Annotated in this window: 52 protein-coding genes and 2 tRNA genes (1 of these 54 cut by a window edge); 23 read left to right on the top strand and 31 right to left on the bottom strand. The window is 62.9% G+C overall.

Annotated features, from left to right (window positions below):
- The 4 genes from gcvPA to uvrA all read right to left on the bottom strand — a co-directional run.
- Window positions 1-911, bottom strand: partial view of an aminomethyl-transferring glycine dehydrogenase subunit GcvPA gene (gene gcvPA / locus VNH11_15580; protein ID HVA47789.1) — the 5' portion only. Its footprint begins 427 nt before the window's first position; 911 of the gene's 1,338 nt are visible here — the first part of the coding sequence; its start codon is at window positions 909-911; its stop codon lies off the left edge, out of view.
- Between the two features lie 201 nt (window positions 912-1,112).
- Window positions 1,113-1,388 (bottom strand): type II toxin-antitoxin system RelE/ParE family toxin, encoded by a 276-nt coding sequence (locus VNH11_15575; GenBank protein HVA47788.1) that lies wholly within the window; start codon window positions 1,386-1,388, stop codon window positions 1,113-1,115.
- An 11-nt stretch (window positions 1,389-1,399) separates the two neighbouring features.
- Window positions 1,400-1,795, bottom strand: a complete 396-nt coding sequence (locus tag VNH11_15570) for a hypothetical protein (protein ID HVA47787.1) — start codon at window positions 1,793-1,795, stop codon at window positions 1,400-1,402.
- A gap of 45 nt (window positions 1,796-1,840) precedes the next feature.
- Entirely contained in the window at window positions 1,841-4,438 is a 2,598-nt protein-coding gene (uvrA, locus tag VNH11_15565; protein HVA47786.1) for an excinuclease ABC subunit UvrA, read from the bottom strand.
- 247 nt (window positions 4,439-4,685) lie between these two features.
- On the opposite strand from uvrA, the gene VNH11_15560 reads away from it, so the two are divergent.
- The 5 genes from VNH11_15560 (at window position 4,686) to VNH11_15540 (ending at window position 10,082) form a co-directional block, all read left to right on the top strand.
- A complete protein-coding gene (locus tag VNH11_15560; GenBank protein HVA47785.1) occupies window positions 4,686-5,942 on the top strand; it encodes a PQQ-binding-like beta-propeller repeat protein in 1,257 nt (418 codons plus the stop codon).
- Between the two features lie 20 nt (window positions 5,943-5,962).
- A complete protein-coding gene (locus VNH11_15555; protein ID HVA47784.1) occupies window positions 5,963-7,180 on the top strand; it encodes a VCBS repeat-containing protein in 1,218 nt (405 codons plus the stop codon).
- Window positions 7,170-7,631 carry a chorismate mutase gene (aroH, locus tag VNH11_15550; GenBank protein HVA47783.1) on the top strand — a complete coding sequence of 154 codons (462 nt, stop codon included), beginning with the start codon at window positions 7,170-7,172 and terminating at the stop codon, window positions 7,629-7,631. The genes VNH11_15555 and aroH overlap by 11 nt, the downstream gene beginning before the upstream one ends.
- A gap of 126 nt (window positions 7,632-7,757) precedes the next feature.
- Window positions 7,758-8,579, top strand: a complete 822-nt coding sequence (locus tag VNH11_15545) for a sugar phosphate isomerase/epimerase (protein HVA47782.1) — start codon at window positions 7,758-7,760, stop codon at window positions 8,577-8,579.
- A gap of 567 nt (window positions 8,580-9,146) precedes the next feature.
- Complete coding sequence (locus VNH11_15540; protein HVA47781.1) at window positions 9,147-10,082, top strand: diacylglycerol kinase family protein; 936 nt, start codon at window positions 9,147-9,149, stop codon at window positions 10,080-10,082.
- A 134-nt stretch (window positions 10,083-10,216) separates the two neighbouring features.
- Here the strand turns inward: VNH11_15540 and VNH11_15535 are convergent, their stop codons facing one another.
- The 4 genes from VNH11_15535 to VNH11_15520 form a co-directional block, all read right to left on the bottom strand.
- Window positions 10,217-11,068: an amidohydrolase family protein gene (locus tag VNH11_15535; GenBank protein HVA47780.1), complete on the bottom strand. Its 852-nt coding sequence runs from the start codon at window positions 11,066-11,068 to the stop codon at window positions 10,217-10,219.
- 9 nt (window positions 11,069-11,077) lie between these two features.
- On the bottom strand, window positions 11,078-11,524 hold the full coding sequence (locus VNH11_15530; GenBank protein HVA47779.1) for an RbsD/FucU family protein: 447 nt from the start codon (window positions 11,522-11,524) through the stop codon (window positions 11,078-11,080).
- Between the two features lie 46 nt (window positions 11,525-11,570).
- A complete protein-coding gene (locus VNH11_15525) occupies window positions 11,571-12,302 on the bottom strand; it encodes a hypothetical protein (GenBank protein HVA47778.1) in 732 nt (243 codons plus the stop codon).
- Between the two features lie 156 nt (window positions 12,303-12,458).
- Window positions 12,459-12,956 carry a hypothetical protein gene (locus VNH11_15520; GenBank protein ID HVA47777.1) on the bottom strand — a complete coding sequence of 166 codons (498 nt, stop codon included), beginning with the start codon at window positions 12,954-12,956 and terminating at the stop codon, window positions 12,459-12,461.
- A 64-nt stretch (window positions 12,957-13,020) separates the two neighbouring features.
- Between VNH11_15520 and VNH11_15515 the strand changes: the two genes are divergently transcribed.
- Window positions 13,021-13,149 (top strand): hypothetical protein, encoded by a 129-nt coding sequence (locus tag VNH11_15515; GenBank protein ID HVA47776.1) that lies wholly within the window; start codon window positions 13,021-13,023, stop codon window positions 13,147-13,149.
- Window positions 13,150-13,226: 77 nt separating this feature from the next.
- Here the strand turns inward: VNH11_15515 and VNH11_15510 are convergent, their stop codons facing one another.
- The 11 genes from VNH11_15510 to VNH11_15460 all read right to left on the bottom strand — a co-directional run bounded on the left by VNH11_15510 (window position 13,227) and on the right by VNH11_15460 (window position 26,552).
- Window positions 13,227-13,469 (bottom strand): hypothetical protein, encoded by a 243-nt coding sequence (locus VNH11_15510; GenBank protein ID HVA47775.1) that lies wholly within the window; start codon window positions 13,467-13,469, stop codon window positions 13,227-13,229.
- Window positions 13,462-14,043, bottom strand: coding sequence for a hypothetical protein (locus VNH11_15505; GenBank protein ID HVA47774.1), 582 nt, complete (start codon window positions 14,041-14,043; stop codon window positions 13,462-13,464). The genes VNH11_15510 and VNH11_15505 overlap by 8 nt, the downstream gene beginning before the upstream one ends.
- Window positions 14,044-14,055: 12 nt before the next feature.
- The gene (locus VNH11_15500) at window positions 14,056-18,216 is read right to left on the bottom strand and encodes an FtsK/SpoIIIE domain-containing protein (GenBank protein HVA47773.1); all 4,161 of its coding nucleotides are present in this window, start codon (window positions 18,214-18,216) and stop codon (window positions 14,056-14,058) included.
- A complete protein-coding gene (locus VNH11_15495; protein HVA47772.1) occupies window positions 18,217-18,438 on the bottom strand; it encodes a hypothetical protein in 222 nt (73 codons plus the stop codon). It lies immediately after the preceding gene.
- Between the two features lie 266 nt (window positions 18,439-18,704).
- Complete coding sequence (locus VNH11_15490; protein HVA47771.1) at window positions 18,705-19,253, bottom strand: hypothetical protein; 549 nt, start codon at window positions 19,251-19,253, stop codon at window positions 18,705-18,707.
- Between the two features lie 195 nt (window positions 19,254-19,448).
- Complete coding sequence (locus VNH11_15485; GenBank protein ID HVA47770.1) at window positions 19,449-19,721, bottom strand: WXG100 family type VII secretion target; 273 nt, start codon at window positions 19,719-19,721, stop codon at window positions 19,449-19,451.
- Between the two features lie 170 nt (window positions 19,722-19,891).
- A complete protein-coding gene (brxL, locus tag VNH11_15480; GenBank protein ID HVA47769.1) occupies window positions 19,892-21,937 on the bottom strand; it encodes a BREX system Lon protease-like protein BrxL in 2,046 nt (681 codons plus the stop codon).
- A 317-nt stretch (window positions 21,938-22,254) separates the two neighbouring features.
- Window positions 22,255-24,489, bottom strand: coding sequence for a BREX-1 system phosphatase PglZ type B (gene pglZ / locus VNH11_15475; GenBank protein ID HVA47768.1), 2,235 nt, complete (start codon window positions 24,487-24,489; stop codon window positions 22,255-22,257).
- A complete protein-coding gene (locus tag VNH11_15470; GenBank protein ID HVA47767.1) occupies window positions 24,486-24,941 on the bottom strand; it encodes a hypothetical protein in 456 nt (151 codons plus the stop codon). The genes pglZ and VNH11_15470 overlap by 4 nt, the downstream gene beginning before the upstream one ends.
- Window positions 24,938-25,099: a hypothetical protein gene (locus tag VNH11_15465; GenBank protein ID HVA47766.1), complete on the bottom strand. Its 162-nt coding sequence runs from the start codon at window positions 25,097-25,099 to the stop codon at window positions 24,938-24,940. Before VNH11_15465 ends, VNH11_15470 begins: the two co-directional genes overlap by 4 nt.
- 301 nt (window positions 25,100-25,400) lie before the next feature.
- Window positions 25,401-26,552: a hypothetical protein gene (locus tag VNH11_15460; GenBank protein ID HVA47765.1), complete on the bottom strand. Its 1,152-nt coding sequence runs from the start codon at window positions 26,550-26,552 to the stop codon at window positions 25,401-25,403.
- Between the two features lie 15 nt (window positions 26,553-26,567).
- Here VNH11_15460 and VNH11_15455 point away from each other — a divergent pair, with 15 nt between their 5' ends.
- On the top strand, window positions 26,568-26,921 hold the full coding sequence (locus VNH11_15455; GenBank protein HVA47764.1) for a hypothetical protein: 354 nt from the start codon (window positions 26,568-26,570) through the stop codon (window positions 26,919-26,921).
- A gap of 13 nt (window positions 26,922-26,934) precedes the next feature.
- Here the strand turns inward: VNH11_15455 and VNH11_15450 are convergent, their stop codons facing one another.
- On the bottom strand, window positions 26,935-28,023 hold the full coding sequence (locus VNH11_15450) for a DUF1574 family protein (protein ID HVA47763.1): 1,089 nt from the start codon (window positions 28,021-28,023) through the stop codon (window positions 26,935-26,937).
- A gap of 125 nt (window positions 28,024-28,148) precedes the next feature.
- Here VNH11_15450 and VNH11_15445 point away from each other — a divergent pair, with 125 nt between their 5' ends.
- From VNH11_15445 to VNH11_15435, 3 genes are all read left to right on the top strand, one after another.
- On the top strand, window positions 28,149-29,909 hold the full coding sequence (locus VNH11_15445; protein HVA47762.1) for a DUF1598 domain-containing protein: 1,761 nt from the start codon (window positions 28,149-28,151) through the stop codon (window positions 29,907-29,909).
- A 309-nt stretch (window positions 29,910-30,218) separates the two neighbouring features.
- Complete coding sequence (locus VNH11_15440; GenBank protein ID HVA47761.1) at window positions 30,219-31,688, top strand: MFS transporter; 1,470 nt, start codon at window positions 30,219-30,221, stop codon at window positions 31,686-31,688.
- Window positions 31,689-31,851: 163 nt separating this feature from the next.
- On the top strand, window positions 31,852-32,940 hold the full coding sequence (locus tag VNH11_15435; protein HVA47760.1) for a sugar kinase: 1,089 nt from the start codon (window positions 31,852-31,854) through the stop codon (window positions 32,938-32,940).
- Window positions 32,941-33,037: 97 nt separating this feature from the next.
- Here VNH11_15435 and VNH11_15430 read toward each other — a convergent pair.
- Window positions 33,038-33,126 (bottom strand) — tRNA-Ile (locus VNH11_15430).
- Window positions 33,127-33,474: 348 nt separating this feature from the next.
- Between VNH11_15430 and VNH11_15425 the strand changes: the two genes are divergently transcribed.
- Window positions 33,475-34,458 (top strand): ImmA/IrrE family metallo-endopeptidase, encoded by a 984-nt coding sequence (locus tag VNH11_15425; protein ID HVA47759.1) that lies wholly within the window; start codon window positions 33,475-33,477, stop codon window positions 34,456-34,458.
- On the top strand, window positions 34,455-34,934 hold the full coding sequence (locus VNH11_15420; GenBank protein ID HVA47758.1) for a DUF4411 family protein: 480 nt from the start codon (window positions 34,455-34,457) through the stop codon (window positions 34,932-34,934). The genes VNH11_15425 and VNH11_15420 overlap by 4 nt, the downstream gene beginning before the upstream one ends.
- 1 nt (window position 34,935) lies before the next feature.
- Here the strand turns inward: VNH11_15420 and VNH11_15415 are convergent.
- Window positions 34,936-35,046 (bottom strand) — tRNA-OTHER (locus VNH11_15415).
- Window positions 35,047-35,442: 396 nt separating this feature from the next.
- Between VNH11_15415 and VNH11_15410 the strand changes: the two genes are divergently transcribed.
- The 4 genes from VNH11_15410 to VNH11_15395 all read left to right on the top strand — a co-directional run bounded on the left by VNH11_15410 (window position 35,443) and on the right by VNH11_15395 (window position 38,644).
- Entirely contained in the window at window positions 35,443-36,885 is a 1,443-nt protein-coding gene (locus tag VNH11_15410; GenBank protein HVA47757.1) for a sulfatase, read from the top strand.
- A 98-nt stretch (window positions 36,886-36,983) separates the two neighbouring features.
- On the top strand, window positions 36,984-37,304 hold the full coding sequence (locus tag VNH11_15405) for a type II toxin-antitoxin system RelE/ParE family toxin (GenBank protein ID HVA47756.1): 321 nt from the start codon (window positions 36,984-36,986) through the stop codon (window positions 37,302-37,304).
- Window positions 37,301-37,624, top strand: a complete 324-nt coding sequence (locus tag VNH11_15400; GenBank protein HVA47755.1) for a type II toxin-antitoxin system Phd/YefM family antitoxin — start codon at window positions 37,301-37,303, stop codon at window positions 37,622-37,624. Before VNH11_15405 ends, VNH11_15400 begins: the two co-directional genes overlap by 4 nt.
- A 363-nt stretch (window positions 37,625-37,987) precedes the next feature.
- Window positions 37,988-38,644, top strand: coding sequence for a hypothetical protein (locus tag VNH11_15395; protein ID HVA47754.1), 657 nt, complete (start codon window positions 37,988-37,990; stop codon window positions 38,642-38,644).
- Window positions 38,645-38,668: 24 nt separating this feature from the next.
- On the opposite strand, the gene VNH11_15390 is transcribed toward VNH11_15395, so the two are convergent.
- Entirely contained in the window at window positions 38,669-39,085 is a 417-nt protein-coding gene (locus tag VNH11_15390) for a hypothetical protein (protein HVA47753.1), read from the bottom strand.
- Window positions 39,086-39,846: 761 nt separating this feature from the next.
- Here VNH11_15390 and VNH11_15385 point away from each other — a divergent pair.
- Complete coding sequence (locus tag VNH11_15385) at window positions 39,847-40,650, top strand: hypothetical protein (GenBank protein HVA47752.1); 804 nt, start codon at window positions 39,847-39,849, stop codon at window positions 40,648-40,650.
- Complete coding sequence (locus VNH11_15380) at window positions 40,640-41,488, top strand: GIY-YIG nuclease family protein (protein ID HVA47751.1); 849 nt, start codon at window positions 40,640-40,642, stop codon at window positions 41,486-41,488. The genes VNH11_15385 and VNH11_15380 overlap by 11 nt, the downstream gene beginning before the upstream one ends.
- Before the next feature lie 5 nt (window positions 41,489-41,493).
- Here VNH11_15380 and VNH11_15375 read toward each other — a convergent pair whose 3' ends face one another.
- Window positions 41,494-41,838, bottom strand: a complete 345-nt coding sequence (locus VNH11_15375) for a histidine triad nucleotide-binding protein (protein ID HVA47750.1) — start codon at window positions 41,836-41,838, stop codon at window positions 41,494-41,496.
- Window positions 41,835-42,101: a Trm112 family protein gene (locus VNH11_15370; GenBank protein HVA47749.1), complete on the bottom strand. Its 267-nt coding sequence runs from the start codon at window positions 42,099-42,101 to the stop codon at window positions 41,835-41,837. The genes VNH11_15375 and VNH11_15370 overlap by 4 nt, the downstream gene beginning before the upstream one ends.
- 132 nt (window positions 42,102-42,233) lie before the next feature.
- Between VNH11_15370 and VNH11_15365 the strand changes: the two genes are divergently transcribed.
- The gene (locus VNH11_15365) at window positions 42,234-42,884 is read left to right on the top strand and encodes a hypothetical protein (protein HVA47748.1); all 651 of its coding nucleotides are present in this window, start codon (window positions 42,234-42,236) and stop codon (window positions 42,882-42,884) included.
- 208 nt (window positions 42,885-43,092) lie between these two features.
- Here the strand turns inward: VNH11_15365 and VNH11_15360 are convergent, their stop codons facing one another.
- On the bottom strand, window positions 43,093-44,844 hold the full coding sequence (locus tag VNH11_15360) for a hypothetical protein (protein HVA47747.1): 1,752 nt from the start codon (window positions 44,842-44,844) through the stop codon (window positions 43,093-43,095).
- A gap of 198 nt (window positions 44,845-45,042) precedes the next feature.
- On the opposite strand from VNH11_15360, the gene VNH11_15355 reads away from it, so the two are divergent.
- Window positions 45,043-45,477, top strand: a complete 435-nt coding sequence (locus VNH11_15355) for a retroviral-like aspartic protease family protein (GenBank protein HVA47746.1) — start codon at window positions 45,043-45,045, stop codon at window positions 45,475-45,477.
- A 4-nt stretch (window positions 45,478-45,481) separates the two neighbouring features.
- Here VNH11_15355 and VNH11_15350 read toward each other — a convergent pair whose 3' ends face one another.
- Together VNH11_15350 and VNH11_15345 are read right to left on the bottom strand one after the other, a co-directional pair.
- Window positions 45,482-46,264, bottom strand: a complete 783-nt coding sequence (locus tag VNH11_15350; protein ID HVA47745.1) for an SAM-dependent chlorinase/fluorinase — start codon at window positions 46,262-46,264, stop codon at window positions 45,482-45,484.
- A gap of 532 nt (window positions 46,265-46,796) precedes the next feature.
- Window positions 46,797-47,978 carry a DUF4214 domain-containing protein gene (locus VNH11_15345; GenBank protein HVA47744.1) on the bottom strand — a complete coding sequence of 394 codons (1,182 nt, stop codon included), beginning with the start codon at window positions 47,976-47,978 and terminating at the stop codon, window positions 46,797-46,799.
- A 307-nt stretch (window positions 47,979-48,285) separates the two neighbouring features.
- On the opposite strand from VNH11_15345, the gene VNH11_15340 reads away from it, so the two are divergent.
- The gene (locus VNH11_15340; GenBank protein HVA47743.1) at window positions 48,286-50,949 is read left to right on the top strand and encodes a c-type cytochrome; all 2,664 of its coding nucleotides are present in this window, start codon (window positions 48,286-48,288) and stop codon (window positions 50,947-50,949) included.
- A gap of 409 nt (window positions 50,950-51,358) precedes the next feature.
- Here VNH11_15340 and VNH11_15335 read toward each other — a convergent pair whose 3' ends face one another.
- Both VNH11_15335 and VNH11_15330 read right to left on the bottom strand, forming a co-directional pair.
- Window positions 51,359-51,613: a hypothetical protein gene (locus tag VNH11_15335; GenBank protein HVA47742.1), complete on the bottom strand. Its 255-nt coding sequence runs from the start codon at window positions 51,611-51,613 to the stop codon at window positions 51,359-51,361.
- Complete coding sequence (locus tag VNH11_15330; GenBank protein HVA47741.1) at window positions 51,610-51,894, bottom strand: type II toxin-antitoxin system RelE/ParE family toxin; 285 nt, start codon at window positions 51,892-51,894, stop codon at window positions 51,610-51,612. Before VNH11_15330 ends, VNH11_15335 begins: the two co-directional genes overlap by 4 nt.
- A gap of 257 nt (window positions 51,895-52,151) precedes the next feature.
- Here VNH11_15330 and VNH11_15325 point away from each other — a divergent pair, with 257 nt between their 5' ends.
- Both VNH11_15325 and VNH11_15320 read left to right on the top strand, forming a co-directional pair.
- Window positions 52,152-52,583: a BlaI/MecI/CopY family transcriptional regulator gene (locus VNH11_15325; protein ID HVA47740.1), complete on the top strand. Its 432-nt coding sequence runs from the start codon at window positions 52,152-52,154 to the stop codon at window positions 52,581-52,583.
- 13 nt (window positions 52,584-52,596) lie between these two features.
- The gene (locus VNH11_15320) at window positions 52,597-54,462 is read left to right on the top strand and encodes a M56 family metallopeptidase (protein ID HVA47739.1); all 1,866 of its coding nucleotides are present in this window, start codon (window positions 52,597-52,599) and stop codon (window positions 54,460-54,462) included.
- A 9-nt stretch (window positions 54,463-54,471) separates the two neighbouring features.
- On the opposite strand, the gene VNH11_15315 is transcribed toward VNH11_15320, so the two are convergent.
- A complete protein-coding gene (locus tag VNH11_15315) occupies window positions 54,472-56,592 on the bottom strand; it encodes a hypothetical protein (protein HVA47738.1) in 2,121 nt (706 codons plus the stop codon).
- Window positions 56,593-56,851 lie beyond the last annotated feature (259 nt).

Here is a 56,851-nt window from a genome sequence, read left to right as displayed (position 1 = left end):
CGGCCGTTGCGGTCGGTCGTTTGCCCGGTGATGCGTCCCGGCATCCGCCGCACCAGGTCTTCGCGGCAGGCCATGATGCCCAGATACGGCCCTCCAAAAGCCATCGGATTGCCCAGCGACTGCCCTTCGGCCACCACGATGTCGGCCCCGTAGTCGCCCGGCCGTTTCAAAATGCCCAGGCTGATCGGGTCGGCCGAAACCACAAACCTGGCCCCCGCCTGGTGCGCGATCTTGCCCAGCGACTCGGCTTCTTCCAGACAGCCAAAGAAATTCGGTTGCTGCGCCAGCACGCAGGCCGTCTCGTCGTTGACGGCCGACAGCAGGTCGTCGGCTGCGAGCGTTCCGTGCGGAGTCGCGACGGTCACCAGCTCGACGCCGAGGTTGTCGAGATAAGTGTGAAGAATCTGCCGGTATTCCGGGTGGACGCTGGCGGCGGTGACAACGCGTCCGCGGCGGCCGGTGGCGGCCAGGCACATCAACACCGCTTCGGCCGCGGCGCTGCCGCCGTCGTAGAGGCTGGCGTTCGAGACGTCCATGCCGGTCAGTCGCGTGATCAGCGTCTGGTATTCGAAAAACGCCTGCAGATTGCCTTGGCTCGCCTCGGCCTGGTAAGGCGTGTACGAAGTGTAGTATTCACCGCGCGAGGCCAGCGCGTCGACCGCCGCCGGTATGAAATGGTCGTAGCTCCCGCCGCCGAGAAAGCAGACCCGCTGGCCGGCGGCGACGTTTTTGCCCGCCAGCCGGCCGACGTGCTGCGTCAACTCGATTTCCGAGAGGGCCGGAGGAAGGTCCAACGGGCGGTCCAGCCGCAGCTCGGCCGGCACCATTTCGAACAGTTCGTCGATCGTTTTCAGGCCGATCGCTTCGAGCATCAGCCGCTGATCGTCGGCGGTGTTGGGTAAATAAGGCATGGAAGTCGGCTGCTGTAGGGAACGCCCTCTGTGGTGTTCCGCGAATCAGGGTTGACGTCGCTTGCTCAAAGAGGGCACGCCACGGAGGGCGTTCCCACAAACCTCCGTGTCGCGCCGCGTATTTCCAGACAGTTATCCTAAGCGGCTGCCATTTGCACAAGCCGAGTTGTCTCAATCGCCGCGGTCGACGATGCCGCGGGGCTAACTGCGCCGGCCGTGAGCCACTCTCACGACTCGGATGCCTGCCGTAATCGGCTCAAAAAAGATGACGTAGCTTCCAGCGGCGTGGCTGCGTAATCCTGTTTGGATTTGATCGCAAGATGCGCCAAGCTCCGGAAACGTCGCGAGCGTTTGAAACTTACGTTGAAGCTGCTTGATGAGCTTCTTCGCCGCGAGTGGCTTGTCACGAGCGATGTAGTCGTGGATTTCCTCCAAGTCGCGCAGCGCTTGCTCGGTAACAACAACGGTTTTCGCCATTGCTCGCCGGTTCAGGGCTCGTCGGTGCGCGCTTCCAGTCGCTTGAAGACTTCATCGGCCGAGTATTCTCTTCCCCGTGCGGCGTCATCCAGTCCGGCGCCAATTTCCCGCCGTAGCGCTTCCAACCGCTGAGCGCGGTGTTGTTGCTTGCGCGACTGCCATTCGGCGTCGCTCATTTCGCCACGATCACTCGGATCGAGGCCATCCAGCAGCAGGGCTTCGACTGCTTGCTCGGACTTGCGGTGTTCCGCCTCGCAAATCAAAGCACGAATGTAATCGCTCGCCGTGGCGTATCCACTTTCCTCGGCCTCGATTTCGACAAACACTTTCAGCGGTTCGGGTAAGTCGACGTTGAGCGAAGCCATCTCCATGTAAATCAGCGTAGGCGTCGAGTCTGCGGATGTCAAATGCCGATCAGGGCAAGCGGCTGACTTCATACACGCCGACTTCGCTCACCCGTTGTCCTCCAAGACGCCACGCAGATACCGCCCCGTCACGTTCCCCTCCACCGCCGCCACTTGCTCCGGTGTTCCGGCCGCCACAATCTGCCCGCCGGCCTCGCCTCCCTCCGGGCCAAGGTCGATGATCCAGTCGGCCGACTTCATCACGTCGAGATGGTGCTCGATCACGATCACCGTGTTGCCCAGGTCAACAAGCCGGCCGAGCACGGCCAGCAGGCGGCGAACATCGTCGAAGTGCAGCCCGGTGGTCGGCTCGTCGAGAATATAGAGCGTCTTGCCGGTGTCGACGCGGCTGAGCTGCGCGGCCAGCTTGATCCGCTGCGCCTCGCCGCCCGACAACGTGGTCGACGATTGGCCCAGCGTCAGGTAGCCCAGGCCGACCTCGGCCAGCCCGGCCAGCGAGCGGCGGAGGCCCGGAAAGTTCTGGAAGAAGTCGAGGGCCTCGTCGATCCGCAGCCGCAGCACGTCGGCGATCGACAGGCCGCGATACCGCACCTCCAGCGTGGCCGGGTTGAATTGCCGGCCGTCGCATTCGGAACACGCCACGTACAAGTCGGGCAAGAAGTTCATCTCGATCTTCCGCAGGCCCTGGCCCTGGCACGTTTCGCAACGGCCGCCCTTGACGTTGAAGCTGAACCGGCTGGCCTTGTAGCCGCGCAGCCGGGCTTCGCGTGTGGTGGCAAACACGCGGCGGATTTCGTCGAACGCCCCGACATAGGTCGCCGGGTTGCTCCGCGGCGTGCGGCCGATCGGCGACTGATCGACCTCGACCAGTTTGTCGATCTGCTTCAGGCCGCGCAGGGCCGTGTGCGGCGCCGGCTGCGGCCCTTCGCCGCTCAATCGCCGCGTCACGGCGCGGGCCAGCGTGTCGAGCACGAGCGTACTCTTGCCCGAACCGCTCACGCCGGTCACACACACCAACGCCGAGAGCGGAAACGCCGCCGTGACGCTCTTCAGGTTATTGCCGGTCGCGCCCTCGACGACGAGCGCCTTGCGCACGTTGACGGCGCGCCGCTCGGTGGGAACCGCGATCCTTTCGTCGCCTGAAAGATACTTGCCCGTAAGCGACTGCGGGTGGCGGCAGATTTCGTCGGGCGGGCCTTGGGCCACGATGCGGCCGCCGTGCCGCCCGGCGCCCGGCCCCAGATCGACGATCTGGTCGGCCTGGCGCATGATCGCCTCGTCGTGCTCGACCACCAGCACGCTGTTGCCTTGCTGCTGCAAATTACGCAAGGCGTCGATCAGCCGCTGATTGTCGCGCGGGTGCAGACCGATCGACGGCTCGTCGAGAATGTAGCAGACGCCCACCAGGCCGGAGCCGATGCCCGTGGCGAGCCGGATCCGCTGCGATTCGCCGCCGCTGAGCGTGTCGGCCGCTCGTGCCAGCGTGAGATAGCCGAGGCCGACCTGGTCGATGAACGCCAGCCGAGAGTTGATCTCTCGCAACAGCGGCCGGCCGATCGCTTCCTGGGCCCGCCCCAAGGCGATGCCGGCGAAAAACTCTCTGGCGGCTGCGACCGGCAGCGCGGTGATCTCCTGGATGGCGCGGCCTGCCAGCTTCACGCTGCGTGCCTCGGGCCGCAAGCGAGCGCCCTGGCATTCAGCACAAACCTGCTGCCCGTCGGCAAGCGGCTCGCCGCTTTCATCGAGTCCCACCACGCCCAGTCCCTGGCACGCCGGGCAAGCGCCGTAGGGACTATTGAAGCTGAACGTTCGCGGTTCGATCTCGTCGTAGTTCAGCCGGCAATTCGGGCAAGAATACTCGGTGCTGTAACGCCGCTCTTCCCAACCCTCGTTCGCATCGCCGCCCGGCGGCAGAATGGCGGCGGCCACCAGCCCTTCAGCATGTTTGAGCGCCAGGGCCAGCGACTCGGCCAGCCGTGGCCGCACGCCGGGGCGGACGACGATCCGGTCGACCACGGCTTCGATGGTGTGATTGCGCCGCGGGGCAAGCTCGCCGATCGCGTCCAGATCGTAAACGGTGCCATCCACGCGCACGCGGACCAGGCCCGCCTTGCGTACCGCCTCGAACACTTCCTGATGTTTGCCTTTGCGGCCGCGCACGAGCGGCGCCAACAAGATCAACTTCGTTCCCTCGGCGAGACCGGCGAGATCGTCGGCAATCTGCTCCGGCGTCTGCTGACGGATGGGCGCGCCGCACCGGTAGCACAACACTTCGCCTAGCCGGGCCATCAGCAGCCGCAGATAATCATAAATCTCCGTGACGGTGGCTACGGTGCTGCGTGGGTTCCCGCTGCCGCCACGCTGGTCAATGGAAATGGTCGGTTGCAGGCCCTCAATCAGATCGACGTCGGGCCGCTCGAGTTGATGCAAGAACTGCCGGGCGTAGGTTGAAAGCGTCTCGATATATTGCCGCTGGCCCTCGGCGAACAACGTATCGAAGGCCAGCGAGCTTTTACCCGATCCGCTGGGCCCGGTGATGACCACGAGCTGTCCGCGCGGCAGATCGAGGTCGACGTTTTGCAGGTTATGGACCCGCACACCTCGCAGCCGGATGAACTCATCGGCATCCGCCAGCGATTGGTCATCACCGGGACGAACGTTCGAGGCAGTTTCAATAACGGACATCAAGCGGAATCCAAAGTTAGCGCGGGTGTTTCGCGTGCGGCGCAAGGTGGCGATGATTCACCTGCTGCTTGATTATAGGCGGCTTGACGGTCTCCGCGCAGCGCGCTGCGCGTTCTGAAAGACCGATCCGTGGCCTGGGTGTATTGCACCTGCCCTTCTTGACCTCCCTAGTCCGTTCCGCCACATTAAACCATGATTCGGACCCGGATATTGGCAGGCGAAAACCTCGATGCGGAGAACCATCACCGTGAAGAAGTTGCTACTGGCACTGACGTGCGTGCTGACGGCCACGGCCGCCTCGGCCGAAAACTGGCCGCAGTGGCGCGGCCCGAAGAACGACGGCATCAGCCATGAAAGCGATTTGCCCGTCAACTGGAGCAAGACCGAAAACATCGCCTGGCGGTTGCCCTTGCCGGGCCCGGCGGGCGCTACGCCGATCGTCTGGGACGACTCGATCTTCGTCACCAGTGCCACGCCCAACGGCGATTTGCTGCTGTTGTGTGTCGGCACCGATGGCACCGAACGCTGGCGGCAAACGGTCACCAGTGGCGACCGCACCGTCCGCGGCGACGAAGGGAACTCGGCCTCGCCCTCGCCCGTCACCGACGGTGAGCACGTATGGGTGTTTTTCGCCAACGGCGTGCTTGGCTGCTATGATTTTTCCGGCAAGGAAGTCTGGAAGGAAGACCTGCAGCAGGTTTTTGGCAAGTTCGACATCGCCTTTGGCCTGACCAGCACGCCCGTGCTCGACGGCGACCGGCTCTACCTGCAATTGCTGCACAGCAAGGCGGCGCTGGTCGTGGCCCTCGATAAATCAACGGGCAAAGAAATCTGGAGGCACGAACGCCGGAGCGATGCCCACTCCGAGTGCGAACACTCGTATGCCTCGCCCGTGCTTTACCGCGACGAGCAACGGGCATTTTTGCTCTCGCACGGCTGCGACTACATCGTGGCACATAGCCTGGACGACGGCCGCGAATTGTGGCGCTGTGGCGGACTGAACCCGAAGGGCACGTACAACCCCACGTTGCGTTTCGTGGCCTCGCCGGTGGCGGTGCCGGGCCTGATTGTGGTGCCCTCCGCCAAGAACGGCCCCGTGCTCGGACTGCGGCCCGACGCTCAGGGCGACATTTCCGATTCGTCCAAGGGCCATCGTTGGGTGCGGGCGCAGAACACGCCCGACGTACCCTCGCCGCTGGTCGTGGATGGCCTGGTCTATCTCTGCCGCGAGAACGGCGTGCTGATCTGCATGGACGCCAAAAGCGGCAAGGAGATTTACCAGGAACGGGCGCATTCCGACCGTTATCGGGCATCGCCGCTCTACGCCGACGGTAATATCTACTTGACTGCCCGCGGCGGCGTAATCACCGTGGTGAAGGCCGGCCCCAAGTTCGAGATTCTGGCGTCGAACGACATGCAGGAGCCGATTTCGTCGTCGCTGGCGGTCTCGGGAGGGCGTATTTATATCCGCACGTTCGAAGCACTGTATGTGGTCGAGAAATGATGAGAGATGAGGGATGAGAGATGAGGGATGAGAAATGGCGGACGGCGTGCTCCGCGGTTGCGCTGATCGGCGGCGTTTTTCTAACCGCAGTCAGCGCAGCCGCTGAAATACGCTTGCGGGCCGAGCAGCTTCCGGAACGGCTGGAGGTCGGCTATGCGGTGACGGTGGTCGATATGAACGCCGACGGCCGCACCGACATCGTCGTGGTCGATACCAACCGCGTCCTATGGCTGGAAAACCCGTCGTGGAAAGTCCACACGCTCATTCAAGATCAGACCAAGCGCGACAACGTCTGCATCGCACCCTACGACATCGACGGCGACGGCCAAATCGACTTCGCTCTGGGCGCCGACTGGCGGCCGATCGACACGCGCACGGGCGGCACCATCCAGTGGATTTCGCGCGGCACTTCCGCCGACGGCCGCTGGCAAGTACACCCCATCGGCGAACAACCGACCACGCACCGCATGCGCTGGGCCGATCTCGACGGCGACGGCCGCAAAGAGTTGCTCGTCGCGCCGATGATGGGCCGCAACTCCACCAAGCCGCTGTGGATGGAGACGCCTTTGCGACTCTTGGCGTATAAGATTCCGGCCGATCCGGTCCACGATGCCTGGCAGCCGCAGGTGATCAATGAGGAGCTGCACGTGGCGCACAATCTCTGGCCCACCGATCTCGACCGCGACGGGCAGACCGATATTCTCATGGCCAGTTTCGAGGGCGTCACGCTCTTGAAGCGCAAGGCTGATGGCACGTGGAAGAGCCGGCCGATTGGAGCGGGGAACCAAGACAACCCCGAAGCCCGCGGCGCCAGCGAGATCAAACATGGCCGCATCGCCGGCGGCAGCGACTACATCGCCACCATCGAGCCTTGGCACGGCTTCCAGGTCGTTGTCTATACCCGGCCGAAGGACGCCGCCCAGCCGCTCTGGGACCGCAACGTGCTCGATTCCGATTTGAAGTGGGGCCACGCGGTCTGGTGCGCCAACCTGGACGACGACGTTGACGACGAGCTGATCGTCGGCGTGCGCGACGACAAGAGCGATTCGGTGCGTTGCGGCTTGCGGATTTACGATCCGCAGGAGCGGGGCCAGCGTTGGCAGCGGCAGCTTGTCGACCAGGGCGGTGTCAATATCGAAGACCTGACCGTGGCCGATTTCAACGGCGACGGCCGCAACGACATCGTGGCGGTCGGGCGGCAGTCGCACAACATCAAGATCTACTGGAATGAGCGATGACCGACGTATCCGCTGTCGTGGGGTGCGCGGCGCGACGACCGTCGAGCACAATACGCGCGAAGAGCTGCTGAAGGCCACGCAGCAGCTTTGGACGTTGATGGTCCGCTTGAACGGGATCGAGCATGAAGACGTGGCCAGCGCCATCTTCACGACCACGACGGACCTGGACGCCGAGTTTCCGGCCCTGGCCGCGCGGCAGCTTGGCTGGCTCGATGTGCCCCTGTTGTGTACGCACGAGATCAGCGTGCCCGGCTCGCTGCCGCGGTGCGTGCGGATTTTGATTCACTGGAACACATCGAAGTCACTGGCCGAAATCCAGCACGTCTACATTCGCGGCGCGGCCAAATTGCGGCCCGACCTCTGCCGTCTGCCGCCCGTCGATTGGGACGAGCTGGAAGCCTGGATCGAGGCCGAGCTGGCGGCCCAGGAGAAACTGAGGGCCAAAACGTAGGGTGGGGCCAGCGAGCTTGCGAGCGCCGGCCCACCATTCCGGCAATTTTGGATTTTGGATTTTGGATTGAGGCGGAAGCATTACTCGTGAAATCTCAAATCCAAAATCCAAAATCCAAAATTCCCCATGAAGCCCGCCATCAGCCAGGTCTGTTCGCTCAACTCGCCCTTCGACAAGGACATCGAAGACTACGCGGCCGGCGCCTGCCGGGCGGTGGAAATCTGGCTGGGAAAGCTGGAAACCTACCTGGAAACGCACTCGCTCGATGACGTGCGACGCTTGCTCGACGAGCAGCAGATGGCCGCGCCGGTGGCCAGCTTTCAAGGCGGGCTGCTCGTCAGTCAGGGTGATGCCCGTCGCGAGCATTGGGAGCATTTTTCCAGGCGATTGACGCTCTTGCGAAAGCTCGAAATCGGCACGCTGGTGGTGGCCTGCGATGTGATGGGGCCGCTCGCCCAGCAAGACCTCGAGCGCGTGCAGGCATCGCTCACTCAGGCTGCCGTCCGGGCAGGCGAGCAAGGCGTCCGGCTGGCGCTGGAATTCCAAGCGTCGGCCACTTTCGGCAACAACCTGCAGACGGCGGCGGCACTGGTCAACGAAACCGGTTCGCCGCATCTCGGTCTCTGCTTCGACGTGTTTCATTACTATGCCGGCCCCAGCAAGGCGGAAGACCTCGCTTATCTGACGCGCGAAAACCTGTTCCACGTGCAGCTTTGCGACATCGCCGGCACGCCGCGCGAGTTCGCCGGCGACGCCGACCGCATTTTGCCCGGCGACGGCGACTATCAGTTGCAGCCGGTCCTCGACGCGCTGCGGACGATCGGCTACGACGGCTACGTCTCGTTGGAGCTGATGAACCCGCAGATTTGGCAAGTGCCGGCCCGGCAATTCGGCGAGATCGGCATGACTTGCTTACGCAAAATCCTGGGCCAGGCGAGCATGGGTTAGATTGCACGCGCTCGGCAATGAGACATTTTCGGTGGCCCGGGCAGAAGCTGGCCGAGAACGACCCGGCAATCATCAAAAACGCTACGTCGGCCAGCGATGCCCCGGTGGTGGCGCTACCGGGGCATCGCCGCGGCAGAGCGCTAACAGGGGAACTGGTCCATCGCGCGGCTCTGCCCCAGCCACCGCTATTTGTTTCAACGACCACCGCGTGCAGTATGTATGAATGCCGGGGCCGGGGTCGCCCACGGTTGGAGGACGTGGGCGTCGATTGGACTCGACCCCCGACCACTAGGCTGCGAGATTCCCAAAGCCGTCGGACCCATTGTGCGGCTCCGGTCCTCGCCCACCTCCGGCTCGGCTGGTCGCGTTCGACCAGCGTCTTCGCCACACCCAATTGGATTGTAGAGCCACGGGCAAACGACTCTGGCACGCCGCGCACCGTGGCACGGCTGCCAGGCCCGCCTGACGCTCGGTAAACTTGGATGATTGGCGGCGGGCCGGGTTGTTCTCGATCGCCGCGGACCGAATTTTAAGTTTCACTCGACACTCGTTCCGTCGCGACTTTGCATGAGTGACGCTCCCCACGACCAAGGCCCATTGCCTCCCGGCGTCATCATCGTGGCCAATCCCTATAGCGGTGCGAAGGAAAACCGCACTTGCGTTGCCGCATTGTCGGCCGCGCTGATCGAGCGGCAGCTCGAACCGCGCATCGTTTGGGAGCTTGGCGAACTGGCCGAGGTGGGCACCGACCCCTTGGCTGCCGAGCGATACCGGGCAGTCGTGGCCGCCGGCGGCGACGGCACGCTGAACCGCGTGATCAACCTGCAAAACCGGCTGCCGGTGTTCCACTTTCCTTTGGGCAACGAGAACCTGTTTTCACGGCAATTCGGCTGCTGTTCTGAGCCGGCGCACGCCGCGGCGGTGCTGGCCGCGGGCCGCACGCGGACGATGGACCTGGGCCGGGCGGGAGACCGGCTGTTTGCCATCGTGGCCAGCGCCGGCTTCGACGGCGACGCCGCCCACCGGCTGGCCCACTGGCGGCAGCACGAGGCGGGCCTGCGCCGCGTGCGCAGCGTGAGCTATGCGGCCCCCATGTTGGCCTCCGCCTGGCGTTATCGCTATCCCTTGTTCGATGTGGACGCCGATGGCCAGAGCATGCGCGGTGCTTTGTGCATGGTGTTCAACATGCCGCAGTATGCCAACCGCTTGCCGCTGGCCTACGACGCCAACCCGCACGACGGCGTGCTCGACTGGATCGTCTTCGAGAAGCCCGGCAACCTGCCGCTGATGAAATACGCCCTGAGCGTATGGCTGAAACGGCACCGCCAGCGCGGCGACGTGCGTTATGGCCGCGCTCGGCGGATCGCGCTCACCTCGACCGGTCCGGTGCCGATGGAAATCGACGGCGAAGCGGCCGACTTTGCCCCGGTCGTGATTGAGGTCGCGCCAAGTGCCCTGCGCGTGGTCGTGCCGCAAATGTCGTGCGGCTGCCCTCCGTCGTAGGGTGGGACCAGCGAGCTTGCGAGCGCCGGCCCACCGTAAACGACGTCGCTATCGGTGGGCCGGCGCTCGCAAGCTCGCTGGTCCCACCTTACGTTCGTTGCAGCGGTCAAGCGCCGGCCCAGGATGTCCAGGTGTCAACGCGGCAATTGATAAAAGCAACCCGCGGTGCCGCCGAAGATGGCCTGTCGCTCGTGCGCGCTCAACGGCCCCAGCGCTTCGTTGAGGGCCTCGAATACTTGCTGATACGTGCCGGCCAGCTCGCAGACCGGCCAATCGGATCCGAACATCAGCCGCTCCGGGCCGAACAGCTCCAACGCGGCCTGGACGTAGGGCTTCAGATCATCGGCCGTCCAACGCCGCCAATCGGCCTCCGTAATCATGCCGGAGAGCTTGCAGTAAACGTTGGGAAACTTCGCGGCCGCCTTGAAACTCGGCAGCCAATCGTCGGTGCGGCGGTCTTTGATGTGCGGCTTCGAGAGATGGTCGATCGCCATCGCCAGCTCCGGCGCGTGCGTGGCCAGCGCCGGCACATGCCGCAGGTGCTTGACGTAAAACAGCAAATCGAACGGCACTGCGCGCTGCTCCAGCACTTTCAGTCCGCGCAGCACGTCTTCGCGAACGATGAAATCGTCGTCGGGTTCGTCCTGCGTGACATGGCGGACGCCGACGAACTTGGGGTGGTCTTCGAATTCGCGCAACTGCCGTTCGCAGTCGTCGCTGGCCAAGTCGATCCAGCCGACGACGCCCGCGATAAACTCGTGCCGTTCGGCCAGCCCCAGCGCCCAGCGGTTCTCGGCCAGATTATGTTGCGTCTGCACCAAGATCGACTTGTCGATGCCCGCGGCCCGCAACTGCGGTTCAAGCTGTTCGGGCAAAAAGTCGCGGCGGATGGCGGCGTTCCGCGGCGCATTGAGCCAGGTGTAGTTGAATGGCGCCGGCTGGTCGAGCCGCCAAAAGTGCTGATGCGCGTCGATGGTAGGTGGCATAGTGCCTTGTCATTCCATCCGCACGCCGATCGACAGCAGCAGGTTGGCAAATCGCTGCTGATCGGCGGTCTGGATCGTGAGAACATGGTCGGGCGTCTCGACGGCCTCGTAAAAATCCCACTTGGCGATCGGTTCCAGGCTCACGTTCAAGCCGGCCGCCCGAATCACTTCGCGATATTCGTCCCAGACCGGCGGGTCGCGGTCCAGCGTATACGGATCGTCGGGCGTGTACATCATGGTGTTGACGCCGTCGATCGGCACCGCCGAAAGAATCGCCTTCAGCACTTGCGTGCAGTTCACCACGCCGGGCATGAGGTTAAGGCAAACCAGTTCGGCGTTGGGACCGCGTTTGGTCGAGGCCGGATAGTTGCCGTCGGCGATGAGCACCTTGGCATGGTGCCCCGCCCGGCCGAGCACTTCGTTGATTTGGGGATGCAGGAGCTGGTGTTTGAGCATGGGTTACCAATCCAGGGGAAGCCAACTGAGGTGCGAATCAATTGCTTCATTCGCGCGTACTTAGACGCTGGACAGCGTCGACGAACGAGGCCTCAGACCACTTCCGGCGGCGGCCCTGACCGTAATCCGGGCGAATGTACCAATCTCCGCCGATCCGTGCCACCATCATCGAATCAAATACGGGCAACAGCGCCAAGTCGACCAGCCCCGAAGTGCCTGGCGCGAAACGAGCGATCGGATCCAAAAGGAGGTGGTTTTCTCCATCATAAAAGTGAAGCTGCGGAAGGTCGTATTCGCCGATCAATTTGTCTTTAAGGTGTTTTTTCTTGGTCTTGGCAATCCACTCGCGCTGCTGGCACCAGTCGGCCGCCTGGTTGACGAGCGACTCGACTTGGGCGGACCATTCGGCCTGCACCGAAGGCCGAATGATTTCAATGATCTCCTGCAGCTTGTCCCAAGCGTCTTGAGCCTGATTCGCTGCGCCGTCCGCAGCGCCGTTCACGGCAGCCGCCATCGCAGCGAACCCCTTCACGGCCGCAACGAGCCGTTTTCGTGACGATGCATCGAGCCCCGCGAAGTCGTCGACGCTGAAGCCCTCGACGCTTTCCGGCTTGAGCCATTCGTCCGCGCTAAAAATCATCCGGGCTCGTTCGGCGGCATTCAAGTGCGCGGTATCGGCCTCGACCGACGGGGCCGCAAGCGACAACGTGTGTCGCAGATTTTGGATGAATTCTTCCCGTGCCATTGTGAGGGGGCTGAGAATCAAGGAGAGCCTCATTTATTCTCTGCGGAAACCAGTTGGTTGCAAAGGGCTATTCCGGCCGCCTCTGCCGGGGATTCGAGACGGCTAAATCGTAGGGTGGAAGCGAGCGGGCTTACGAGCGCCGGCCCACCATTGAGTCGCGCCGATGGCCGGCGCTCGCAGGCTCGCTGGTTATCGAGTCGCTGATTCGGTCAGCGCCTCGACGACGTATTTGGCTATGCCGGTTAGCTTGGCACAGAAGTTCATGCCCGTTCCGTCACCAAGCGCGAGAGAGCAGTGGTTGTGCGGCATCCACAAAGATAGACGATCTAATGCCTGATCGGAAATCCGGTCGGGACCGGTGATAAAGAGGTCGTCCGGCTTCGGAGCCACAGGCGCCCGCGAACACAGCCAAAGCTCATCGAAGCCGAAAAACAATCTTGATTCTCGATTGAGCTTGAGGAGACCGCGCGTCTTCAAGAAGAACCCTTTGCCCAGCAGGTGCAACTCGCCGCGCTTCCGCAGCTCACGCAGCGCGGCGTTGCGCTCGACGACGGGCGCCAGATCAACAGAACTGTCCAGGCAAGTAATCAGCGCATAGGCGATCGCCGTCGCGGGTTCAAGGTCCGACAAGAAATTGTGGATGGTTGTGCCAATCCAACCAGCGGTGTACTGCGAGGCTGTGCTCATACTATTCTCCTGGCCTCAATGCTCGTGCTGGCCGTCTCGCCGGTTTCTTCGACCAGTCCCAGTCGTGAGCGTGCGGATCGCCCGCCCCGATGTGGTCGTGGCCATAGTCGATGTTTTTGACGGCGCGACCGTCAAGACCGTAAAAACGCCGCTGGATGACGTTGCCGTTTGCGTCCCGTTTCTCTCCTGTTGAACCTGGCGTTCCCGTCGCGGGAAGGTCATCTGGACTGCGTGCCATGCCTTACGATTTCCGCAACCTCATCTCATCCCTTACGGAATGTTGTCTAATATCCGCTGAACGCTCACGGGATCACTGCCGCGCTCAAGGTTGACGAAAGCAACTTCCGGCTTTCCATCGACCGACATTACTTCGTCGTCGAGCCGATAGGAAAGCTTGTTCGCGTCAAGGGCGGCAAGGACCGTGTCTAGCTGGTTGAGCGGCACAACTACAAAAGGAGCAAAAGCGCCCTCGGTCGATACGCAAAGCCGCTTTTGGGTGACGGCATCAATCATGGCCATTCCTTTCTGCGATTCGTCGGCGACCGACGGCCATTATGCCGCGCGCCTTCGTCGGCTTGGATATCCCCAGCTTTTCCGCGATTAATTCAAATCCTGCCTCGTTCTTGAACGCTTCGATCTCGGCCTTGCGGAGCCTCACCTTTTGCCATGACGACGTGGCGTCATGATGCCGCCGTATGAAATCCTGCGAAAGCGTGTAGAAATCGGGTTCTTTGGCCCCCTCCGTGCCATTGTACGCTCCGCCAAACTTGCCAATGTTCAAGAAGGCCACGACGACAAAATCGAAAGCGTCGAAGCTGGTCTCTTTGACAGGAAATCCTCGATCGCAGTCAGTGGCATAGCGGCTCTTGACTTGAACGCGAACCTGGGGCAGCTCGGTCCTTGACGGCCGATGGCGCGGATCCGGGTGGATGCAGATCAGATCATAGCCCTCATTATTTGGAGGCGCTTTATACGCGAGGATGTTGCGGCGCATTAGATAGCCCATGACGAGATGCTCTGCGCCAGCGGAGACGACGGGAAGCCGAAGGAATCCTCGCTTAGCCGCTGTCGCGCGATGCTTTACCATATAACGTCGCCTTCACCCCACCGCTTCCGGCTCATCTGAGCTTCGCTCCAACACCGCTTCGCGCTCTTCCCCCGCGGCATGCCCGTCGCCGTTCGGCTTGGCATCGCCGTTGGGTTGAACGGCCGCCGGTGCGGCTGCGGCCGCGGAATCGCCGTTCGCACCGAGGGGAACGGCAGTCACCGGCGGCTGGCTGTCGCCGTCGGCCCCGGCGGTTGCCGCTGGAACCACCGGAGCCAGCGGACGTGAACGGAACTGCTGGCCGACCCAGTCGAGCCACTCGGCCGGCGGCAACTCATAAGGCCGGAACTTTTCGAGCTTGCCCAGCTCTTCGCTGTGGAACAACGCCCGCTGCTCGCCCAGACGGCTGGCGACCGGCGAATCGATCAGCGCGCTGGAATCGTTCGGACTCATCTGGAACAGCACCCGCAGCTCGACTTCGCGCAGCGCCTGCCGGTCGAAGGTGCGCTGCATGTTCGTCACGCCGTCGCACCAGGCCAGCACGTGAATGCCCAAGTTCGGCCCCTCGCGCATGATCGACACAAGCTGCTGCGAAGGCGTCTGCTCTTCGCCCCGCGAAAAACCGAAATCGTCTTCCTTCTTACGCAGCTCGCGGAAACGCTGCAAGTCGTGGACGATCAAATACCAGGCCGGCAGATCGGTCAGGTTCTCTTGCTGGCGTCGGGCAACCTCTTCGGCCACCTGCTTGACGATCGCCACCGTGTCGCGCTGCATGCCCAGGCGCGTCTCGTGCGGCAGGGCCTTGGCCACCCGCTCGAAGGTGCCCGCGTTGGCGTGTTCGGGCGGAGTGCCGTCGAGCACGAAGAACCGCGTGCCCGGCTGTTCGCCCGAAGCCGGCGGAAATTGCGCCGCCAGGCTGATCTGAGCGGCGGCCAGAATGGCCAGGGCCTGCATGTCGTTCTGGCCAATCAGCAGCAGGTTTTGCCCGCTCTGCCGCCGCAGCACAGCCGCCGTCGGCTCCTTGATCGCCACCGGATCGCCCAGCCAGGCCGTGGCCGGCATCTTCGAATCGAGCGGCCAACTCGGCGCACGCAGCAACTCGTCGAGCGCGAGATTCTTATCGAGCTGGCCGGGCACGTTGCCTTCGAACACGATCAGCGGATACTGCGTGCCGTCGCGCTCTTGGCGCACAAAAGCCCGAATCCGCTCGTGCCAACGCTCCTTGTCTTCATCCGGCAAATACGCCACCTGGAAGGGATGGTTGGCGTCGGGCAAGCCGCCCGCGTCGTTGTAGATCGCCTCGCCGGGACGCGACAGCAGCCGTGCGGCCTGGTTCTCTTCGCTGAGAATCAAATGCGCGTCGGCGTCGCTGCACTGCAATGCGATGCGCACGCCCATCTGGCCCAACGTGGTGCGGGCCAGCGAATAGGCCCCGCCCAACGTCTGCGAACCGAGCAGCACGTGCATGCCGAAGGCACGGCCCTGACGCACCAGGCGGTCGAACAACAGGCCCACTTCCTGGGCCAGCTTGTCGTCTTCGACGAAGAACTCCTGAAACTCGTCGATGATCAGCAAAATACGCGAAAGTTGCTGCCCGGTGTTGCGGCGATAGCCGGCCACGTCCTGGGCGCCGGCGTCGCGGAACTTCTCGCCACGCACGCGCAACTCGACGTCGAGCCGTTGCAGCACGCTCAGACCGAACTCGCGGTCGCTCTCCACCGACACGACCCGCGCGTGCGGCAGCCGGTAGGTGGCGTAGGTCTTGAACTCGACGCCCTTCTTGAAGTCGATCAGGTACAGCTCCAACTCCTCGGGGCTGTAGGTGAGCGCCAGGTTGGTGATCAGCGTGTGCAACAAGGTCGATTTGCCCGATCCGGTCTTGCCGGCGACGAGCACGTGCTGTGCCGTGCCGCGGCCCAGTTCCAGGAACTGATGCTTGGTGGCGCCGGCCGGACCGAGCGCCACGCGAATGCCCCTGTTGGTGGTGGCTTTCCACCATTCGTCGTCCTTGGGGGCGATGACCGCGAAGGGCACCTCGACGCGGCTGGCGTTCTTGGCCGCGTCGCCCACGCGGCGGACCACGTCGGTGAACACGTCGCCCGGCGGCGCCCGATCGAGCGTCAAGGACAGCCGCCCGAACTCCGGTTCTTTCCACACGTAGCGGTCGTCTTGCCAGACGAAGTTCGTACAGTGCTGCTCCAGGTCGGGCAGCTTGAAGCCCTGCGGCAATTGCAGCTTGGTATCGACGCTGATCAGCGTGTGGACGCCGCACCGCGCTCCACTGGAGACGATGCTCAACAACCGCCGGCAGGCCGCCTCGCTGAAGTTGGCCGGAAAATTGGCGATCACCAGAAAGCGGAACGGCTCGGCCACTTCGCCCGCCGCTTCGTTATAAGCCTCGATCGTCTCGAACTCGTTGCGGAGATACTTTTGGATCACCACCTCCATCTGCTCGGTCAGGTCGGCCAGCCGCTGCTCGATTTGGCTCGACTCGGTCCAGATTCGGGCGCCGATCAACTGCTCGTCGAAATCGCCCAGATGCATGAAGGCCGCGAAATTCTGACCCAGGCCGATCGGATCGACCACCACGAACCGCGCCTTGCCGGGCGGAATCGTCGTCGCCAGCCGCAACATGGCCGCCTGCATGATGCCGATCGCCTCGTCCCGCGCCTTGCCCTGTCCCTTGAACAGCATCGAGCTGTGATCGGGAAACGTGACCAGCGCCGGCTGCTTGAGCACCGGCAAACGCAGACCGCCGCTGCCGTCGGCCTCCTCCTTTTTCCGGTGGGCGCTCAGATCGTCGAGCACGGGCGCCGAGTCGTCTTCGACCCGCGGCTTGTCGTCGAACTGCTCCGGAGCCGCTTGCCACTGGCCGAGCCGAACGACCGGCGGCAGCTTGGTGGGAGCCTTCCATTCCGGCGAAACAATGAACTGCCAATCGGGAAACAGCTCGCCGCACTGCGCGTTGACGTCGGCCGCTTCGCTTTGCAGCCGGGCCACGCCCTCGTGCCAGCGGTCCAGCCGGCGCTGCTTGGTGTTCTCGATCGTCTTGCGGCACTCTTGCGTCGCATGACGATGATTCTCCCCGAGCGCGTGCAGTTGCTCGTCGAACTTGGCGGGTATCTCCTTGCGGCGGCGTTTGATCCCGCTTTCGATCTTTTCCAGGGCGGCGTCGCGGCGCTGCGTCACTTCGGCCATCTGCTTGTCGTACCGCCGCTGGGCCTTGGCGATCAGCTCGTCGCGCTGCTTGACCGCCTTGTCGACGCGCGTGCGGCAGAGTTCCTCGGCCTTGGCGTCGTCGCGCTGCCGCCGCTGATCGAGCGCGGTGCTTTCGCGGCGATAGGTCTCGCCGGCGATCTGCTGCCACCGCTTGCGGGCCAGATCGGCATAATCGAGCGCGTAGGCCAGCGGTTGATACGCGGCCACCACGCGGCCCTGCACGCTGGAGCGCATGGCGACGAACGTGATCAGCGCGATCACCAGCCCGGCGACCGTGCCGGCGCCGCCCATCATCAGCGGATTCCATTTGGTCGCCACGCCCACACCCGCCGCCACCGCCGCTGCGACCACGAAGAAGATCACCAGTGCCATGACGGCCTTGGGCTTCTTCACCGCCCGCAGCTCTGCCATCTTGGCGTCGGCCACCTTGAAGGCTTCTTCGATCGCCTGCTGCGGATTGACGTTGGCGGGCAACTGGCCGAGGGGCTGGCCCGGCTGCTCGGTCAGGCCCTCTTGCCCGTGGACCGCGAGAAGCTGCTTCACTTCTTTGCGCCGCGACTCGATGCCGATGGCGGTCGAATCGGTGCCGTTTTCCAGATCGCCGTACTTGGCTTTGAGGTTGTTCTTGCCGGCCTCGTGGACGCCGGTCATCTCGAAATGAGAGTCTTCCTTGATCCGCTCGGCCTCGGTCTGCTCTTGCTGCCATTCGGCGGTGGCCGTTTCGCTGGTCTGGCGGTAGGCCGATTCGATCTCGCCGATCGCCTTCTGTGCGGCGGCGGTCAGGCGGTCGCGTTCCGACTGGTATTCCGCTTCGGCCGCATCCAACTCCGCCTTGCGCTGGGCCTCGATTGCCTGGCGAGCCCGCTGGTGCTCTTCTTCCGAGGCGGCCAGTTTGGCTTCGAGTTGCGTTTCGGTGCGGTTGTCGGCCAGCTCGGCCACGAGTCGGGCGGCGTCGGCCAGCATTTGCCGCTGGCGTTGGATCAATTCAGATTCCATTTACGTGCATTCCTGGCAAGCCTGATGAAACACCTGCGACAGCCGCCGCAGCTTGTCGAGCGTCATCCGCACTTGCGGCTCGATGGGCTCCATATACTTGGTGTCGAAGTCGACCCGTCGGGCGTCGTTCCACACCTCCTTGGTTTCTTCCCAGTGCAAGCGGACGGTTTTGGTGGCGTCTTGCAAACGTCCCGCGCCGGCCGCCAGGTCGCCCGGTTTCATGGTTGGTCTCCTTTTCTATGCGGTAGGGTGGGACCAGCGAGCTTGCGAGCGCCGGCCCACCATCAAAGGGTTCAGGGTTCAGGGTTCAGGGTTCAGAAATACTCGAATTGACGTTTGCCTGACGCCTGACGCCTGACGCCTGACGCCTGACGCCTTTCCAACTTGGGCCTTGGTCGTTTGCTGTTCGGCGTTCGATTGCCAATTTGCAATTCGCAATTTGCAATTTGAAATTCCCCCGTCTCTCCCGCACTCCCTCACTCCCTCGCCTACTTCGCCCCTTCCGTCGATTGCGGCGGCTCGTTGGTCATCGACACTTCCGAACTGGCCATGGGTGCGGCCACGCCGATGTAGGCTTCCAGGGCGCTCAGCAAGCGGTCCATCTCGGCCATTGCTTTGGGCATTTCGCCGGCCAGCATGTCGGCGAGCTGCTGCGATTGTCCTTGATAGTCTTGCATTTCCTCTTCGAGCACCCGGCTCCACTTCTTCACGGCCTTCAACTTATCTTGGGCCTCTTCCAGCCGCAGTTGGGCTTTCTTCAGGGCGACCTTTTGATCGGTGCAGTCGGGCACGCGATCGCCGAACGACTGCATGCGGCAGCGTTCGTATTCGCCACGGGCATCGGTGACGGCCTCTTCGCGCTTCCGCAGTTCGCTCTGCCACTGTTTGAGCAGATCGTTTTGGAACCAATCGATGCCCCGCCGCACCGACATATCGTTGACGGCCTGCGACTCCCTGGCTTCGTCGGCGTAATTCGCCAAGGCCGCCCGGAAGTCCCGCAACATGGGGATGGAATGTACGCTGGCTGCACCATTCATTAGTGGTTAGTGGTTAGTGGTTAGTGGTTAGTGGTTAGTGGTTAGTGGTTAGTGGTTAGTGGTTCGTGGTTGGGGGTTAGTGGTTCGTGGTTCGTGGTTCGTGGTTCGTGGTTGAGGGTAGCATGGCGAGCGGGTAGCGGTCGGCGGAGTTGTTGTGCCAAATGCTACTACCCACTACCCACTACCCACTAACCACTATCTCTGCGTCAGATATTCTTCGACGCGTTCGGCCTTTCGGAGCAGGAAGGGGATATGTTCGTTGCTGGCTTCGACGAACCGGGCGATGGCGACCATCGTGGTTTCGAATTCGGCGGAGAACTTCAGGTTTTCCTGGTCACGCCAGGTTTGGCTTAGGGCGCCGAGTTGCCCGTGCAGCACCTGCATACGGTTTTGCAGATCGCCGTTGAAGACTTTGAGGGCATGGGCGAAGCGGCGCAATTCGGTTGGATCGACAATTGCTTGCGACATGGGAGCTCCGTAATAGAAGAGAGGGAACGGACGCCTTCATTTTGTGCCAGTCCGACGCGGCGGTCAAGGAAGGCCCCGCGGCCCGGCGGGAATTTTAGGGCTGCTCGCGATCTCATCGCTGAACCTCGTGGACGGCAAGAGATCGTCGGCCATGACCGTCCCGCACCACGCTAATCAGCGATCGCCTTGATGAACGCCTCGCGCACGTCGCCGTAGAACAGGACGTTGACCTTGGTGGCCATGTCGTCGGAAAGGTCGAAGAGTTGCTTTCGGGCCGAGACCGGCATCAGGACGATGCCGGCCCCTTTCTCGACGGCAAGTTCCACCACGTCGATGGCGTTGTGCAACAGATCAACGGAGCCGCCCAGATTCAGGCCCCCAACCACGACCAGCCCGCCCCGCAGGCTGCGGTTGATGAGCGCGCTGCACATGGCCAATAGGGCAGCCACGCCAAGTGAGCGGCCGCCTTTGCTAGCGTCAAACGCCCGAAGCTGAATCGAGAATTCGTGTTCGCGCGGGTTGCGGTCGCCGACCAATTCCGCGGCCCGTGAATAAAGGTTCGCTTCGGCATACTTGACCGACTCGGAGAACGCGGCAGGAGCCGGGCGGTTCAAAACCCTGACTCCGCCGCCTGGCCCCTCGGTGACTTCAATGCGATACAGGCCAGAGCCCTCGTCCTGGTCGCCGGGACTGACCGACCAGACTTGCCCGGCGGGCAGCGGGTCGTGCCCGACATGGTCTTCGCTTTGCAACTCCGGCGTGACGACGAACTTCTCCACGCCATCCTTGCCCAGCGTGTAGCTGAACTGAGTGTTCCGGAACTCGGCCGAGCCGATTCTTTTTTGCTGTTCCTTCACGCGCCGCCGGCACTCCAGGGCGAGCCGCACCGCCCATTCCAGGTCTTCGTCCGGCACCGGCTCGTCAGGAGAAGGGTACGTCAGCTTCAAAAGTCCGCTGATCGTCTTTACGACGGCGCTCTGGTCGCGCCCGCTGAGCGCCCCGCCGAATGTCAGCCGGCCTTGCAGCGCCGAAATGCGGTTGTGCGAGCGAAGCCGCGTCCAGCACTCGCTGACGAAGTCCGACACCAGGCCGAAGTGGTTCGTTTTGATCGCTTCGCTGATCTTCGGCACGTCCCAACCGGGTAGATAGCAATGGATGCGGTCCATGAGAGCGGTATCGTTGCGCATCTCGGGCGGCATGGGGCCGAAGAGGTGGCCGATGCGCTGCTGGTGCTGAACATCGACCTCGAAGTTGCCGACCATCACGACGCTGCCATACGCCCGGATGCTCTCCTTGCCCCGGCTGAACTCGCCGGACTCCATGTACCCCTTCATGATGTTCACGCCGTCTTTCTGGTCGAACGACACGCCGGAGATTTCGTCGAAGCAGACGACATCGTAAAGGCAAACAAGCCCCCGCTGGCCGGTGGCGTTGTTCACGAACATCCGGGCGACCGTGGCCTTGCCACCCGAGACGAGATGGGCGTAAGGCGAAATCTGCTGGTAGAGGTGCGATTTGCCCGTGCCTCTTGGGCCAAGCTCGACCAGGTTGTGGTTGTTCTCGACGAAGGGAACCATGCGGAGAAGCATTACATCGCGGTTGCGCTCGCTCATGCTCGTCGGTTCCAGGCCGACGCTACGGAGCAGAAAATTCTTCCAGCCGCCTACGTCGAAGCTCTTCCTGCCCAGATAAAGCACGTCCAGCACATCGCGCTTGGAAAGCTGGATCGGTCGTAGAGCCGCCACCGAGAAGGGCCGGCCGTTCTTCTCCTGCGCGATCACTGCGTCGTAGCTCAGGTCGACCTCGGCATAAAAGCCGCCGGTCAGCATGCGTTCGTGGTCGCGGACGAGCTTGTCTTCAATGGCGACGTCTTTCAATTGCAGGCTGGGGAGGCTCGCCACGTAAGAGTCGGTCTTGGCGTCGAGCCGCGTCGAGATGATGTCGATCAACTTGACCGAGCCTGTCTCACGGGCACGCGCTTTGAACAGTTCTTCTTCGCCGCTACGCACGGCCCGGTCGCGCAGTTGCCGTTCGACGATGCCCAGTCCCTCCTGGATTTCCTGCTCGTCCGTGCTGGCGCAGTAGCGACCCAGCAGGAATTCGCAGACGTAAGTTGGCACCGGGTATTGGCGCGCGAACTTCCGCACCAGGTCTTTGCGGACGATGTAGCCATCGAACGCGTCGGCGGCGATCCGGTCGAGTTCGTCTAATTCCATCGTCATTTTTCGGCCACGGATGAAACACGGATGAAACACGGATCAAGGAAAAGAGTTGGTTCAAGGAACCGTAGCCCGGAACGGGCGTCATTCGATAGCCCATCCGTGGCTTCCAAGTCTTTCAAGTCAACCTCCCACCGTCACCGGATTCTTTTCAATGACGTTGCCGGCCGGGTCGAGCAAGACCAAATGGGTTGGCGTTCCCTCGCGGGAATCCATCTCGGGCTTCACCACAAGAGACACGGTTCCATCCTTTCCGACCGGCTTTGCGTCGCCCACGAGCGAGGTCGCGGCGTCAGCGGCTTTGTCGCGCAGATCTACCTTGCAGTTCTCAAAGCCCCCTTCCACCCTGACTCGACACCGTAAACCCGCCCATTTGAACGACTCGATTCTCGCAGAAACTGTCGGCTGCGTTCCAGCCTGAATCGTAAGCTGCGGCACCAGCATTCCTGCAAGCTCAACCCGCCGTGGCCGTATTCCTTGCCGGCGATGAAGCTGTCGATCCCAGGCGGACAGGCGATTCGCACGTCGTCCGACCAGAACCAGGCAAAGCAGGGTAGATCGACCGTTGCCGCGGGTTTCACCACGGCGCACCGCCCCCAGCGAGTCGCCGTGAGGTATTTTGGCAGATCGGTCTTGGGCAGGCCCTTGGGCACCAGCAACCAACCGTGGTCGGTCACAATGCGAACCTCGCGCCATCCCGCGGAGAGCAGCGACTCGACTCGCTCCACCAGGCTGGCGACCAGTTCAGGGATGCGGCGTGCCAGGCCGACGCCTTTCTCGTGGCCCGTCTTGTCGACGTCACCGAACTCGGTCCAGGCCCGGCCCGCTGGTTCGCCATGGTCGCTGACGCCAAGGACTTGATAGCCGTCGGCTGCCAGCAGATTGCGGAATCGCTCGATCGTCAGCTCTTTTTGATCCGCGGCCAGGCAAGGGCGGAATTCTTCGCCTGCCGCGGTGCCCGTCAACTTATCGGCCACGGGTGAAACGGCTGGCTTCGCGGTCGGCGTCACGGAGGGGAGCGCGACGAACTGATGCTTTAGTTGCACGACGATCTGCTTGGCTTCGAGTGCTGCCTTGACCTTCTGGGCGAGGTCATAACGCAAGCCGTCCGCGAAGAGCAGGCAGGTTCCGCTGGGCACTTCCGACAGACGGGCGAAAGTACGTCCCGGCAACGGCTCGTGCATGGCCCGCTCTTGAAAGAGCTCGGCGGCATCACGCAGCCACGGCGAATAGACTTGGGCCACGGCGGCAGACACCACATCGCGGTCCGGGGCGCTCGATACGGCGGCCACGGCATCCAAGGCTGCCGCGTCAGCACGCCAGCCCGCTTCAGTGTAAAGCCTCGCCATGTCGCCGATGGTCGCGCCTGCGAGCGGTGTGCGAGTGGATTCGGCAAGCTTGGCCAAGTGCTCCAAGGCATCGGCGAGCGGCGCAAGTTTCATCCGCGCCCAGACCCACCCTCGTCGCTGCTTGTGACGTTCTTCCAACTCGTGCAACCGCTTACGGGCCTCGGCCACGGATGAAAAACGGATGAAACACGGATCGGAGGTAGAGCCGCCTCCTTCCTTTATTTCTTTATCCGTGTTTAATCCGTGTTTCATCCGTGGCTCACCAATCTGTCTCAGACCTTCCCGCAAATCGGCTTCCGCCGCTTCGTTGTCTTGCGGCCAGAATTCTTCGGGCTGATTGAACAGCGGCCCGCCCTTTTCTTTCGGCTTGGCGCGGCGAAGCTGCTCGATAAGGCCAGAGTATCGGCTCGGCGCAGAGGCGAACCGGTTCCAGGCTGTTTTCCAAGCGGTTTTTGTTTGAAGGCCAAGATGTTCGGCGCCGACAAGCGGCCCGTCGCTCTTCGGGTCGAAGCCGTAGTTCTTTAGGCAGTCGCTGCAGAGGGCTTCCCAGCGGTCGTGCTCCATCCGCTGGCGAGCGGCCTCGCGATCGGCGAGCCACGAAAGCAGGTCGTCCACCGGGTCGTCGCTGATAAGGAGGTGGAAGTAATGGCTGTTAAGCTCGCCACTGGCCGACTTTGCCCGCAACTCCGCCACCGGCAACTCCATCAGCTTTTCCAGGGCGCGGCGTGTGGCGCTGGCCGTCGCCTGATCTTTGGCGATCTTCAGTTGCAACCCGCCGTGGTTCGTTTGCAGATAAGCGGTGATCGTCCAGTCTTTGCCGTTGGATTGCGACCAGAACACGCCCCGATATTGAAGTTCGGCGAGAGGCTTCAATTCGTTCGGGCAATCCTCCGTCGCCCGTAGCGTGGCGCGACTGACGCCGGGCAAGTAGATAATTGGCACCGTACCGGATTGCCAAGTGACTGCCGGCACTTTCCCTGCGAGCACGCAGCGCAGCCAGATCGCCGGGCCGGTGCGGCTGGCAAGCTCGTACTGACCGAGCACGAGGAAGTGCGGCACCAGAACACGCAGCCGCGGCACGAGCCGCTCCCATTCTCTCTTTTCATCGGGCCAAAGGACGGCCGCGGGCGCAACCGCATCATCGCGGTTATGGTCAGCCGCCCTCTCCAGCGCGGTCAGCAGCGAATCGAAAACGGTCATGAAGCATCCTCGTCCAGGCGCGCGATCAACTTCGCCTTGTACTCCGACAGCAAGCGCGCGGGCAGGCGCAGCGAAACGAGCTTGGCCCGCAACACGTCGCGATACCAGTCCACGCCCAGTCCCAGGCCCGTACCCGCCAGGTGAGAAGGATCGTGGTGGTTGCCATTGTTGCTCCAGTCCGCCGCCCAATACTCCACGACGTCTTGCGCCTCGTCCAGCCCATTGCGGTCGAACTGTCCCGGCTGATCGCGAGAATACTTTGCCTCGCCGCTGCCATAGTCGAGCAGATGCTCGAACGGGTCATACCACAGTCCCAGCAGGTGTCCGACAAAGGCCTTCGCCTCCCAGCCGAGATCGCCCATCAGAGACCGAAACTCCTCGGTGAACCGAATCTGGTCCTGTTCGTCCAGTTCGGCGAGTTGAATCCAATCGTCCTTGCGGCTGATGGTCATTGCCAGTCCTCCAGGTTCGAATTTCCAGCTCCCGCGAGCCACTTCTCGCCAAACATGCTCCACAGTTCGCCCGGGGCCATCTCGTCCTTCCACTTGTCGAATTGCGGATGATCGGTCAGTTTTCCACACGTCGCATAGCTGTTCGGTCCAATCGTCATCAGGCGGATCTCATCCGCATTCAGCCAGTCTAAGAGGTACGGCGAATGGGATCCCGCGATGATTGCCGCTCGCGGCTCGGACCGCCAAATCGACGGCCTCCAGGACACTTGTCTTCCATTATATCCCCCGCTTCGCGCAGCAACCGTCTCCGCGTCGCCCGCCTCTTGCCGCCACCGGGGAATGACGCCCTTTCAGGGCTACGGTATATTGATTCACTCGCCTACCCAGGGTTCCGCTGCGCTGCACCCTGGGCTATCGAATGACGCCCGTTCCGGGCTACGGACGGCTCAACTTTGTCTTTCATCCGTGTTCCATCCGTGTTTCATCCGTGGCACGTGATTCGTCGGCGGACTTTCGCTCACGGGCCGCCTGTTTTTCGGCGTTCGTCAGGTGAACATCGTTCACGCGGTCGCCAACGGGTTCGTCGTCCTGCCAGAACCAGGGGTATTCGTCTCGATCGCGCTCGGGCTCTTTGCCGCGGTCTTTGCCCCATTTGATGTTCGGCTTCTTGCGGAGAATATCGGCCGCCACGAACGGGCGGATGTTCATCCGCACGCCGTCGTTCAGGTCCGGGTGCCAGCCGATGGCTTGCTCGGCGAGCGCTTTCCAGCGCACGAAGATGTCATAAGGCGGCTCGCCGGCCAGAATCAACTTGAGCTTCTGCTGCAAGTCCTGCGCGGCTTTCAGTCGCAGATCGGCGCCGGTCTTGTTCTGCTTTGCGTCGCCGGCCTGGGCGGTGATCCAATCCTGAAGATAAGAGTAGGTGAGGTTCTCCAGCGCCTTGTGGTCGAGCTTGTGATAGTTGACGAGCGCCGAGAAACCGTCTTTGCGGCCGTCCCAGAGGTGCCAGAGGAAAGGCCGCTGGTGAAACAGCTTGCAATGCTGCTCGAAGAACGAATTGCGGAGCCAGTCGTCCAGGGTGGCGGCCGCCTTTTGTTCCGCGGCGGCCAGCAAGTCGTGCAGTAGTGCGTTCGACCACCGCCCTCCATACGCCGCTTGCAAGACCTCCAAAAGCCGCTGAGCGGCGCCCGGTTCGCCGCGGACACTGGATAAACAGACGATTCCGTCGCGGTCCGCCAAGGCGTCGATCGCGTCGCACGTGTCGGCCTGTTCCGGCCAGCGATACCCCAACAGCCGCGCCACCGACACCTGGAATGCCTCGGTGCTCGTCGCGATATCTCCCTTGAAAAACCACTGCGTCGGGTCGTCCGAATGCGGCGTGGGAAGTCCATGCGGATAACAAAAGAGAGCGTAGAGATGTCGCAAACCCGCCAGGATCGGTTCGCGCGATAACGCGGTCATTCCCCTCCCAGATTGTTCCGCAAGCTTCAGCCACTCGTCTTCGCCGGCGGCGGGGCCGATGCCGGTGCAGGCGATGTTCAACGGCGGCAAGGCGCGATAACCAAGCGGCTGTCCGTCTCCGCCGGGGAATTTCCAGGCGGCCAGTGCCAAGGCGAAGGCGGCGATTTGCGTGCAGCGCGGATCGATCTCCAGGCCGAAGAGATTGTCGCAGGCGGACCGCCGCCGGATGGACCGGACGGCGGAGGCTTCGGTCCACCGCCAGGGCCGCCGGGCGGACGTCCGCGCCCCGGAGAAGTGCTGCCGCGATTCGTGCAGGACGAGCTTAAATTAACTCGCCGACAACGGGCCCAACTTGAGAAGCTGCAGGCCGACGTCGACGCGCGGCTGGCGAAGATTTTGACGGAAGAGCAGCTTCAGCGTGTGAGCCAGATGCGCGATCGTGGCCCCGGCGGCCCGCCACCTGGTGGGCCTCCGCCCGGCGGACCAGGCCGCTTCGGTCCGCCCGATGGCCGTCCATGAACGTGGCCTCCGGTCAGGGCGTCTTTCCGCGAGGCACACGAGCGACACGCTGATGGGCGACCGGCAGGGTGTTCTGCGCCAATCTTCGGCTGAATGCCGTCGCGCCGCTGCACAGCAAATGATGCGAGTCGAGAAACGCTTCTTCGCCGCACCACGCCCGCGCATCGACCAGTGCCACACCGTGACGATCGGCAAGCTCGCTCAAATATCGGTCGGCCTCTTCCGATGCCTCCGCCGAGTACCACTGCCGGAAGCGCGGACCTTCCGGCATCACCACCAGCGTGGCGACAATCTGGTTCTCGCGGCACAGGCCGAGTAGCTCGTCGATCGCCTCTCGCGCCAGCAAACCGACCCTCAATCCGCCCAAACATTCCGCGTAGGACTGCCGGGCCAGCTCGACGCCACGTTGAACCGCCTCCGGCGTCCGCACCGCGTCGGGGATGGCCGCCCAACCGTGCGCGTCGAAGGGCGCGAACAAGTGCTCGTGCCCCTCGCGCGGCAAGAGATCGGACCAGTAGCGGCGCTTGATCGGCAAACGATGCGCGTAGGCCGGCGCGCACAAGCTCACAAACCAGTCGGTCCGCAGGCCGCGGGAATCGTCCGTGCGGCCGGCAAAACGCTCGACGAGCGGGAGTTCGTCGTGCCAAAGCCGCGCGGCCGGGTAATGCGTGGCCTCCTGACGCATGGCCTCGTCAACGAGCAAGGCGGGCAGCACTTCAATCAGCACCGCATCGGGACGAATCCCCTCTTTCAGCAGCCTTCGCAGTGCAATCAACTCCGTCAGCGGACCGCCGCCCGGAATGCCGAAGTTGTAAACGGTCGCCGCCAGGCCGCCGCTGCGCACACAAGCCTCGTAGACGCCGGCATCGTACCCGTGTACCGTCCGCGAGCTGCCGAGCATCACCAGCAGCCCGTCCGCGGCGTCGTGCCGGGGCAGCCGATCCCTTAATTGCCCCAGTTTTTGGCCGTATAATGGGTCGCGAAGCTCGGGCAGCCAACCCTCGATGCCGACCGCCAGTGCCGCCTGACCGGCGGCAAACAGCAGCGCCGCGCAGGCGAGGCAACGTCGGGCATGAAGCTGTCGGGCACGCCGGGGCGTCATTTTGGCTGGAAGGGCAATCCGGGCGAATCGGTGAATTTTCTTGACTTCGCGACCGCCATCTTGGAATCTATAGTCAGGCATGTTACTTACTTGGCAGAATCAGAGAAGAGCAAGGAGTCGAGTTTATGGCACGCAGATGGCTTGACGGTCGCCGACATTCGGCGTGGCGGCGTGTTGGTATGGCACTGGCCCTGGTGGTTTGCGGCGTCGCGCTGGCAAGCTTGCCGGCTTCGGCCGATCCTGCGCCGGGCGACGACGCGCTCTTGGCCGAACAGCTTGCCAGCGGCGAGTTCGCGCCCGCCCTGAGCCGGGCCGAACAGGCACCGCCGGCGCAGCGCGATGCGCGGCTGGGCGCCATCGCCAGAGCACAGGCGGCGGCGGGCGAACCACGCGCCGCGTTGGCCACGGCCGGTTCGATGCGCGACGACGTGCTCCGCCGCCAGACGCTGACCGAATCATCGTCACCGCCGCCAGCGGCACGCGGCGGCGCAGCGGGCGCCGACTTCAGCTCGCTGATCGAACTCATTACGTCCACCGTCGCGCCGACCACCTGGGACGAAGTCGGCGGTCCCGGCGCCATCAAGGAATATCGCAACGGCGTTTACGTCGATGCTCTCGGCGTGGTCCACCCCGTGGTCGACAAGGACGGCGGCAACCGGCTGAACCAGTTGCGGCAAAGCGTGGCCCATGCGGCTGCCGACGGCCGCGTCCGCCAGTCGTCGCCGCTGCGAAAAATCTCGCTGCCGCGGCTGGAACGCGAGATTCAGTTGCGGCTGGCGGCAGGGCAGCCGCTCGACGAAGAGATGCAAGTGCTCGCCGGACTGCAACGCATCCGCTATGTGCTTGTCTATCCCGATACGGGCGACCTGGTGTTGGCCGGGCCGGCCGGTGATTGGACGCTCGACCGCGAGAACCGGCTGGTCGGCGCCGACGGCGGGCGGCCGGTCGTGCAGTTGGACGACCTGGTCGTCATCTTGCGGCACGTGCTCAACTCGCGCGACGGCGAATTCGGCTGCTCCATCACGCCCACCGCGGAAGGGCTGGCGAAGGCCAAGGCGTTTTTGCAGGCGTCGAGCGGCAAGCCGCTCAAGCCGGGCACGAGAGGAAAATGGCTGGCCGAGCTGCGCGGCCAACTCGGCCGGCAGAAAGTCGAAGTCTTCGGCATCGACCCGCGCACCCGCGTGGCGCAGGCCATCGTGGAGGCCGATTATCGCATGAAACTGGTCGGCATCGGACTGGAAGAAGGCACGGTCGACGTGCCCAGCTATCTCGACATGCTGAAATCGGCCGGCAAAGGGGCCCAGTCGCTCGACGTGCTGCGCTGGTGGTTTACCGTCAACTATGAAGCGCTGGCGACGAATGCCGATCGAAACGTGTTCGAGCTTCGCGGGCAGGGCGTGAAAGTGCTCAGCGAAAACGAGCTGCTCACGGCCACGGGCCAGCAGGTCCACACCGGCCAGTCCGACCCGCTCAACGCGGAGTTCGCTCACCGCTTCACCAAGCACTTCGAGGCCCTGGCAAAGAAGTACCCGGTGTATGCCGACCTGCAGAACATTTTCGATCTGGCATTGACCGCCTCGCTGTTGCGGTCGGAGGCCCTTGCCGACCGCATCGGTTGGCATCTCCTTTCGCTGGGCGACCCCAACCAATACGCCGTGGCCCACGGACCGGCGCCGCGCGAAGTCGACACCGTGCTGAACCACCGCGCTGTGAATCGCGGGAATCGCGTGGATATTCTGGCGGCCATCAGTGGCGGCGTGACGGTCAATTGCCGGTCGCTGGTGGTGCCCGACGCGATCGTCACGGACCGGCAGGGCGAGCTTGGCAGCCAGCAGCAGCGATCGGCTCCGGAGAAGCTGCAGCGGTCGGCCTGGTGGTGGGACTAAGTAGCCCGCTTGCTCCGCAAGCGGGAGGGAAGCAGCCCGCTTGCTCCACAAGCGGAACGCCGTTGGCCGGAAGTGTTGGCATCCCGCTCTGCTGATTCTGCACGGCAGCGTGTAGGGTGGGACCAGCGAGCTTGCGAGCGCCGGCCCACCACGATTTTGGATTTTGCATTTTCGATTGACGTAATCCAAAATCCAGAATTGCGGCGATGGTGGGCCGGCGCTCGCAAGCTCGCTGGTCCCACCCTACGTCGCAGCGGAAAGTTCGCAGCCACTTGCCAACGCCACGCGCTTAGTGGCACAATCGTGCCCGTGGAACGGCCTCTCGACAACACACCCTGGTATGCCGAAGTCAGCCGCTATCAATGGCTGGCGCTGGCGATCGCTTCGCTCGGCTGGGTGTTCGACGTCTTCGAAGGGCAGATCTTCGTCGCCAGCATGAACGAGGCGATGCCCGAACTGTTGCCGAAAGATACCCCGCGGCAGACGATTGCTTACTTCGCGAATCTGACCTTCGCCGCCTTTCTTCTGGGCGGGGCCGTGGGCGGCGTGGCCTTCGGCATGCTCAGCGACCGCATCGGGCGGACCAAGACGATGATCTATACGATCCTCGTCTACTCGCTGTTTACGTCCGTCTCGGCCTTCGCGCGTACCTGGTGGGAGTTGGCAGGGCTGCGATTTGTGGTGGCCATGGGCGTGGGCGGCGAGTGGGCGGTGGCCAGCGCGCTGGTGGCCGAGGTCTTTCCCAAGGCGGCACGGGCACGATCGCTGGGCATCTTTCACGCCTCCAGCGTGTTGGGCACCTACATGGCCATCGCCGCCGGACAATGGCTCGTCGGCAACCCAAACATCGGCTGGCGGTGGGGATTCGGCGTCGGCGCCGCTCCCGCGCTGCTCACGCTTTGGATCCGCTGGAGCTTGCACGAACCGGAGAGTTGGCAGCACGCCCGTGAGGCCGCCGCCGCGGGGCTGGGCCAGCGGCTGGGACGCTTTCGAGAACTTTTTGTGGAAGGCCGTTGGCGGCGCACGCTCGTCGGCGTCGGCCTGGCCACAGTCGGTCTGGCCACGTTCTGGGGCATCCATATTTACGGCAAGGAAGTGTTGAAACGCGACCGCGAGCACGCTTACCTGGCGCAGATGGTGGCCGGCAATCCGAGCCATGTGCCGGTGAGCGCTTGGGAATACTGGTCGGGCAAACAGTCCGCGTCGGTCGTCGAAACCGACGAAGAAACCGAAGAGGCGCTTCGCAAGATCGCCGAGAAGGACCGTAACTTTTTGCTCGGCTCCTACAGTTCACAAATGAAAAGCTGGGAGATGCTGGGCATGCTGATCGTGACGACGGGCGGCGGACTGGGGCTGCTCTCGTTCGGGCCGCTTTGCGAAAGGTTCGGGCGGCGGCCGGCGTTTTTGTTCTTTCAGCTTGGCGGCGTGGCCAGCACGGCGCTCGTGTTTGGCTTGCCCCTGGGCTGGACGCAGTGGTCGGACTTGCTGCAGATCGTGCTGTTGGGCGGCTTCGGCTTTTTGACGTTGGGCATGCATGCGGGGTTTGCGATTTACTTTCCGGAGCTTTATCCCACGCGGTTGCGCGGCACGGGCGGCGGTTTTTGTTTCAACGTCGCACGCCTGCTGGCCGGGCCGATGTTGGTCGCCAACGGCTGGATGCAGCACCACTGGAACATGTCGATGGAGGACGCCTGCTTGTGGCTGAGCGGGCTGTTCTTGATCGGCATCGCCGTACTTTTGATCGCTCCTGAGACGAAGGGACGCGAACTGCCGCAATGAGGAACCAACGTGAATGAAGCCCACCACGATTTTGGATTTTGGATTTTGGATTTTCGATTGCTGGAATCCAAAATCGAAAATCCAAAATCGCGGCGATGGTCGGCCGGCGCTCGCAAGCTCGCTTTTTCCACCCTACAAGAAACGAAACACAGGCGGAGAAACCATGTTCTTGGCATTCGGCGAAATCATGTTGCGCTTGGCGCCCGAGGGCCATTTGCGGTTCCGGCAGGTTTTGCCGGGCCGGCTCGACGCGACCTTTGCCGGCGCGGAAGCCAACGTCTGTGCCGCCTTGGCCATGTGGGGCCAACGCTGCCGCTACGTCACGGCGCTGCCCTCGAACCCGATCGGCGAGGCGCTGGCGGCCGTGTTGCGCGGCTTGGGCGTCGATACCGACTTGATCGTGCGCCGCGAGGTCGGACGGCTGGGCGTCTTTTTCGTCGAGACCGGCGCCAACCAGCGCAGCTCGCTCGTGGTGTACGATCGCGATCACAGCGCCATCAGTCTGGCCGCGGCCCAGGAATACGATTTCGAGCGCGCGCTCGAAGGCGCCACGTGGGTCCACGTCACGGGCATCACCCCGTCGCTGAGCGAGAACGCTTATTTGGCGACGCTGGAACTGGTCCGGAAGGCCCACCACCGCGGCATCCACGTGTCGTGCGATCTCAACTTTCGCAACAAGCTTTGGCGCTGGAAGCCGGGCTTCAATGCCCGGCAGCTTGCCCATGAGTGCATGACGCAAATCTTGCCGCACGTCAAGCTGCTCGTGGCCAACGAGGAAGACGCCGGCGACGTGCTCGGCATCCACGCCGCGGGCGCCTCGGTGGAAGCGGGCCGCGTCAACCCGGCCGCCTACGAGCAGGTGGCCCGCGAAATTGCCAGGCAGTTTCCCAGTCTTTCGCAGGTGGCGATCACGCTTCGCGAGAGCATCTCGGCCGATCACAACAATTGGGGCGCCATGTTGTTCGACGTGCCGGCCGACCGCGCCTGCTTTGCCCCCCTCGACGCCGACGGCGGCTATCGGCCTTATGAGATTCGCGACATCGTCGATCGTGTCGGGGCGGGCGACGCATTCGCAGCCGGACTGCTCTACGCCCTGCACTCCACCGAATTCGCGGCCCCGCAACAAGCCTTGCAGTTCGCCGTCGCCGCGAGCTGCTTGAAGCACTCGATCAAGGGCGATTTCAGTTACGTCAGCCTGCCGGAGGTCACAACGTTGATGTCGGGCATCGCCTCCGGGCGCGTTCGCCGCTAAGCTATACTTCACGCGGCCCAAACCGAAAGGCATACCATGCACGTGGATTCGGGAGCGGCTGACGAAGGCATCTAAACGCGAGTCCAGGCGGGACTAGCGGAGAGAGGGGGGAATCGAACCCAGCGCAAAAGCGCCCCTGCGGGCGGTTATAAGTCGCCTGCGCCGCCAAGGCGCGGATCGCTCTCCGAAATGGAGGCGGCCTTGGTATCGTAAAAAAAGAAGGCGCAACTTGTTGACATCGTTGCACTTGCGCCCTATAATTGAAGCCGTTTAAGGAGGCTGTTGCCGAAACGCTGATAAATAAGGTAAGGATGGCCTTCTTGGTGTTGGGGTTCGCCGAATATGCCACGAGTTTCTTCCAACGCAACGCCTCGGATGATCAAATGGGCGAGGGAGAGGGCTGGGTATTCCGTCGAGGCGGTCGCAAAATTCGAGAGCTTTTCCGAGCAGGACATTCTTGACTGGGAATCAGGAAAAGAAAGTCCGTCCCTCCCTAGGCTGCGAAAGCTGGCTAAGAGATACAGAAGACCGCTGATGGTCTTTTACTTGCCGGCACCTCCCAAAGAATTCAACGTCCGCGACTTTCGGATTCGACGTGACGCTAGCCGTCGCTTCTCGCCTGCTCTCCTCTATGCCATCCGGGCCGCTAAGGAACGGCAGCAGTGGGCTTCGGAATATCTGCGCGATTCGGATTCACCAAAGTGCGATGTTGTTCGCTCGGTCAAGGTGTCGGATAGCACCAAGGATGTTGGCGTAAAGTTGCGTGCGCTACTAGGGGTCAGTTTAGAGCGACAATTTGGTTGCCGCGATGAACTCGAAGCGTTTACGATGTGGCGTGATGCTTGTGAGCAGATTGGCGTTTTCGTGTTTCAGTCCAATCGAGCTAATGAGATAAGCGGCTGCGCTATCGCCGACGATTACGCACCCGTTGCCCTTATCAATAGTCGCGATGCCAACACGGCCAAGTGTTTCACCTTGATCCATGAGGTAGTGCATATTGCGCTGGGAGAATCGGCGATTACCACCGGGGACGCCATTACTTCGGCGCTTGCCCCACAATCTAACGTCGAACGGTTCTGCAATAAAGTTGCGGCGGAGGTTCTAATTCCAAGCGACGACATTGTTATTCGGGTGCCGAATAACTGGGAGAACAATGAGGAGAGCGTTGTATCGCAATTCGCAAATCGCTATAGGGTTAGCCGAGCTGTCATGGCAATACGGCTGGCCGAACTTGGGATGGCCGATAATGACTGGCTTTCAAACAGGTGGGCGATGTTTCACCCAAAACCAGAGGCTGAGGCCGCAGAATCAAGCGACAGGCCCATCCCACAATACCGGCTTGTACTGTCTCGTTCCGGTCCGTCTTTCGCGCGGCTGGTTGTTTCGGCTTTTGATTCTGGAGAGATTCACGGCGGTCAGGTTACGACACTTTTGAACATGCCCCTCAAACATCTCGCACCGATGGTGCATTCTCTTTATCCGGTGCAGATGCAATCGGAGGAGAGCGGCATGTCGTGATTGCGACGCTATTCTGCTTAGACACGAGCTTTCTGAACAACGGCTGGTGGAAGCGCTACCGGAGAGACGTATTCCCGACGCTTTGGGAAGAAATTGACAAGCTTCTTTATGCTGGAAATGTCTTCTCGTGCAGAGAAGTGTTTGACGACCTAAAGAAGCAACGAGACCCTCTGCTCGTCTGGGCAACGCAACGAAAGCAGTTCTTTTTCGAGCCAGACGATCAGGTCATAGCGAACATGCAACACATAATGGGCCACTTCCCGAATTTCGCGGCTGAAAGTGGCCACGCGAATGCCTCGGACCCCTGGGTTATCGCCGAAGCCATGTCGCGTGGCGCAATCGTTGTGACAGACGAAGTGTCGGCGCCCAATCGACGGGCCAGCAAGCCGCCCAAAATACCAGACGTCTGCAACGCGCTCAAAGTCGGGTGGGCCAGCCCCATAGACTTTCTGGCGGAGGCTGGAATAAGGCTTTGAGTACCCCCGGCGGGAATCGAACCCGCACGCCTTGCGGCACTGGGGCTGATTGAGGCTCTCGCGAGAAAGCCGCAATCAGCCCAGCGTGTCTGCCTAGTTCCACCACAGGGGCAATGCCGACATTGTAGCCGACAGGGCAAAGCTGGATAATACCCTCATGCGCAGCCGTTTTCAGTTCAGCTTGAAGTGGTTGTTCGTGGCCATGCTCGTCGTGGCTGCGTTCTTTACCGGCGCATCCTGGCAAAAGCGAACGATGACAGCTGATGGGTGGGCCGAGGGCGTTGTGATACATGACCTCAGTGCGCCAGCCACACAGGAATAGGCCATTACCCAACCGGGGCATCGCTTGGCCGCCGAGACGAACATCGTGCCACCTTCCACCTGGCCAAGCTCTGCCCCAGCCACCGCGAATGTTTCATTCTCGGCCGCCTGAAGTATAGGCGGCAATCAGAGATGAATCGCTATACGTCCCCAGCGAATATCCAACCCAGCCAGCGGAGGTGACCTAATGACGATGATCCATGCGATCGCCGCGTTTACGGCCGTTGTCTTTTGGTGCGTGCCGGCGTTTGCCGACGACGCGGCGCCGCCCAATATCGTGCTCGTCTTCGCCGACGATCTTGGCTACGGCGACCTCGGTTGTTATGGGGCACAAGGCTACCGCACGCCCAACCTCGACCGGCTGGCAAAAGAAGGCGTTCGCTTCACCGATTTCTATGTGGCTCAGGCGGTCTGCTCGGCATCGCGGGCGGCGCTGTTGACCGGCTGCTACTCGAACCGCGTCGGCATCCTTGGCGCGCTGGGGCCGAAAGACCGGCACGGCATCAACGACGACGAGACGACCCTGGCCGAGCTGCTCAAGGGCCGCGGCTACGCGACGGCCATCTACGGCAAGTGGCATCTCGGCCATCATCCGCAGTTTCTGCCCACGCGGCACGGCTTTGACGAATACTTCGGGCTGCCCTACTCGAACGATATGTGGCCCAAGCATCCCGAAACGAGGGCCTTCCCCGACCTGCCGCTCATCGAAGGCGAAAAGCCGATCGAGCTCAATCCCGACCAGAGCCGGCTCACCACCTGGTACGCCGAGCACGCGGTGCGCTTTATCGAGCGGCATCGCGAGCGGCCGTTCTTCGTCTACCTGGCTCACAACATGCCGCACGTGCCGCTCTTCGTTTCCGACAAGTTCCGCGGCAAGACGCCGCGCGGGCTGTTTGGCGACGTGATCGAGGAGGTCGACTGGTCGGTGGGGCGGGTGCTGGAAACGCTGGCGCGTCTGAAACTCGACGAGCGGACGCTGGTGATCTTCACGTCCGACAACGGCCCGTGGCTGAGCTACGGCGACCATGCCGGTTCGGCCGGCCCCTTGCGCGAGGGCAAAGGCACCTCGTTCGACGGCGGCGTGCGCGAGCCGTGCTTGATGCGGTGGCCGGGCAAGATTCCCGCCGGCACCGTTTGCCGCGAACCGGCCATGACCATCGACCTGCTGCCCACGCTGGCCCGGCTGGCCGGCGCGAGCGTACCCGACGATCGCATCATCGATGGCTTGGACATCTGGCCGCTGATTTCGGCACAGCCCGGCGCCAAGAGTCCGCACGACGCGCTCTATTTCTACTGGGGCGGCGAGCTACAAGGCGTCCGCAGCGGTCGCTGGAAGCTGCACCTGCCTCACGCCTACCGCAGTCTTGCGGCCGGCGGCGGCCACGGCGGCCTGCCCGCGAAGTACGAGCAGCGACGCATCGAGCTGTCGTTGTTCGACCTTGAGAGCGATCCGGGCGAAACCAAGAACGTCGCTGCCGAGCATCCCGAAGAAGTCCGCCGGCTGAAGGCGTTGGCCGACCGGGCGCGCGACGATCTGGGCGACACGGCCACCGGGCAGAAAGGCAAAAATCGTCGCCCTGCCGGGCAGCTCCGTAGCGGCTCTGACGGTGTCGGCAAGCAAAACGGTTAGAGCGGATTATGCACCCTACTTAAAGAACGCTGTTTCGCCTGTCATGGGGGAGATGCCAGCCTTGACGAACGGCGAGTTACAGCCAGAATCAATAGAGTATGGCGAAGCCGCCTTATGAGTTGAAATTTGGCCATGAGATCCGCGCGCATCTCAAGGCCATCGATGCCAAGTATCACGCGCTGATCTTACAGACGATCGATGAACAACTCGAATTCGAACCGAATGTCGAAACCCGGAATCGCAAACCCTTGCGGACCCCGGCAGCATTTTCGGCGCACTGGGAAATTCGCCTTGGACCGCAAAACCGTTTCCGTGTGCTTTACGGCGTCGATGAGGAAGAGCGCACGGTCCACGTTTTGGCCATTGGCGAGAAACGGAGAAATCGCCTAATCGTTGGCGGAGAGGAGATTGAACTATGAAGACTGCTTCGATGGGCGAGGTGAAGTCGCAATTTAGCGCATTCGTTAAGGCCTGTGAATCCGCGCCAGTCGTAGTGACACGCAATGGCAAGCCAGTCGCCGTCCTAGTGGGAATCGAGGACGACGATGAGATCGAGCGGGTCTTAATGGCAAACTCACCGCGATTGCAAGCGATTCTCGCCAAGTCACGGCAGTCCATCCGCGAGGGCCGAGGGATATCGCGTGACGAATTGTGGAAAGAATTCGGCCAAGACCGAAATGCGAAAGCTAGTAGGAAAGTGAAAGCGAAGCGCCGCCCGAAGAGCATCGACGGCGGTTAATCGCTCCGCCCCGCAGCTCGGTCTCGACGCCCGGCGGCTGGAAGTGCCGGGCCACAAGCGGCTGGAGATTGATTACGGCGAGCCGATGAAAGAGATCATCGCGTGAGCCCGCGTGCTCGCTCAGCAGCCCAAGCGCGGTCTACCGGGCAGATCCGCGGCGGTCCTGACGGTGTTGGGGCTTTGCCCAAAAAAGCCCATTTGCGCGGGAAAATCGAGCGGCTGCCCAAGAAATCGCAGCCGGCTGGCTAATCGGCCGCCACGCGCGGTAAACTTCGCCCTGTGATGCGACGGTTTCCGTTCATCGTGGGCTGGCCATTTCGTGGCGTTGCTATTGGCTCGACCTTGAAAACGTGGAGGATTACCGTGAGAAAGACGGCGAAATCGTCGGCGTGGACTATTCGACGAGTCGTCGCGATCTACCTACCGCTGCTTGTGGAAGCCGGTTGCGGCGCCAACGGCCCTCAGCTTGGCGGCGGCCCCGGCGGCGCGGCGCCTGGCGAGGGACCCTTTGGCCCGCCGGGCCAGAGCGCATTGCTATCGCCATTTGCGGGCACCTGGGTGCTGGACCTCGACAAGACGCTCGAAGCTCACCAAGCCGCCGGAGCCAGCGATGAGCAGATTGGGGCCATCCGCGCGTTCTATGCACAGAACCCGCAATTCGGCGGCATGTTGTCCGAGATGACCATTACGGGCAACGAAGCCGTGGGGAAGGACGGCTCCGAGTACCGGTTCTTCGGTATGCACGAACACGACGGCAAGATTTGCGGCAAAGCCTGGCACCACGAAGACCGATATGACCCGGGCGATATGAGCAAGTGCTATGCCCGCCTGAAGCTCGACGATGGCTTGCTCTATCTCGAAGTCAAGATGAAGGACGGCCTGCCGGACTTGAACGACCCCGACTTTCTCTCGTCGCCGTTGCCTGCCGAAGGCGGATCGCCGGCAACGTGCGACGCCGACGCTCCCGCGGGAGCCGACTGGGATGAATGGACGACGCACGTTTTCGCGCGCAAGCAATGACGTAGTCGTATCACTCGCGCCTGCTCAGCGCAACCCCGCCTTGGCCTTGGCCAATTGCGATTCGGCCTCCAGACGATAATACTCGGCGGCCAACGCTTCCGATTCCGGCGCCTGACCGTTGGCGGCAAAGGCCCGGGCCGTCCTGGCCAGTTCGGCGGTCCGCTTCAGTTGCGCCTCGTAGACGGCCAACCGCTCGTTGTCGTCCTCCGCCACATCGAGCTCGGCATCGAAAAGATGCCGCGACCAAAGCGCCAAGTCTTCGATGTCGTACTGCTCGTTGTTGCTCCTGCGCATCGACATCTGCGCGTACACATTGGCGGCCACCTTCACCTTGGCATCGTCGATCGCCTTGGCGACCCCTTTCCCCGGCGCCGCCCTCCATGCCGCGCTCGCCAGCAACAACCCCACCACGATCAGCACTTGTACTCGCTTCGAGACCATAACACCCTCCCGCGTAAAAAGGCCGGGGATATCGCAAGACCATAGCATACCATTTCACCTCCGCCCGACGTAGGTGCCGGCCGCGCCGCTGGGCGAGATGCGGCATTGAACGGATTTAGCGGTGACCCCGTCTGACTCCGTCGGTTCGTTGCTGGCGAAGCCGATGCGTCGTTTCGGCTTTTGGGGCGTAGCCCCATTCGCACGGCGGAATTGGATGTCGCAATTTGCGACTTCCAATTCTCAAGCTCCTCTTTGGTCAACTGAAACATGAAATCATCCGGAAACCGGTTTCGGTTGCGCCGGACCTGCTCGTTGAGTCGCCGCGTCGGAACCCCGTACAAGGCCGCCAAGTCCTTGTCCAGCAAGACCTTCTGACCTCGAATGTCGAGGATCAACGGCTCGATTTGATCGATGTTGATGAGCACTCGATTGTCTGCCATAGGCTTTGGGTTCCCAGGATCGCGGGCGGTCGCAAGACAATAGCTTACCATTTCACCGCCAGAATCACCGGGCCCGACAGTGCCCTCGGCGCGCGCCCCAATCGTGGCCGGTCGCAGCGACAACTTTCCCGCCCAGGCCCAAGAATTGTGGAATTTTTCGGCCCCGCCGCGCCGTATTGCCGGCAGGGGAAAAGAAAACGAGCAGTGGTTCCCGCCAATGAATGTCATGGATTAAAATTTTTTCAACAGCCTATTGACATCATGGAACTTCTATGTACAGTTACGTGCATATGCCACTTTTCTCTTTAAGGAGTTTCAACGATGTCAGGTGAAATTGCGAAAGTTCCAGTCGATCCCACCCAGTTCCCGGAAGCGGCGCACAAGCTCGCGCGGCAAGCGCTGCGCGAACATCAGCGGGCCGAGCGGGACGCCATGAACGCCGTGCAACATGCCGTCAAGTCGGGCCAGGCGCTCGTCAAAGCCTACGACCTCTGCGAGTACGGCCAGTGGGAGGGCTTCTTCGAATTGCACTTCCAACAGAACGAAGACCAGCGGCTGTCGCCGCGGACCGCGCGCACCTACATGCAGCTCGCCCGCAACTGGTCGCGGCTGACCGCACAGCACCCCCAGGGCTTTTCGTCGCAACGGCAGGCCGTGAAAGCACTTGCGGCGATCGTTCAGACGGACGAACCGGAGCCGGACGCGGCCAGTTTGGCTGCGCGCAGCCAAAGTGCCGTCGCCGCTCCGGCCGCGCGCGGCGCAAGTGCGGGCGGCAAGCGCCGGCGCACCGGTCCCGTGTGGCGGGCCTCGGGCACGTTCGTCCGCGAGGCCCTGCGCCTGGTCAACTCCCTCGACGCGATGATGAGCGATCTGGTCGCCCACGGCTATGGCCTGGTCCAAGAGGCGGCGACCGTCCACAGCGCGGCATCGCGGCTGCAGACGATGCTCGACAAGGAGATCGACGAGGCCGAGGCGCTGCAGGCCGCCGGCCAATGGACGTTTGTCGTCGAGCGACCGGTGCCCGCCCGCGGAGGGGCAACGGCCGCCAAAAGCAGATTGAAGTACCGACTTGCAGGCGAGACGCCTACACCACCAACGGAAAGCGAGGCCGGCCATGACGAATAAGGCTGCCACCAACTGGCTGACGCAGATGGCCGACGACCGGCGAACCACGCTGGCGCTGCTGGCGAAATCCGCCAACCAAAGCCACCGCTGGGCGGTGGCGGCGGCCGGCGCCGCGATGGCGCACGTCGTGGCGGCCGGGCACGCGCTGGTCCAGGCGCGCGATCTGTGCGAAGAAGGGGGCTGGCTCCGCTGGTTGCGGAACAATTTCGAGGGCTCGGTCCGCACGGCGCAGCGCTATATGCGCGTCGCGCGGCACTTGCCCGCCAGCGGCATCGATGCGACACGCGTGTCGCATCGGTCGCAGACGGCGCTGTTGCGCGCCATCCGCGGCGTGGTGTTCACGGAGCCGTCCGCCGCGGCGGAGGGCGCGCCCGCCCTCGCCGGTACGCCCGCCGGGTCGGCGGACGACCCGGCGGCGCGTCGCCGGTTGTCGTTCGTCGCCGCCCGCCGCTTGCGCAAGCTCGCCGGCGCCGTGGCCGGGCTGGCCGCCGGCGCCCACGCGGCGGGGTTGGCCGAGCGGATCAACGCCCTGGCGACCGACCTGCTGCTCGACGCCGGCGAATGCGGCGGCACGTCCGACGAGGTCTACTTTGTCGAGGCGGTGGGCGCCGATCGCGTCAAGATCGGGGTGTCGCGCGACGTCGGCAAACGTTTCGGCCAGCTTGCGGCGTCGTTTCCAGGGCCGCTGAGGCTTCTGGGCAGGGTCGCCGGCGGCCGGGCCCGCGAGGCCTCGTTGCATCGCCGGCTGGCGAACTTTCACCTCGGCGGCGAGTGGTTCCACTTGACGCCCGGCGTGCGTGCGCTCGTTGCGGCGGTGATCGCCGATGAGCCGGAATAGGCGCGTCATCCCGGTGGCCAGCTCAGCGGCCGGCCGCCCAACAGGTGAAAGTGCAGGTGATCGACCGATTGACCGGCGGCGGGTCCACAGTTGGCCACGACGCGGTAGCCGCCCTCAAGCGCCAGATCGCCGGCCAACTTGCCGATCACCAGCAGCATGTGCCCCAAGAGCGGCCCGTCGGCGTCGGTCAGTTCGTCGAACGACGCGATGGGCTTCTTGGGAATCAGCAGAACGTGCGTCGGCGCCTGCGGCGCAATGTCGCGGAAAGCCAGACACGCATCGTCTTCATAGACGATGTCGGCGGGAACCTCTCGGTCGATAATCCGCTGGAAAATCGTCTTGGCGCTCATGGTTGTGCCCGCACCTGTTCGAGCGGAATGGCTTCGTCGACGAGCATGATGGGGATGCCGTCGACCACCGGGTAAACCACGGCCCCGTCGTCGCGCACCAGTCCGCCGTCGAGCGGTCTTTCGACGGTCTCGCCCGCACGGTTTTTCAACCGCCTTTCGGCCACGGCCCGGTTCAGCGTCGCCAGCAGTCGCTCGTCGGCCAGACTCAACGGCGTGCGCAGCTCGGGACAAACCAGAATGTCGAGCAACTCCTTGCTGATCATGTTCGGTTTCCCAGCTTTCCCATTCTTCTCCCGCGGAAAAAACGATTCCGATTAAGGTCTTTATAGGCAAGTTGCCGATTTAAGGCCAGGGGCGCGGCGCGCCCAAATTCCACGGAAAGGGAGCCAGTCAGCATGATGCTGCGAGACAATTTGGCCCAGGCCATTCTACCGATCGTCTTGTTTACGGTGCGACTGTCGGCGGCCGACGAGGTGCGCGACGTGGTTGATCCCGGCGGCCAGCAATGGCGCGAGGTCCATCGCACGGTCCGTTACCCCGTGTCGGAGACGCAGTGCGTCGACCAGCAGCAGACGTCTTACCAAGAACACTACGACGTGCAGGTGTGCGACACCTACCGGACGTATTATGCTCCGGTGACGGAATATCGCTGGGAATCGTATTGGGTCAACCGCTTCAATCCCTTTGCGCAGCCGTATTTGGCGCAGCGCCTGGTGCCCCGCACCTTCTTGGAGGCCCGCACCGAAGTGGTCAAAGTGCCGGTGACGCAACGGAACCTCGTACCGGTCACGCGCACGGTGCGCGTGCCCGTTACCACGCAGCGCCTCGTCGACCATGACGTGCTGGTGAGCCGCCAGCTTGTGAGTTCTCAGGCGCCGACGGTGGCGGCCAATCCGGCCCCGGCCCTCACATCTTCGACGTCGTCGCTGGAAGTGGGCGGTGTGCGGCAGTTGGATGCCAATCGTCCTCGTAACATCGCTCGCGTTCCCAACGGCGCCGGCGTGAAAGCCGCCTCTGTTCCGCCGGTGAACTCCGATCGTCGCTAAGCTTCGAGCGGCGTCGGGACGTAGTGTGGGAGCGAGCGAGCCTGCGAGCGCCGGCCCACCATGTTTAGGCGTTGGGCGTTGGGCGTTAGGCCAGGCAACAGGACGTTCCTAAGCCCGCGGCAAAACTCAGGGAAGCATTGCCACTGAGGTTCAGCGCTCCGCTGGCCGTGCCGTTGTTAATGGCCGGGCCTCGGCGGATGCCGCAGGGCTACTCTTCTCCGCCCAGCGTGCGGCCGGTGGCCACGTCGAATTCGAACAGCGCCGGCACCAGCATCGCCGCCGTCGTGAAGCCGAACATGAACGACAGCACCAAAAACACCGCCAACGTGTAGCCCAAGAGGAAGCTGGTGATCGCATAGAAAATGGCGAACGGGCAACCGAACGATGCCGCCAGAATCGCAGGCGAGGGATTGCGGATGCCCAACGCCACATAAAGGCCGATGCCGCCGCCCACCATGAACGCCAAGAACGGCTGGAGCTGCACCTGAAACGAGCTGCTGAACGCCACCATGATCCGCATGCAGACCGCCACGCCGACAAACAAGAAAAACACCGTGCCCAGACTCACCGCGATCGCGCCGCGCGAGCTGGCATACGTCATGCCCACGTGAACGCCGAGCATGGCCGCGAAGAAGCAAAGCACCAGCCAACCGAGCGACAGGTAGGTCACGTTCTCCAGCGAGATGGCGTCGCCGGACCAGAGATAGCCGCACAGCACCAGCGGCAAGACGACCATCTCCTTCGTATTGTAAAGGATGCCGCCCAGCTTGCCGGAAATGAACTCTTGCGGCGTCAGGTCGGTCACCAGCAGCAGGTCGAGGGCCCGCGCGTCGCGTTCGCTGGTCAACGCGGTGACCGACTGGGCATTGAGCAACACCAGGCTCAGCACCAGGAAGGGAACGACGACGGCCGCCAGGTCGCTGCGCTCGGCTCTGCCCGGCTGGTGCAGGAGCGAATAAAGTGCTCCCATCGCCACCACGAACAGAACGACGTACGCCAGCCGCACGATGAGCATCTTTCGCCCGTAGGCCCAGGTACAGACCTCTCGCCAGAGAATGGGGTTGTCCCAGACTTCGCGCGATTTGACCACCTTGGCCGGCGCGGCCGCTCGTGCCCGGTCGTCTTCGCTCATGCCGGCGGGCAGGCGGCCGGCCTCTTGCGGCGGATTCCACTTGCGGACGCGCCAGATCGCCAGCCCATTGAGCAGCATAGTCGCGGCGGCGGCCACCAGCAGGAAGAGCCAGACCGGATTGCCGACGGCGCCGAGCGTTTCGACGGTGTCCGGGTACGGGCGTATCGCTTCGAGCATCGCTCGCCAGGGGCTGAATCCGGCGGCGAGGGCCGCCAGGTCGGGCCGGTCGTTCGCGGCGGCCGCTTGCACGGCCACTTCGCTGGCCGCCAGCCAGAGCACGAGCGACAAGGCCGTCATCGCCAGGGTCTGAAAGGTCTTTTCGCGCCACAGGGCGAAGGTCGAGCCGAGGCTGCCCGCGGCCACGGCGCTGGCCAGCGTCACGGCGAACACGCGGCCGATCTGCTCGAACGAGACGCCGCCCAGCAGCGTAAGCAGCATGAACAGCGGCAGGGCGGTGACGATCAAGGTGACCACGTTGAGCATGGCCGCCGCCAGTTTGCCCAGCACGAGCTCGACATTGGAGAGGTGCGTCAGCAACAACAACGTCAGTGTCTGGCGGTCTTTTTCGGCCGCCACGGCGCTGGCTGCCGAGAGAGCGGCGAAGAACATGGTCACCGCAAGCTGAAGGGGGGCGAGAATGGCGAACACGGTGGCGCCGAAGCGCGCCAAGTCGCCGAGATTGCGGACCTCTTGTGTGCCGGCCAGCACCTGCCAGGCGGTGGTCACGAGCACCAGCAGGGCCGAGCCATAGGCGGCACGCGCAATATACAATCTTGCCCGACGCGGCGCCGTGACCGCTTCGCGCGTGAAAACCGGACCAATCAGCAATGTGCGCTCCTCGTTCAGCCAGCGAAAGAGAGCGATTATAAGCGGTCTGACGGGAAGAGGAAACCGGGGCTGACGCGGTCCGCTTCGCGTCGCCGCAAGTCGTCGTCAATCGGCTTGGCCGGCGATATAATGCACTCTGCCTGCGATCGGCCGTTAGCGCGGCATCCGATCTTATCGAAACAAGTCTGGAGTTCCTCCATGGAGATCTCGCTGATGGGTAAGGTGCTCGTTCCGGCAAAGATAGAAAACGTCAATGATCTTTATAATGCTGAAACAGGCCTGGTCAGGCCTGATCAGGTGCGGTCGCTGGAGGTGACCGAGGCCCTGGTCGACACGGGCGCCACCACGCTCTCGATGCCGAGACGATTGATAGAACAATTGGGCCTGCGGCCACTTCGCTTTCGCCGCGCGCTGACGACTGCGGGCGACGTTACGGTACAGGTCTTCGGCACCGTTCGCCTCACCGTGCAGGGGCGAGACTGCACGGTTGATGTATCTGAGGTGGCCGACGCTTGCCCGGTGCTGATCGGGCAAGTGCCGCTCGAGCTGCTCGATTTTGTCGTCGATCCCGCGGGACAGCGGCTGATCGGCAATCCGGCGCACGGCGGCGAACAGATGATCGAGCTGTATTAACAGCCTACCAGCTCACCACCACCGGCGTGCCGGTGCGGATGCCGAGCATGGCTGCGGCGCTGTCTTCGACAATCGCCAGCTCCAATCGGCCGCTGGAACCGACGAGTGCCATCAACGTCATCGCAGGCTGGTCGGAATAAGTGCGGTAGATGCCGAGCGTCTCGTGCTCGTCGCAGGCGATGCGCACGCTCTCGTCGCGCGGCACGTCGGCCAGCATCGGCCCGGTGATGTCGGTAATCAGGTTTCCAAATGAGTCGATGCTTTGGACCGTACCACGAATTTCACGAGGCAAAACGACAACCTCCGGCCATGTAAGGGTAACCAGTTTCTCGATCGGCGGCCCCAGTTGCTCCGCGGCCAGGCCCCGACTCAGGCGGGCCGCCACCGGCGCCATGATGTCGCGGCCGTGGAACGTCGCCGAAACCGCCGGCAACCAAAATGCCCGCTCCGCAACGGCGATTATTTTACATACCCGGCGGCGAGCGGCCAAGCGGTCGAGCAGGCCGTTGTCGGGAGCGACGTAACGCTGGTCGCCGATCTCGGCATAGACGATCCGCCGTTGGCTGCCCACGCCCGGATCGACCACCGCCACGTGGACCGTGCCGGCCGGAAACCAGGGCGTGACTTCGTCCAACACCAACGCGCCTTGGCGCACGTCTTGTGCGGGAACCGCGTGCGTGAGATCGACGATCCGCGCGTCCGGGTCGATCGACAGGATCACGCCCTTCATGGCCGCCACGTAGGGGCTGCCGCTGCCGAAGTCGGTGGTCAGAGTGATGAGGGACATTTAGGCTCAGTTCTATTCCAAAGAGGTCATTGTAGAACGAAGACGAGCCAAGGGCAGCGGTGTATCCTTTAGGTGAAAAAGAACATACAAGCTTGCAAGCGCCGGCCCACCATCGTCAGGCGTCAGGTTGTTTGTGCTGACGCCTGATGCCTGAAACCTGACGCCTCAAATCGGTGGGCGGCGCTCGCAAGCTCGCTGGTCCCACCCTGGCCTGCGCATAAACTCGCGGCCGACGAGTGTGTGCTGATGTCAGTTTTGTTCCGGCCGATGCCGCCCGCTGGCCGGGCGGGGGTTCACGTTCTCACCTGAGCGCGGGCGACACGTTTGTCGCGTCCAACGAGGTGCGCGGCCAATCCTCTGCACGCAATCCCGGCGCGCCGGGATGCCGTTCCGCCGAATCGAGCGAGTCGGTGTTTGAGCACTTCGAGCGCTGGCTGCAGCACCCTGCCGCGGGAGCGTTGGCAACGGCGGAGCGAGCATTCGTTCTTCGAGCCCTACGGGATTGCTGGAGCACTCAAGGTCGTCGAGTACGTTAATCCCTGATCTCGACCGTGTTCAGCGGCAGGCCGACGGCCCGATTATAGAATTCGGGCGTGTCGATCAACGTCTCGGTGTTGCTGGTGGTTCCATATCCGAGACCGTCGTTGTTGATGAACGCGGCCAGCCCGGCCGGATCGGCCGGCCGGCCAAGATAGCGCTCGAACAAGCTGTTGATCTGCTCCACCTGGAATTCGTAGCTGTTCAACACCGTGGTGGCAAACTCGATGCGCGTCAGGCCGTGCGTCAGTTGATCGCTGAAGAACGCGAGATCCGAAGCGCTGGGTGCCCGCTTGAGAGCGTCTTCGAACACGGCGGTGATGAATCCGTCGACCGTGCCGCCCGCGTCGGCATAGAATTCGTCGGAGTTGATCAGCAGGGCCGCGGTCCGGGTCTCGGTTCCCGGTCCGCTTGTCGTTCCCTGGGAATTGAGCTTCAGAGTCAAGAAGTAGTTTTCGCCCGCGGGGTCGGCGGCGCGGTGCAGATAAGTCTCAAAGCTGCTGTCGATCTGGTCGAGGTCGTATTCATAAGGCGGCGTCACCTCCAGCAACATGTAAGCGAAGGTCTGAGGATCCTGGTGGTTCTTTTCATACTGGGCGGTCCAGTAGTTGATCTCGTCCATCGAAATCGGACGTTGGAACGTGTCTTTCAGCGTTTCGTAGACGAAACGTTGGTCGGCCGTGCCTTGGGTGCCGTCGGGCAACAGCGGGAGAATCGTGGCCTGGTCGGTGACCAAGGCGATGTTCGAGGGCGTGGTGGCGTCTTGGATGCCGACGACGATGGGAGCGTTGCTGACGTCGGTGTAGGTGTGCGATCCGTAAACGAGATAGCTGGTGCCCGACTCGACGATGGTGCCGGCCGACGAACTGCCGTCGCCCCAAAAAACCGTGGCCACAAAGTTGCTGGCTGGTGCAGTGCCGCCGCCCTGCGTAAAGCTGGCCACGGGAACGTTCGTGAGCGGGGCGTTCTCAAAGCCGCTCACGGGAATGGCGGTGGCGACGATGGGAGTCGCCGACGGAACGCAGCGCAGCTCCAGCCGCTCGCCGCATATCGTTTGCCCTACCACGTTACGGCGACGGGAGGACTTGCCGTTATGCCGGACCGGCTTCGACCTTTGGCTCGAATGGGGCGACGACAATCCCAACGCGTCGTACAGCCAAAAAACCAAGCGTGGCATGATCTACTCCCGTGGCGCTGTTAATTTGTATCAACGGTCGTGAGTGTGCAGGTTTACGACGACCACTCCAGGCAGCGGTTCTGGCCCGGCGAGAGTGCTACAGCCGTTATCGGCCGCAAATCCGTTGCACGCTGACTGCCGCCCTAGGCGGCCGGCGCACTTCGCCCAATCTGCCGCGCAGCACGTCGGCCGCAACTGACAGTGGAAAGCGCGCACCGGAGAAGTTACCGTGAGAGTATTCGTTGTCCCGCCCCAGACCGGTCGCCGCCGGCCCTCCCCCTTGAACCCACCCAGAGAACCGATTCCCATGCGTCGCATTCTTGCCTTTAACTTTGTCCTGATGTCCGTGCTCGCCACGGGTCGGGCCGGCACCGCCGCCAGCGAGCAAAAGGTCTTTACCGAACCGCCCAAGATCGCACCCACCGCCGGCGGCAAGGCCACGGATGAATCGGCACCGGCCGACGAGCACCCCTTCGACGTTTTGCCCGGCTTTCAGATCGAACACCTGTTCACGGTGCCGAAAGACGAGCTTGGCTCGTGGGTCTCGATCGCATTCGACAACAGGGGGCGATTGATCGCCAGCGATCAGGGCGACAAAGGGCTGTGCCGCATCACCCTGCCGCCGATCGGCTCCCACGAACCGACCAAAGTCGAGCGGCTCGATGCCAAGATCAGCTCGGCCCAGGGCATGGTCTACGCTTTCGACTCGCTCTATGTTTCGGCCAACGGTTTTTCGGGCGGCAGCGGCCTTTATCGAGTGAAAGACACCAACGGCGACGACCAGTTCGATCAGGTCGAGAAACTCAAGGAAATTCGTGGCGGCGGCGAACATGGCCCGCACGCCGTGCTGCTGTCGCCCGACGGCCAGTCGCTCTATTATCTGGCGGGCAACTTCACGCGTCCGCCCTTCGATCCCAGCGGGCCGCCCAGTGCCGATCACCGCAGCCGCGCGCCGACCAACTGGGGCGAAGACCTGCTCTTGCCGCGCCAGTGGGACGCGGGCGGCTTTGGGGTGGGCGTTCTGGCGCCCGGCGGTTGGGTGGCGAAAACCGATGCCGACGGCAAAATCTGGGACATCATCAGCAATGGCTACCGCAATCCCTACGACATGGCCTTCAACGCCGATGGCGAGCTCTTCGTCTACGACGCCGACATGGAGTGGGACATGGGCGCGCCTTGGTATCGCCCCACTCGCGTGTCGCATGCCACCAGCGGCAGCGAGTTCGGCTGGCGCAGCGGCACAGGCAAGTGGCCCGCCTATTACGTCGATAGCCTGCCGGCGGTGGTCGATATCGGACCCGGTTCGCCCGTCGGCGCGGCCTTCGGTTACGGAACGAAGTTTCCCGCCAAGTATCAGCGGGCATTTTTCATCTGCGACTGGACTTTCGGCACCATGTACGCCGTCCACACCGAACCAGCGGGATCGAGCTACCAGGGCGTGAAAGAGGAGTTTTTGGGCCGCTCTCCGCTCCCCTTGACCGACGTGGCCGTGGGAAAAGACGGCGCGCTCTATTTCTCGACCGGCGGCCGCAACACGCAGTCGGAGTTGTTCCGCGTGACCTACGTCGGCCAGGAGCCGACCGCCCCGGTCGACTCGCACGACAGCCGCTCGGCCGAAATGCGCAAATTGAGGCACCAAATCGAAGCCTATCACCGCCAGGCCGACGACCCGGCACAGGCGATCGAGTTCGTTTTCCCGCATCTTGCTCACCCCGACCGGTTCATTCGCTACGCGGCCCGTATCGCCTTGGAGAACCAGGACGTCAAACTCTGGCAAGACCGCGTGCTGGCCGAGAGCAACGCCGAGGCGCTCATCACCGGCGCGGTCGGCCTGGCCCGGCAAGCCGACAAATCGCTGCGCGGACCGTTGCTGGCCGCCCTCGACCGCCTGGATCTGGCTGCGTTGCCCGAAACGCAGCAGATCGAGTTGTTACGGGCGTATCAACTCGTCTTCATCCGCCTGGGCGAGCCGGACGAGAGCTTGCGGCTTTCGCTGATCGCCAAGTTCGATCCGCTCTTCCCTACTCACAGCGACCCGGTGAATCGCGAGTTGATCGACCTGCTGGTCTACTTTCGTTCGCCGACGATCATCGGTAAGGGCGTGGCTTTTATGGAGCAGCCGTCAAAGCCGCAGACGACCGAGCTGGGGGCAATCCTCGGACGGAACAAAGGTTACGGCGGCACCGTCGCATCGATCTTGGCCCACCATCCCGACCCGACGCAAATTCACTACGCCTTCGCCTTGCGAAACATGAAAGAAGGCTGGACGATGGCCGAGCGCAAAGCGTACTTCGGCTGGTTCGAGCGTGCCGGAACCTGGAAAGGCGGTTCGAGCTTCCAGGGTTTTTTGCGAAACATCGAGCGCGAGGCATACGAGAACGCCAGCGAGCGCGAGCGGCTGGCGATGGAGGCCCTCGGTGCCCGCAAGCCATATCAGCCGCCGGAATTGCCCAAGCCGGCCGGGCCGGGCCGCGACCGCAACGTGTCCGACCTGATCGGTCTGGCCGACCACGGGCTGAAGGGCCGCGACTTCGAGAACGGCAAGAAGATGTTCGCGGCCGCGCGATGCCTGATCTGCCATCGCTTTGCCGGCGACGGCGGCGCGACGGGTCCGGACCTGACGCAGTTGGCGGCCCGGTTCACCGTCAAGGACCTGAGCGAGGCGATGATCGAGCCGAGCAAGGTGATCAGCGACCAATACCGGGCCACGCTGATCGAGACCAAGGACGGGCAGCTCGTCAGCGGCCGCGTTTTTTCGGAAACCGACGACGCGCTGGTCGTGGTGACGAACCCCGAAGACGCGACGAAGACGTTGACGGTGCGGCGCGACAACATCGAATCGCTGCAGCCTTCGCCGGTCTCGCTGATGCCCGACGGCCTATTGAAGCCGCTCAACGACGAGGAAGTGCTCGACCTGCTGGCATATCTTTTGTCGCGGGGAAACAAGAAGGATGCGATGTTCCGCAAGTAGCCGACCGTAGCGGAATTCGTGAGAATTCCGGCGTGGTCGCTACCGGCACACCAATCGTTCCCGCGAACGGCGGTAGTGTCCTAAAGTTGAGTTCGTCCCAGTCGATGACCGAGGGGCGGACCCCATCCGCCTTGTGCGGATGGTGAACGAGATGGTGGGCTAGTCAACGCCACAACAGCCGAGTGACGAGGCCCAATCCGGCTTGAGGTATGACGAATTAATGGACCGCTGGGAGAAGCAGGCCGATCGCCACGACGCAATCCTCGACGCGCAGGAAAGACAGCTTGGAATCAAGAGGGCGGGGAAGGGGAATAAGGCGAGCAACAGTGCTGGGGTGAGCGATTGACTCTCCGCGTCGGCCCTCTTGGCCCTGAGTCGCCTTATCGTCAGCGAGCTTATTCGCTTGAGACTATGCTCGACCGAACATCGCCTTGATCTCGTCTTGCGTGTGCGAGCCACCCTGCTGCATGCGCTGTCGAATCTGCCCGCATTCCTCGATGAATTTCGGGTTTCGCTCGATGAGGAGATCGAGAACATCGTCGTCGAGCGGGATCAGTGCGAAAGGCACCTTGCCTTGAGCCTGCACGAGAAGGCCACTGGTGCCGGCCCGGTCAAGAATTTCGCCGATCGGCGTGCGCAGATCGTGTATCGTTTGCATCGTCACAATAATCCCTCCAGGTATGAAGCCGTCTCTGCCTTGCTCAAGATTTCGATAACATGCACCGACTGACCGACCACGTCGTAAAACACGTGGAACTCTCCCACGCGAAGTCGATATTGGGTAGGGGCCGGTTGGCGGAGCATTTTAACACGGGCCTTGCTTTCCTGCATTGGATTGGTGTCCAACACTTGCTCAATTTGGTCCAGAATCGCCGTACGATCGAACGCACGAAGCCCCTTTAGTTTCTTCACAGCCTCGTCGGAGTACAGGATTTCGTAAGGCATGCTATCGCCCGGCCGAGAACGTGACGTTTGGACGGTCTCCGCACGCCCCTATTCTATGCAGAAGCTAGTCGACTGGCAAAGCAATCGCGAACACCGGCCGCGCGGAAGAAGTTTCGGCGACAAGGCCGGCCGCTTCGATAGTCTAGCCGAGCGATTGGGAGTTGGAAGGGCCGACAACTTCGCTGTTCGCGTTTTGACGGAATCCCGGCCAAAAAAAGACGCTTGACAACTACGACGTTTGTCATAGAATCGGTACTATGACAAACGTCGTAAAGAAAAACCGTCGCGGCCCTCGGGCCGCGGTGCCGCGGCTTTCGGCGGCCGAGATGGAACTGCTGGAAATGCTGTGGCGCGAGGGGGCGGTCGCGCTCTCCCAGGCCCATCGGGCCTTGGGGCTGCCGATCGGCTACACCACCGTGCAGACGCGGCTGAACCGGCTGGTGAAAAAAGGACTGGTGACGCGGGGCGAAGAGCGGCCTGCCCGATATGCGGCCGCCGTCTCGCGCGACGAGGTGTGCGCCGGCGATCTCAAGCTGCTCGTGAAACGGTTCAGCGGCGGCGTCGTGCCGCTGGTGGCGCACCTGGTGCGCCAGCGTTCCCTCTCCGCCGCTGAAGTCGATGAGTTGAAGCAACTGATCGCCGAAGCCGAGGCCCGCTTGACTCCGCGCAATAAAGGGCCGCAACGATGAAGGGCCTGCGACGATGAATCAAGCTGCCACCATGCTGCTGTATGCGTTAGCGCGGACCAGCGTCTGCCTTGCGGTGGCGGCGATCGTGGCGTTCCTTCTTTTGCGCGGGCTGCGATGTCGCTCGCCGGCAGTGCATCGGGCCGCTTGGTGCATGGTGCTGCTGACCGGCTGGCTGTTTGTCAGGGCCACCGTAACCATTCCTTGGTATGAGGCGCCGCCCCTCGCCAGACAAATGTTCCCATCGCCGGCAAGCGAGGTTCTCGAGGTGGCGCCCTCCGGCGACCCTGTCCCCAGCGCGATCGGCAGCGACCCCGTGCCGCTCGGCGATTTGCCCGTCAAAATAGACGAACCGCGCGATATTGCTGGCACCGCGTTGAGCTGGCCGATTGCGCTGGCGGCGGTCTGGCTGCTGGGCGGAGTGGCCATCGTCGCCTGGTGGTCGATCGGCTACCTCCGCTTTGTACGTCAGCTTCCCTTCGGCCTGCCGCTCACCGAGGAATGGCAGGCCGAATGGCGCGAAGCGCTGGCGGAATGCGCCGTCCGACACCCCGTGCGATTGTGCGTTAATGATGCACTGGGGCCGTTGGTCTGTCGAGTGTGGGGCGAAGATCGGCTGCTGGCGCCGCTGGCGCTTTGGCGCGAGCTTTCGTCTCAGGAACGGCGGGCAATTTTGCGACACGAATTGGCCCATGTCGGCCGTGGCGATCTCGTGTGGTCGATGGCGGCGCGGTGTCTGGCACTGGCGCATTGGTTCAATCCGTTTTGCTGGTGGGCGGTGCGCAATTTCGACGAGTGTGGGGAGTGGGCCTGCGACGACGCCGTGTACCGCCGCGGTCCCGGCGACGCGGTGGCCTACGCGCGCGTCTTGTTGCGGATCGGGCAAGCCGACCCGCGTCCGCCGTTGGGCGCAGCGATCGGCGGCAGGCGACTATCGACGCGCATTAAACGCATGCTTACTGGGGCCATTCCGGAGGATTCGACGATGAAACAGAGCGTATTGATCGGTTCCGTTGGTGTGTTGGCCTTGATCGGCGCCGTCGAATGGCGGCTGGGCGCCCGCGTGGCGGGGGCGGTCGACCAGGAGGTGGAGGCGACGCGCGGAAGACTGAACGTCGATCACCCGGTGTTGGAACGCATGGCGGCGGCCGCGGCAAAGACGTTCGAGGCAACCAGGGCGTCTTATGACGTGGGCACCGAGGTGATGTCGAACGTTTACGTCTGGTCGCGTCGATGGCTGGAAGCCGAACGCGCTCTGGCTGAGACGGATGCGCAAGAACTGGCCGCCCTGCGAGCGCATCGGCAACGCATGAAGCAGCTCATGTTGAAAGTCAGAGCGTTTTACGTCACGGGCAGCAGAGGGGGCGAAGAGCCTAAATTCTACGCTACGAAGTTCTACTTGGCGGAAGCCGATGCCTGGCTGGAAAGCGCCAAGAATCGTGGCCACGACCAGCCACCTCCGTTGCGAAAAGTGCCGGTTTCGTTCGGCGGGCCGAAGGGGATGGATGTCCGATGGGACGAGGACAATGACGGCCAATTCGACGCGGAGCCGGTTGTCTGTCCCGCGCGCCATGACTTCTTGGAAGGCGGTATTTACTTTCTACAGTTTGGCGGTTTCGGCGGCGTCAAGCTCAATGCGACGCTCGAGGTGATGACTGCGTCGGACCAACCGAGGGCTTTCGATATCAGCATTGCGGAAGTCAAGAAGATCGCCGACAATCAGCAGATGACGAAGGTCTTGTTTCTCGGCGACGATGCCCGTGTAGACGAAATCAGCGACTGGGATGATGTTAGCAACAGCGACCGCCTGGTAGCGCAAACGGAGCGCCGCCACCAAGTGCTGGCGGCCCTGCACTTCACCTATCCGACAGGTTCACGGTAAGGCGAGCGGCTACTCTTTCTCGTTTTTTTGCTCGGCGGCTTGCACACCACGATCAGTGGGCGTCGAGACCCGTGGAGTGCGCATTGCGCTGGAAATTGGCCCGCCGCCAGACTGCGGCGGCGCCACTCCTGCCTGGAGAATGGCGAGAATGACGCCGAGCCTGTCCGCCTCGACGATCGGATCCACGCCCGCGCCCAGCCCGATGCTGGTGAGCGCTATCACCCCCGGCAGAGAGTCCGCCTCGCCGTCGCGGTCAGGAAGGCACATGACTTTTGTGAATGGCTTGCCAGCCAAGATATGTTCGATTTCCTCTTCGGAAAGTTCCAGGGAAATCGCATTATGCTTCAGAAAGTCCTCGCTGCGCGGAACGGCGGGAGCGATCTCGAGATGCGGGTACAACTCGGCGCCGTCGTGTCCGGGGATCTGCGATAGCTTCAGCCGATAAGCTGCTGCGCGAGGAAAATTGTACCGCCCCGGCACGGTCAACGGCTCCGAGTCGAACTTGCCGGGCGCGGTTACGTCCCAGTGGACCGTCATTCCCTCTGGGCCAAAAAAAAGGATTTGCGTTTGTTGATCAGGTGGTGCTTCGGCGCTGAGCGGCGTCACTTTCGCATCTGACGATGCCTTGCCATGCTCCACGTAACGTTCTGAAGCGCTGGGGAGACGTAAGCCGCCGACGCCGTTAATGGCCTCGCCGCCCTCCGATTGCAACCGCTCTTCCAGCTTTTCCAAGCGGTCGGTCACCGCCCGTGCCAGCCATTTCAACTCGCGAACTTCGTGTTTGAGAGACTTGGCTTGCTCCGGCGGGGCGGCGTGAATGTGCTCCTCTGCCGGTGTTGATATGGAGCCCGGTCGGTAATGCGGAAGTCCAAATGGAGACGCGGGCCCACGCACGGTTGCCGGCGTAGGCACGGGGACCGCTGGCGGCGGTCCAAAACCACCGTGCGGCGGAAACGTGTTTGGCACGGCATGCGTATACGGAGCTTCGGCCGGCGCGGGAGGCGACGCGAGGGCCTGCAAACGCTGTTCGACCCATGCGGACAATCCCGTGCGCCACAGAACGTCGAGCGCTCTGCCCGCCGCTTGGGCCGGCGAGTCGTCGCGGTTGGTCCGAAGCGCCGACGCGCTCTGCTCGAAGATCGCCGCTTGCGCCGTGCCGAGCGCCTCGCACCGCGTCAGCAGTTCGGCCAGGGCCTTGATTTCGTCGGCGTCGAGCTGACGCATGGCCGCCGCCGTTTGCAGCACACACTTGCTCAAAAAGCCGCGGCCGCACAGCAGGTCGCGGCAGTCGTCGCGAAACGCGGCCGGCGAAAGCCGCCGCAAGCCACGCCCAGCACAGACGGGCGACAAGTGCGCGGCTCCGGCCGCGCGCAACACCTCTGCCGCCGCGAGCGCACAAATCGCCCCTCCGTCGCCGGCCGGTAGGCACGACAAGTCGTCTTTTGCCTCCTGCCGCCCGTCGGCCAACACCAACAGGCCATTGCGCCACAACGCGTTCATCCAGCCCTCGTCGGAAAAGAGATTGTTGCCCAGACGTATGCCAAAGGCCCGTGCGAACACCGGACCGAGCGCGAGCAGTTCGTTAACCGAGTTGAAGTTGTAGTGAAAGTAAGGATGCGGAATCATAAAGCCGTCCGCCGCCGGGCGGCACGTCTGACAAACCAACTCGTCGAAGGGCTGCAGCAGGCCCCGTGCGAGAAGCTTGCCAAGGACCGCATAGCCGCGTTTGGATTTGGCGTCGAACCGCTGCAGCTCCTCGCAAATAAACTCGCCCATGCAGCTCAACGGCCGCCGCTCGTCGGCCGCGTTGGGCCAATCGGCGCTGGTTTTTTCGATTTCGGCCAATTGGCGCTCGAAGCGGCCCCGCTCCAGAGTGATGTCCGGCGGCCAGGAATGCTCCGAGTCCGCGTCGGCGTCTTCGCCGGCAACTTGCTCGGCCACTTGACCGGTGTCGGCATCGGCCTGGGCGAGACCCCTTTTCTCGCTAACCTGCCCGACCAGTTGACCGGTGACGGAATTGACCCGCAGTTTACGGTTCCGCCATTCGAAGCACACCACGTCGCCCTCCCACGAAGACTTTGCTTTGTGCGTACGGACGAAGGACAAGGCGGCGGCCGCAGTCAGCTTCAAGTGCATTTTCACGTGGCGGCGGACGGCCTTTGAGCTCGCGGGGCGCAGGCCGACTCCGGCGTTAAGCCGTCCGCGGCCGTCCCAACTCGGAGGGCCGCCGATCAGGAGGATTTCGGAGTTTCGGCGTGGTTCAAATCAAGGAATCTCAGGGTAACAGCTTTCGCCGCCCTGCGTGGGCCGCGTCAGGACGTAACCAACGCAGCGGCAGGTACTTCCGGCAGGAGGTGCTGGCAGAACTCCAACGGGAAGTGTTACCCTG

The organism is Pirellulales bacterium (genome assembly GCA_035533075.1).
In the GTDB taxonomy this organism is placed as follows: domain Bacteria; phylum Planctomycetota; class Planctomycetia; order Pirellulales; family JAICIG01; genus DASSFG01.
This window is presented reverse-complemented; position numbering and strand designations above follow the sequence as displayed.

What these genes read in the sequence shown, in the direction of transcription:
- VNH11_15575 (HVA47788.1), bottom strand. Translation starts at nt 1,388, where the DNA reads ATGGCGAAAACCGTTGTTGTTACCGAGCAAGCGCTGCGCGACTTGGAG.
- uvrA (HVA47786.1), bottom strand. Translation starts at nt 4,438, where the DNA reads ATGTCCGTTATTGAAACTGCCTCGAACGTTCGTCCCGGTGATGACCAA.
- VNH11_15555 (HVA47784.1), top strand. Translation starts at nt 5,963, where the DNA reads ATGAGGGATGAGAAATGGCGGACGGCGTGCTCCGCGGTTGCGCTGATC.
- aroH (HVA47783.1), top strand. Translation starts at nt 7,170, where the DNA reads ATGAGCGATGACCGACGTATCCGCTGTCGTGGGGTGCGCGGCGCGACG.
- VNH11_15545 (HVA47782.1), top strand. Translation starts at nt 7,758, where the DNA reads ATGAAGCCCGCCATCAGCCAGGTCTGTTCGCTCAACTCGCCCTTCGAC.
- VNH11_15540 (HVA47781.1), top strand. Translation starts at nt 9,147, where the DNA reads ATGAGTGACGCTCCCCACGACCAAGGCCCATTGCCTCCCGGCGTCATC.
- VNH11_15535 (HVA47780.1), bottom strand. Translation starts at nt 11,068, where the DNA reads ATGCCACCTACCATCGACGCGCATCAGCACTTTTGGCGGCTCGACCAG.
- VNH11_15530 (HVA47779.1), bottom strand. Translation starts at nt 11,524, where the DNA reads ATGCTCAAACACCAGCTCCTGCATCCCCAAATCAACGAAGTGCTCGGC.
- VNH11_15525 (HVA47778.1), bottom strand. Translation starts at nt 12,302, where the DNA reads ATGAGGCTCTCCTTGATTCTCAGCCCCCTCACAATGGCACGGGAAGAA.
- VNH11_15520 (HVA47777.1), bottom strand. Translation starts at nt 12,956, where the DNA reads ATGAGCACAGCCTCGCAGTACACCGCTGGTTGGATTGGCACAACCATC.
- VNH11_15510 (HVA47775.1), bottom strand. Translation starts at nt 13,469, where the DNA reads ATGATTGATGCCGTCACCCAAAAGCGGCTTTGCGTATCGACCGAGGGC.
- VNH11_15505 (HVA47774.1), bottom strand. Translation starts at nt 14,043, where the DNA reads ATGGTAAAGCATCGCGCGACAGCGGCTAAGCGAGGATTCCTTCGGCTT.
- VNH11_15500 (HVA47773.1), bottom strand. Translation starts at nt 18,216, where the DNA reads ATGGAATCTGAATTGATCCAACGCCAGCGGCAAATGCTGGCCGACGCC.
- VNH11_15495 (HVA47772.1), bottom strand. Translation starts at nt 18,438, where the DNA reads ATGAAACCGGGCGACCTGGCGGCCGGCGCGGGACGTTTGCAAGACGCC.
- VNH11_15490 (HVA47771.1), bottom strand. Translation starts at nt 19,253, where the DNA reads ATGAATGGTGCAGCCAGCGTACATTCCATCCCCATGTTGCGGGACTTC.
- VNH11_15485 (HVA47770.1), bottom strand. Translation starts at nt 19,721, where the DNA reads ATGTCGCAAGCAATTGTCGATCCAACCGAATTGCGCCGCTTCGCCCAT.
- brxL (HVA47769.1), bottom strand. Translation starts at nt 21,937, where the DNA reads ATGGAATTAGACGAACTCGACCGGATCGCCGCCGACGCGTTCGATGGC.
- pglZ (HVA47768.1), bottom strand. Translation starts at nt 24,489, where the DNA reads ATGACCGTTTTCGATTCGCTGCTGACCGCGCTGGAGAGGGCGGCTGAC.
- VNH11_15470 (HVA47767.1), bottom strand. Translation starts at nt 24,941, where the DNA reads ATGACCATCAGCCGCAAGGACGATTGGATTCAACTCGCCGAACTGGAC.
- VNH11_15465 (HVA47766.1), bottom strand. Translation starts at nt 25,099, where the DNA reads ATGACGATTGGACCGAACAGCTATGCGACGTGTGGAAAACTGACCGAT.
- VNH11_15450 (HVA47763.1), bottom strand. Translation starts at nt 28,023, where the DNA reads ATGACGCCCCGGCGTGCCCGACAGCTTCATGCCCGACGTTGCCTCGCC.
- VNH11_15445 (HVA47762.1), top strand. Translation starts at nt 28,149, where the DNA reads ATGGCACGCAGATGGCTTGACGGTCGCCGACATTCGGCGTGGCGGCGT.
- VNH11_15435 (HVA47760.1), top strand. Translation starts at nt 31,852, where the DNA reads ATGTTCTTGGCATTCGGCGAAATCATGTTGCGCTTGGCGCCCGAGGGC.
- VNH11_15425 (HVA47759.1), top strand. Translation starts at nt 33,475, where the DNA reads ATGGTCTTTTACTTGCCGGCACCTCCCAAAGAATTCAACGTCCGCGAC.
- VNH11_15410 (HVA47757.1), top strand. Translation starts at nt 35,443, where the DNA reads ATGACGATGATCCATGCGATCGCCGCGTTTACGGCCGTTGTCTTTTGG.
- VNH11_15405 (HVA47756.1), top strand. Translation starts at nt 36,984, where the DNA reads ATGGCGAAGCCGCCTTATGAGTTGAAATTTGGCCATGAGATCCGCGCG.
- VNH11_15400 (HVA47755.1), top strand. Translation starts at nt 37,301, where the DNA reads ATGAAGACTGCTTCGATGGGCGAGGTGAAGTCGCAATTTAGCGCATTC.
- VNH11_15390 (HVA47753.1), bottom strand. Translation starts at nt 39,085, where the DNA reads ATGGTCTCGAAGCGAGTACAAGTGCTGATCGTGGTGGGGTTGTTGCTG.
- VNH11_15385 (HVA47752.1), top strand. Translation starts at nt 39,847, where the DNA reads ATGTCAGGTGAAATTGCGAAAGTTCCAGTCGATCCCACCCAGTTCCCG.
- VNH11_15380 (HVA47751.1), top strand. Translation starts at nt 40,640, where the DNA reads ATGACGAATAAGGCTGCCACCAACTGGCTGACGCAGATGGCCGACGAC.
- VNH11_15375 (HVA47750.1), bottom strand. Translation starts at nt 41,838, where the DNA reads ATGAGCGCCAAGACGATTTTCCAGCGGATTATCGACCGAGAGGTTCCC.
- VNH11_15370 (HVA47749.1), bottom strand. Translation starts at nt 42,101, where the DNA reads ATGATCAGCAAGGAGTTGCTCGACATTCTGGTTTGTCCCGAGCTGCGC.
- VNH11_15365 (HVA47748.1), top strand. Translation starts at nt 42,234, where the DNA reads ATGATGCTGCGAGACAATTTGGCCCAGGCCATTCTACCGATCGTCTTG.
- VNH11_15355 (HVA47746.1), top strand. Translation starts at nt 45,043, where the DNA reads ATGGAGATCTCGCTGATGGGTAAGGTGCTCGTTCCGGCAAAGATAGAA.
- VNH11_15350 (HVA47745.1), bottom strand. Translation starts at nt 46,264, where the DNA reads ATGTCCCTCATCACTCTGACCACCGACTTCGGCAGCGGCAGCCCCTAC.
- VNH11_15345 (HVA47744.1), bottom strand. Translation starts at nt 47,978, where the DNA reads ATGCCACGCTTGGTTTTTTGGCTGTACGACGCGTTGGGATTGTCGTCG.
- VNH11_15340 (HVA47743.1), top strand. Translation starts at nt 48,286, where the DNA reads ATGCGTCGCATTCTTGCCTTTAACTTTGTCCTGATGTCCGTGCTCGCC.
- VNH11_15330 (HVA47741.1), bottom strand. Translation starts at nt 51,894, where the DNA reads ATGCCTTACGAAATCCTGTACTCCGACGAGGCTGTGAAGAAACTAAAG.
- VNH11_15325 (HVA47740.1), top strand. Translation starts at nt 52,152, where the DNA reads ATGACAAACGTCGTAAAGAAAAACCGTCGCGGCCCTCGGGCCGCGGTG.
- VNH11_15320 (HVA47739.1), top strand. Translation starts at nt 52,597, where the DNA reads ATGAATCAAGCTGCCACCATGCTGCTGTATGCGTTAGCGCGGACCAGC.